Origin of the sequence: Rhodoferax sp. (assembly GCF_018063565.1) — a bacterium.
Taxonomy (GTDB): Bacteria; Pseudomonadota; Gammaproteobacteria; order Burkholderiales; family Burkholderiaceae_C; genus Rhodoferax.
Window position 1 is genome coordinate 1 of record NZ_JAGPBB010000005.1, and the last position, 57,671, is coordinate 57,671.

A 57,671-nucleotide genomic window follows, 5' to 3' on the forward strand; every position below is an offset into this window, starting at 1 on the left:
TGCCAGCAATGGTGAATGACTTGGCTCGCAAGAGTAAACGTTAGCTACCGGGAGCGGTAGTTCAGTTGGTTAGAATACCGGCCTGTCACGCCGGGGGTCGCGGGTTCGAGTCCCGTCCGCTCCGCCAGTCATAAAGCCTTGTAATTCAGTGAGTTACAAGGCTTTTTCATTTCCAGGGTGTGGTCATCGCCACGCACTTCAGGAGGCACCCGTGTTTGTGCATGAGCGGCTTGGTACTTGGCGGTGAGTGATTCTGTACCTGCAAGCAAGGCGCTCGCCGCGTTTGATCAGATGCTCGCTGCCACGCCCGGCTTTCGCGCGCGCGCCGGGCAACGCGACATGGCCGAGCGCATTGTCACCGCGCTGCAGGGCGTGAGTCTTGGTGAGCACGCCCAACCGGAGCGCGCCATCGCCGTCATTCAGGCAGGCACCGGGGTTGGCAAGTCGGCAGCGTATCTGTCGACCTTGGTTGCAATGGCGCTGGAGCGCAAGACCCGGGTGCTCGTTTCGACCGCAACCGTCGCCCTGCAGGAGCAATTGCTGCAAAAAGACCTGCCTGCGCTGGCCGCCGTGCTGGATACCCCCTTTGTATTCGCCCTGGCCAAGGGACGTGGCCGCTATGTCTGCAAACTCAAGCTTGAACGCCTGGTCGGCAGCGGCATGGAGGCGGATGACATCTTCGAGGCAGACGACTTGCCCGCGCCAGCCACGGCCGATCTGCGGCAAGCTCGGGTGCCAGGCCAGCAAGACCCACAGGCGCGCCGCCTGCGACTCTATGAAACCCTGGCACGCTTGCTCGCTGCGGAGCAATGGGACGGCGATCGTGACAGTCTGGCCGACTCACCGGAGCCCGGCGATTGGTCGACCCTGGCGGCTGAGCGGCACAGCTGCACGGTACGCCACTGTCCGCGTTTTCGCGATTGCAGCTACTACCAGGCGCGTACCCAGTTGGCCCAGGCGCAGGTGATTGTGGCCAACCACGATCTGGTGCTGGCGTCGCTGGGTCGCAACGCCTTGCCTGATCTGGACAAATGCCTTTTGGTGTTTGACGAAGGCCATCACCTGCCTGCCGTCGCGCTGGACCAGTTCTCCGCCGCCATGGACTTGAGCAACCTGCGCTGGCTCGACCGTTTGCCACGCAGCCTGATCGAGGTGGCCGAAAAAATGGGATACGTGTTGACTCAGGATGTCACAACCTTGGCGCAGCAACTCCACGCCGCGCTGGGCAACGCCGCACGCATTGGCATGGACCTGCTACGTCAAATCTCGCCAAGTTACGACTTGGTGCATCGATTTGGTGACGGTAGGTTGCCCGACGTGCTGGTTGACCCCATGACCTTGATCCAGGGGCACGCGCAGGCGTTGTCAGAAACTCTGGAGGCGCTGGGTACTGAGATCAAGACCCGTGCCAAGGAAGACCCTGGTCAGGCCGCCCGCCTGGCCTTGCTGTACGCCAAACTGGGGCCGTTGGCGCCTCGGCTCGGCAGCATTGTGCGTACCAGTGTCATGTTTTTGACCCATGAGTCACAGCCCTTGGCCAAGTGGCTGCGCTCAGACACCAGTAGCGGATTGGTGAGTTTGAGCGCGCACGCCTGTCCCATCGTGCCCGGTGACTTGTTGCGCCAGCACTTGTGGGGTGAGGTGAGGGGGGTGGTGATCACCTCGGCGACCCTGAGCAGTTGTGGCAACTTTGACTTCTTTCTCGAAGAATCCGGTCTGCGTGACATGCCCTGTGTGAGCACACTGGCGGTTGAAAGCCCGTTTGACTATGCCACGCAGGGTCAGTTGGTGGTTGCCGAGACGGCGGCGGATCCGCGCCATGTCGAGGCGTTCACGCGTGAGATGGTGGCCATGCTGTTGCAGGATTTGTCGACTGTGCGAAGAGGTGCACTGGTGTTGTTCACCTCACGCGTACAGATGAAGGCGGCCGTGGATGCGCTCGGCCCCGATCTGCTGCCGCTGGTGTTGGTGCAGGGACAAATGTCGCGCCATCGCTTGATGTCCAGTCATCAGGCCCGGGTGGAGTCTGGCCAAGCGTCAATCATCTTTGGCATGCAGTCGTTTGGCGAAGGCATGGACCTGCCGGGGGCATTGTGCGAGACCGTGCTGATCACCAAGCTACCGTTTGCCTCGCCGAGTGACCCGGTGGAGGAGGCGCGTGCCGAATGGCTCAAGCGGCAGGGGCGCAATCCGTTTGACGAGTTGGTGGTGCCTGCCACCGGTATCCGGCTGTTGCAGTGGACTGGCCGTGCCATCCGCACCGAAGACGACCAGGCCCGTGTGCTGTGTTACGACAAGCGCCTGTTGGGCACCGGCTACGGCAGGCGGATGCTGCAAGGCCTGCCAGCGTATGCGGTTTTTCGGCGGCTTCGCAGCGGGACTGTGCCGGTGCCGGGATTACAGTGATGGCCAGTCAGTGAAGGAGTGGTGTTTTGGGTAATCTGTTGTCGACGGTATTGGGTTTTGTGGTGCGCCTTGGTTTGCTGCTGGCCGGGCTGGTGTTTTTTGCCAGTCTGCTGATGGCCGCTTTGCTGGTGTTGTTGGTGTGGCTGCTGCGCGCCTTGTGGGCCACGTTGACCGGACGGCCGATCAGTCCCTGGACGTTCCAGATCAACCGGCAGGCGGCCTGGGAGCGTTTTTACCGCCGTGGCGCATCCGGCACGCATGGTTCGGCGTCGGGGGCTTCGGCGGATGTGGTGGATGCAACGGTGCGTGATGTCAACGAAGTCACCGATGTTGAGCCCAAACGCATCACCAGAAAGCTATAGTAGCGATAGCTACTATCGATCATTTATCATGGGCTGGAAAGTGTTTTGGTTGTTTCTTAACGCAACCGGCGTCACCCCGGCCTTGCCTGGTGGCAACAGGTATTTGAGCGCCAGTTTGTAAGTGTCGAGGTCAAACGCCAGCACCGCTGGGCGGCTTTGCAGCGTTTCTTGCAGCGCTTCATCGCTCTGCGCGGTGCCCAGATGGCACCATTGGTCGAACACATGAACTTCACTGCGCTGCGTGCGCGGGTTGTGTTCCCGCAGACCCACCGGTCCGGCAAAAGGCCAGGCCCGCAGTTTGTCGGCCACCAGCGCCATCTGTAGCCTCAGGTGGTGGCGCTCGGGGGCTTCTTCACCACAGCACACGCCCTTGCATTGTCCAATCTGATGCGCAAAGCAGCGCCCCTTGCCCGATTCGAGCCCGAGCGCCTGCAGACACAGGCCGTGCTGCTGAGCCAACTCGCGTAGCTGCGTCAGCGCATGATTCTTGGAGCGGTACGGGCCGTACAGGTTGCCAAACTGCGTCGGGTCGAGCGTGCCAGCCTGCAACAGCGTGAGCAGTGGGCGGCTCTGGGGATTGGCATCCAACCGCCAGGCGCTCAGGCTGCTGGCGCGGCGCAGTTGCCGGTTGTGGATCGGTTGGTGCTGTTTGACCAGACGCGCTTCGAGCAGCAGGGCACCGAGTTCGCCTGCGGTCTCGATCCATTCGACGCGGCGAATCTCCTGCGCAATGCGCATCTCACGCGATTCGCGGCCTGCCGCCTGAAAGTGCGACATCACCCGACTGCGCAGCTTGACGCTTTTGCCGACATACAGCGGGATGGGACCCTCGCCGTAAAACAGGTAAACCCCGGGCGACTCGGGGATGTCGGTGATCGGCGTTTCGAGCTGCGGCGGCAATGCGGCGCTGCCTTGCAGCAGTGTCTGGGCATGGGCTCGCAGCAGGTCGATGCCAAACGCCTCGGTCACCTGTGCCAGCCACTGCTGCATCACCAACACATCCCCCATCGCGCGGTGCCTTGACTCGGTTGCGATGCCGTGTCGCTGCATGATGGCGTCGAGCCCATGGCCTTTGACCTGTGGGTAGAGCAGGCGTGACAGGCGCACCGTGCACAGGGTCTTGACGCGCAGCGTCACATCCACGCGGGCGAATTCGTGTTGCAGAAAACCATGGTCAAAACGCACGTTGTGCGCCACCAGCACTGCACCGTCGAGCAGCTGCAGCAGGTGTTGCCCGACCTCGTCAAAGGTGGGCGCGGCAGCCACCATGGCGTTGCGGATGCCGGTGAGTTGCTCGATGAAATAGGGAATGCGCACCTCCGGGTTGACCAGCGTGCTCCAGCGTGCCACTTCCATGCCGCCCTCCACGCGCACCGCCGCAATCTCGGTGATACGGTCATGCAGCGCGTTGCCGCCGGTGGTTTCCAGGTCAAGCAGCACGTAACAGGGTAGCATGGTGATACAAAAACAAGAGCTGTCAGCGCTTATGATTTATGGGCTGGATGCCTAAAACACTAACAAAACAGCAGCGCCAGCCAGGCCGGATCGTCCAGCACGTTGTTGAGCAAAAATGTGCCAGCGCGGTAAAACCACAGTACCAACTGGGTCTGGAGTTCAGGGGATATCAAAGACATGAATCGAAAACTGGCCTTTTGCGCGGTCGGCAAAGTAGCGTTTGAGGGTCTCGCCGACCGTGCGAAAAGCAATCTCGTCCCACGGAACTTCAGCTTCGGTAAACAGCCGGGCTTCCTGGGTCTCGTGGCCGGGGTCAAACTGGTCGCTCAGCAGCCGGGCGCGGTAAAACAAATGCACCTGGCCCACGCGGGCGATGTTGACCAGTGAGAAAAACTCACCCATTTCGAACTGTGCACCCGCCTCCTCAAGGGTTTCGCGCGCCGCGCCCTCTGCAACGGTTTCGTGCAACTCCATAAAACCTGCCGGCAGCGTCCATTTACCCAGGCGCGGCTCGATATTGCGTTTGCACAACAGCACACGCTCACCAAGCACCGGAATGGTGCCCACCACATTCAACGGGTTTTCGTAATGCACCGTCTGACAGCTGGGGCACACCCCGCGCTCTTTGGTGTCGCCATCGTCAGGGATGCGGTACACCACGGCGGCGCCGCAGTTGCGGCAGTGTTTGGCAGGGGGGCGTTGCATGCAGCCAGTGTAAATTGAAACCGCCCCCGCTCAGGTCACGCGCAGGGCAATCCCGCTCAGGCCACTGATGCTGCCCTGCAACAGGTCATCTGGCACCACCGCCCCCACACCGGCGGGTGTACCGGTGTAAATCAGGTCGCCGGGCTGCAGCGTCCAGGCCCTGGACAGCTCGGCAATGGTCTCGGCCACGTTCCAGATCAAACGGCTGATCTGGCTGCGCTGGCGTACAACGCCATTGACTTGCAATTCAATATCCGCCTGGTGAATGCCAGGCACCTGGTCTGCAGGCGTGATGGGGCCAATCGGTGCGGAAGAATCGAACCCCTTGCCGATGCACCAGGGGCGGCCCTGCTTTTTCATGTCGTTCTGCAGGTCACGCCGGGTCATGTCCAGACCCACGGCGTAGCCAAAGACATGCGCCAGCGCGGCCTCAACCGCGATGTCTTTTCCACCCACGCCGATGGCCGCTACCAGCTCGATCTCATGATGCAGATTGTGGGTCAGGCTGGGGTAGGGCAGCGCCACGGTTTGGCCAGCGGGCACAGGCAGCACCGCATCAGCAGGTTTCATGAAAAAAAATGGCGGCTCGCGGCCGCTGTGGCCCATCTCCTGCGCGTGCTCTTCATAGTTGCGGCCCACGCAATAGATGCGGTGCACCGGAAACTGCGCCCCGCTGCCCAGAATGGGCACCGAGGCCAGCGGTGCAGGGGCAAAACAATAGTCCATGCTAGCCTCTCAATGCATCGGATTTGTCGACCAGATCAAAATGTTGCACCACTGGCGCGCTTGCAAAGTACGGGCCGACAATGGCGCGCCACTCCGTGAATGCGGGGGATTCACGAAAACCCACGGTGTGGTCCTCCAGTGTGGTCCAGAAAATCTGCAAGATGTAGCGCTGGGGGTTCTCGATACAGCGGTTGACCTTGAAGCCTTCAAAGCCCTTGGCATGCGCAATAACGGTGCGCACGCCGCGTGTGATGGCTTCTTCAAAAGCGGCGTTCTGGCCGGGGTGGATGGCAAAGTCGGCAAGTTCAAGAATCATGGGTTTCTTTCGCAAATTGAGTTGAGGCATTGGCAGTGGTTCAGTCGACATCGGCCAGTTGTGCCTGTAGCCGGGCGCTGGCTGGTGCGTAGTCGCCGATGTGCTGGTGCGTCCACTCGGCATCAAAATACGACTGGAGGTAGCGTTCGCCCGCATCACAGAGCAGCGACACGATCGAGCCACGCTCGCCCTTGGCGCGCATTTCGCAGGCCAGTTCAAGCATGCCGACGAAGTTGGTGCCGGTAGAGGGGCCGACCTTGCGACCCAGCAGCGTCGTCAAATAATGCATCGCGGCCACCGAATCGACGTCGGCCACGTCAATCATGCGGTCCACCAGCGTGCGGATAAAGCTGGGCTCGACGCGCGGTCGGCCAATGCCCTCGATGCGCGAGCCCGGACCGGTCACCGACGCATCGCCACTGCGGTGGTACGCGCCAAACACCGAGCCCACCGGGTCGGCCACACATAACTCGGTGGCGTGGCGCTGGTAACGCACATAGCGCCCGATGGTGGCGCTGGTGCCGCCGGTGCCTGCGCCCACCACGACCCAGCGCGGCACGGCAAAACGCTCGCGCGCCATCTGCGTGAACATACTTTGCGCGATGTTGTTGCTGGAGCGCCAGTCGGTGGCACGCTCGGCATAGGTGAACTGGTCCATGTAGTGACCGCCTGTCTGTGCTGCCAGCGCGCGCGCCTCGTCATAAACGGCGGTCGGGTTGTCCACGAGATGGCAGCGCCCCCCATAAAATTCGATTTGGGCGATCTTCTCGCATGAGGTCTCGCGCGGCATCACGGCGATGAAGGGCAGACCCAGCAGGCGGGCAAAGTAGGCTTCGCTCACGGCCGTGGAGCCGCTGCTGGATTCAACCACGGTCGAGCCCTCATGCAACCAGCCATTGCACAGGCCATACAAAAACAGCGAGCGCGCCAGCCGGTGTTTCAGGCTGCCGGTAGGATGGGTGGACTCGTCTTTAAGGTACAGATCAATGCCGTGGCGGGCAAAACCAGGCAGGGGCAGGGCGATCAGGTGGGTGTCGGCGCTGCGCTGATAGTCGGCTTCGATGGTGGCAATCGCCGTGTGCAGCCAGTTCATAAAAGTCCATTCAAGATAGCAATCATCACAATACCGGTATGCGCTTGAGCCTGAAACAGCCCTTACTTCAGGCTGCCCGAGAGGAATTGCGCCAGTCGCTCACTCTTGGGTGCAGACAACACGGCTGCCGGGTTGCCTTCTTCTTCGATCAGGCCCTTGTGCAAAAAGATCAGATGGTTGGAGACCTCGCGGGCAAAACCCATCTCATGCGTCACCACCACCATGGTGCGACCCTCCAGGGCCAGGTTTTTCATCACTTTGAGCACTTCAGACACCAGTTCGGGGTCGAGCGCGCTGGTGGGTTCGTCAAACAGCATCACCTCGGGTTCCATCGCCAGCGCGCGGGCAATCGCCACCCGTTGCTGCTGGCCGCCGCTCAGATGCGCCGGGTAAGCGTCTTCCTTGCCCTCCAGCCCGACCTTGGCGAGGTACTTGCGGGCAATCTCGATGGCCTGGTCGCGTGGCACCTTCATCACATGCACGGGTGCTTCGATGATGTTTTGCAGCACCGTCATGTGCGCCCACAGGTTGAAATGCTGGAACACCATGGCCAGTTTGGTGCGCAGACGCGCCAGCTGTTTCGGGTTGGCCGCATGCAATTCGCCGTTCGCCCCTGGGCTCAAGTGCAACTCTTCGTCGGCAACGTGGATGCGGCCCTGGTGTGGCTTTTCGAGCAGGTTGATGCAGCGCAGGAAAGTGCTTTTGCCCGAGCCAGAGCTGCCAATGATGCTGATCACATCGCCGGCGTGGGCTGTGAGTGACACGCCTTTGAGCACCTCATTGGTGCCAAAGCGCTTGTGGATGTTTTCGACCTGAAGCTTGAGCGAGGTGGTGGGGGTCATGGTGTGCGTCCGGTTGCGGTGCTCAGGCACCCAAAAGCGGGCCGGTGCGGTAGGCCTGCGCACCAGCGATCTTGCCCAATTCGCCACCCGCGGTGATGTAGCGGTCACGGATGCGGGCATAAAACAGGCCGTCCACACCCGCCAGCACCCGCTCGACGGTGTTGTCGATCGGGTTGACGATCTCGACCACGAGGTCGCCTTTTTTCAACACCTGCCCCGGCTCAGCAGCAAATACCACGATGCCCGGGCTGTGGGCGTGCAAGGTTTCGGACCCGGCCAGCGGTGTGGCAGCGCAGCTTGGCGCGGGTACGGCCGGGGCGGATTCGCACGCCAGCATGCCGATGAATTGCAGCCAGTGCTCAATGGCGCTGGCGTCGGTCTGCGCCAGCGCGTGCGAAACCTCAAGTTCGCCACGCAGCTCGATGGTGGTGCTGCAACAGGCTTGTGGCAGCGGCACGTTGCGCCCAGCGGACTGCAGCCGCTCGGCCAGCTGCCACCAGGCGCAGGACAAACACTCGTCAAACGGTAAATTGCCGGAGTTGCGGGCCAGCAAAATGGTCTGGCTGTGCAGAAAATACGCCAGCGGTTCCAGTTGTGGCCAGCATGGCTCTTCGGTGTAGAAATGCAGCACGCCTTCGCAGTCGCAATGCAGGTCAAGCACCAGATCGGCATCAAACGACAGCAACAACAAGCGCTTGCGCAGGCTTTGCAATTCGGTGTCAGGCTGCCACTGGTCCAGAAACGTGCGCATGGCCTGGCGCACCTGCTGCACATTGCTGGTAGCATCGCCGCCCAGGCTGTCTTTGACCAGAGGGAACACCCCCGCCGCCAGATCAGGGTAATGGCGGTTGAAGTTTTCGGAGGTATCCTGCTCGAAACGGCCCATGGGTTTGTGGTCCAGCCGCTGCGCCAGGCCAATCGGGTTGGCGACCGGCACCAGCACGATTTCACCGCTGATCTGCCCGGCCGCATCGGCGGCTTCGAGGCGCTGGCGCAGATGGTGTGCCACCAGCATCCCGGGCAACTCTTCGGCGTGCAGGCTGGCCTGGATGTAGACCTTGCGCCCGACACCCGGCGTGCCATAGTGAAAACTGCTGACGGTTTTGCGGCTGCCCAGACTGGGGCTGAGTAAGGGGTGGTCAATGCGCTGCATGGCGGTGAAGTGCGTTCAATGCTTCTGCGGTGCCAGATAGGCCAACAGTCGCTTTTCAGAAAATCGGAAGAAACCAATCAGGCAGAACGATGCCGTGAGGTAAATCGCCGCTGCGGCCAAATACGCTTCAAAGGGCAGGTAATAGGTGGCGTAAATGCGGCTCGCCGCCGAGGTGATGTCGAGCATGTTGGGCACCGCGCTGGCCAGACTGGTGCTGTGCAGCATCATCACCACCTCGTTGCTGTACGCCGGCAGGGTCCGGCGCATCGCGCTGGGTAGCACCACACGCCACATGGTTTGCACCCGGCTCATGCCGTAGGCGTGCGCGGCTTCAATCTCGCCAGCGCTGGTTTCACGAATGGCGCCAGCCAGCATTTCGGCGGTGTAGCCCGCGGTATTGAGGGTGAACGCCAGAAAGGCGCAGAAGAACGGCTCTTTGAAATAGGTCCAGGGCCAGACATCGTTCCAGCGCGCCTGAATCCACTCGAGTTGGCCCAAACCGTAATAAATCAGATAGACCTGAATCAGCAGCGGTGTGCCGCGAATCACAAAGGTATAGGCGCCAACCAGCCAACGCAAGGGCGCCCATGGGCCGGTGAGCAGCAGGGCAAAAATCAGCGCCAGCACGCCACCCGCCGCCAGAGAGGCGGCCAGCAGCCAGACGGTGATGACGATGCCGTTGCCAAACAGCGCCAGGTTGTCGGGCTCAAAGATGACGGCCCAATCCATTTACAGTTGCCCCCGTTTGGTGCCCAGGCTGTAACGGGCATTGACTTTCTTCAGCACCCACAGCGACACCGAGGTATAGACCAGAAACAGCGCGCCGGTGAACAGAAAAAAGGCAAACGGCGAACGCGTCGCGGCGCTGGCCTGTTTGGCCAGATACGTCATCTCTTGCAGCCCAATCAGGCTGACCAGCGCGGTGGCTTTGATCAGCACCAGCCAGTTGTTGGTAAAGCCGGGCAGGGCGTAGCGCACCATTTGCGGCAACGTGATGCGCAAAAAGGTCTGAAAGCGGCCCATGCCAAATGCCCACGCGGCTTCCATCTGGCCTTTGGGGATGCTCAGGATCGCACCCCGGAAGGTTTCGGTCATGTACGCGCCGTAGATAAAGCCGATGGTCAAGACACCGGCCGCAAAGGGCTCGATGTCGATCGTGGCCTCACTGCCCATCTTTTCAAGCAGCGTGTTGATGCCAATCGTGCCACCATAGAAAACCAGAAGCATCAGCACCAGATCCGGAATACCCCGGATGATGGTGGTGTAAAACGTGGCCAGAGCGACCAGTACCGGCCGCCCCGAGAGTTTGGCCGCGGCACCGGCCAGGCCAAACAGAATCGAAACCACCAGCGCCGCCAGCGACACCCCCACCGTCAGCAGGGAGCCCTGCAAGATGACCACAAAATACGATTGCATGGCTCAGCAGGTGGGGGCGCGGTCGGCGACTTGGGCTTATTTGCCGTAGATGTCGATGTTGTACTGGGCAAAGTACTTGTCGGCAATGGTCTTGTACTTGCCGTTGGCACGAATCGCCTTGATGGCCCCGTTGAGCTCACCCTTGAGCGCGGCCTGGCCCTTGCGCAAGGCAATGCCGGCTCCCACGCCAAAGTATTTGGGGATGTAGAGCGGGTCACCGGCAAACTGGTAGGCATCGCCACCCGGCTTGGTCAGAAAACCACCCGTCACTTCCATGGTGTCAGCCACGGTACCGTCCAGGCGACCGGCCTTGATATCGAGGTAAACCTGGTCTTGCGCATCGTAAGACACCACTTCAACACCTTTGGTCTTGAGCTCGCCCAGGGCGTATTTCTCTTGTGTACTGGCTTTCAGAACACCGATTTTCTTGCCCTTGATGGAGTCAATGCCGCTGAACTTGATGTCTTTCTTCAAGACGATCTTGCTTGGCGTGTTGTAGTACTTGTCGGTGAAATCAACTTGCTTGAGGCGTTCTTCGGTGATGGACATCGAGCTGATGATCACATCGTACTTCTTGGCCATCAGGCCCGGGATCATGCCGTCCCAGGCTTGCTCAACAAACACGCACTTGCGTTTGATCTGTTCGCACAACGCGCTGGCGATGTCGACGTCAAAGCCTGTGGGCTTGCCGTCGGAGGTTTTGAAGGTAAACGGCTCGTAAGTGGCGTCGATGGCGACCTTGAGGTCTTTGCCCTGGGCAAAGGCACTGGCGCACAGGGCGCTGATGGCAGCAACAAGCAGGAGTTTCTTCATAAGCAACTTTCTAGAGGTGCCGGGCCATGCCCGGCGGGTTTAAGAAAAGATTCAAACTTTGATTCTACGATCAGGGATCCCTGCGCCCGGGGCTGGTTTACACCAAGTGCAAACAAGTCATGCAATGTTTATGCCCGGTGCAAGCAGGGATTGTGCCGCGCTACCAATCTTCCCTGACTGCCAGCACCGCATGCTGGCCGGCGGCGTTGCGCCCGGCCAGCCAGGCCGTCAGCGTGCCCGCCAGCACCACCGCCAGGCCCAGCAGCAGCAGGCGCGGCCACGGCAGCATCAGGTCCATGGTCCAGTGAAAGCTCTGCGGATTGACCACGTGCACCAGCACTACCGCCACCACCAGACCAAGTCCAAGTCCGGCGATGGCACCCAGCGTTGTCCAGGCCGCCCCTTCCAGGGTCACCATGCCCAGAATCTGTCGGCGCGTCAGACCCAGGTGTGCCAGCAGGCCAAACTCCTTGCGTCTTGACAACACCTGTGCACTGAAACTTGCGGCGATGCCAAACAGGCCAATCCCAATCGCCACCGCCTGCAACCAATAGGTCACTGCAAAGCTGCGATCAAACATGCGCAGTGAGATGGCACGAATCTGCGCTGTCGTGCCAAATTCCAGCAGTCCACCCGTGCCGGTGACGGGGTCTACGCCACGCGCCGCCTCGGGGCCGGCCAGCGCCAGCAAAGCCTGTTGCACGCCAGCGGCGGATTGGCCATCGTGCAGCCACAACGACAGCTCGTTGCTGCGCCGATCACCCGTGAGGGCTTCAAAAGCAGCGCGGTCGATCACAATGGCTCCGTTCTGCCGGGCGTAGTCACGCCATACGGCTGCTACAAAAAATGTAACTGGTTGCGCATGTCCTGATTGGGCTAGGGGCATGAAAGATCGCGAAAGAAGGGGAAATGCCTGACCCGGCTTGGCGCCGTGCAGGTCCACCACCGCTTCACTGACGTAGACACCCGTCATGCCCTCGGGTACGGCCAGCGCCGGCTGCAGCAGTGGCAGACTGCGCGCTGGGTCGCCGAGTTCGCGCGCCAGCAGCGACACGGCGGCTTGACCCGGCTGCATCCACAACGGCAACATGCGCTGAGTCTGGAGTTTCTTGACACCGGGCAAACGTGCCGCTGCCTCGACAAATGCCGGGCTGAAATAGACCGTGTCAGTAGCGGCGAGGTTGCCCGCGCTACGGACGTACAGGTCGGCTGGCAACATCAGATCGAGCCAGTGGGTCACCGAATCGCGAAAACTCGCCACCATCACGGTTAGGGCGACCGCCAGGCTTAACGATGCCACCACGCCGCTGACGGCGACCGCCGCAGTATCGCGCTGGCGTCGGGCCCGCTCCAGTGCCAGCAGCGGAACCGTCTGGCGCGACAGGCGCGGCGTCAGCCAGCCAAGCAGGAGGCCAATCAACCAGGGCAGACCGGTGATACCGCCCAGCAACAGCAGCGCGATCGCCACATAGGCCGCCAGCGCAATACCCCAAACGGCGGGTGCACCGGTCAACGCCAGCCCCAGTGCGATGCAAAGCAGACTGATCCAGTGGCCGGATTGCGCTGTGCCCAGATGCCCCAGCCCCTTGAGGGTTTGCGCGGGTGGCAGCCCTTGGGCAAAGCGGGCTGGCCACCAGCCCCCGGTCAGTGCGGCCAGCACACCCAGACCGCCATACAGCAGCGCTGCCCAGATGCTGAACCGCAGCGCGGGGGCAGCACCCGAAAAGAAACCGCCGCCCAAGTCGCCGCCCAGCAGTTGCAGTGCCAGTGCCGCCAGCAGTGTGCCCAGCGCCAAACCGGCCACACTGCCGACCACGCCCAAAATCAGCGACTCCCATAACACCAATGCCATGCGCGCGCGCGCACCCAGCCCCAGCACGCCGAGCAGGGCAAACTGTTGCGCGCGTTTGGCCACACTCAGGGACAACACCGAAAACACCAGAAAGGCACCGGTAAAAAGGGCAATCAGGGCCAGCACGGTGAGGTTGACCCGGTAGGCGCGTGACAGATTTTCGATAGGCGAGCGGTTGTCCTGTGGCACTGCCACTCGGACCTGGCCAGGCCAATCGGGTGCCGAGCGCAGCTGCCTGGCAAAGTCCTCCCGATCAACGCCGGAGTGCAGTCGCAGGTCGATGCGGCTCAACTGTCCCTGCTTGCCAAACAAGTCCTGCGCTGCACCGATGTCCATCACGGCCAGGGCAGTACCGCTGGCCATGACCTGACCTGCCACCTGCACCGGCAACCATTGCAGGCCACTTTGCAGTTGAATCGATGTGGCGGGACCGATCAGTGCCCGCGCGGCTGCGTTCAGAAAGACCTGCCCTGGTGAAAAAAGCGACCAGCGTTGCCTCGGGGCTGTTGTGTCGGTCGGGTCGGGTCTGGGCAGCAGATCGGGCGACACCGCCGCCACGTTGAGCGCATCCACCCCCAACACCCGCAGGCTGCGCTTACCTTGTGGCGTCAGCAGGTAGCTGCCGATTTCCAGCACCGGCGATGCCACTGCCACCTCAGGTGGCAGCGCCACGCGCGCCAGCAGCTTCTCATCCAGAGTGCCTTGCAGGGCGCGTACTTCGAGATCACTTTGTCCAGCGACCGAACGCGCTGCGTGGGCAAATTCATCCAGTGCCGAGGTATTGATCAAATGCACAGAGAACGCCAGCGCCACACCCAGCATGACAGCCAGTGTGACCGCGGCGTTTCGCCACGGGTGCTGACGCAGCTCCTGCCATGAGAAAGTTCTGAGCAGGTCGAACATGGGCGTCGGCGCTACCGGGTGGTCGCCGAATCAGTCGTCGCGGTCGGCGGGCTGCCACAGCACCCGGTTGCGCCCCTGGCCTTTGGCGACATACAACTGGTGGTCGGCCTGGGCAAACAGCGCGGCGTCGACCTCGGGCTGCTTGGGTGTGCAGGTGGCTCCGCCCAGACTGACGGTCAGCCACGGGCCGATATTGGATTCCGGGTAGGGGATCTTCTGCAGCTCGACTTCCTGGCGGATCTTTTCGGCGATCTGCAATGCGTTGTCAGCGTCGATTTCCGGAAGAATCACCACAAACTCCTCGCCACCGTACCGTGCCGCAAAATCTGCTGGTCGTTTGAGTGCACCGCGGATCGCCGTGGCCACCCGTTTGAGCACCATGTCGCCGGCCGCATGCCCGTAGGTGTCGTTGAAGGTCTTGAAATGGTCCACGTCCACCACCACCAGCGAAAGCGGGCTGGTACTGCGCATACAGCGGCGCCATTCCCGCTCATACACCTCGGTGAAACGTCTGCGGTTGGGTATTTCGGTGAGGCTGTCAATCATCGCCAGTTGTTCCAGCAGGCGGCGCTGATGCACCGATTGCAGGTGGTTGTGTACCCGGACCCGGACGATCGGAGGATGAAAGGGTTTGGTGATGTAGTCCACCGCACCCAACTGCAATCCACGCTCTTCGTCCGCCACCGAGTCCAGTGCCGACACGATGATGACCGGAATATGGCGGGTGCTGTCCGTTGATTTCAGCACACGCATCACTTCCAGACCATCCATACCCGGCATCAGCACATCCAACAGAATCAGGTCAGGGTTGCGCTCGCGCGCCATCTTCAGCGCCTGGGCACCATTTTTCGCCAGGACGATCTGGTACTCGTCCTGCAGCAGTTCGGTCAGCAAGACACGGTTGTGTTTCTCGTCATCAACAATCAGTAAGGTGAATCCAGTATTCATGGCTCAGCGATTAGAGATAGTGGCGCGAATTCTCGCAAGGACAACCAATGCCTGTTGATACTCGACATCATCGACCAGGTCACACAGCAGCAGCAGTTCATCTTGCAGCCTGGGGTCAATCAGACTGGTCCTGAGTTCCAGTGCCAGTCTGCCAGCGGCAGCATCATCATGCTGTAACAGCGATTCCAGGCGTTCTATCAAGGCCATTTGTACCTCAAAAGAGGTGGTTTCAGCGATGACTTTGGTGCGGGTCGAAGCCAATTGGTCGCGCGCCAGCGTGCTTAAACCGGACAACACACGCCTGAGAGCAATGACAAAGATCGCCAGCGCGTCATCGTTGCGTTGCGCTTGCTCGTAACTGTCTTCGAGTGTTTTGGCGCATTGCGACAACTCCATCGCACCGATGGTGGCCGCGGCCGACTTCATCGAGTGGGCCAGACGTCGGGCCAGGGCGAAATCGGCCGCGGCCAGCGCCACACCGATGTCATCGGCCGTGCTGCCGAATTCACGCTGAAATCCCGACAGGATTTGCAGGTACAGGGCCGGGCGATGCATGTGGTTGCGCAGTCCTCGCGTGGTATCGATGCCATCCATGGGGGCAATGGGCATGCCACTGTCCGCATCGTCGGAGGGGGTGGGTTCGGCAACCGCGGCCCCGGCGCTCGGACGCGGCTTGATCCAGCGCAACAGTGCCTCAAAGAACGCGTGTGAATCGATCGGTTTGGTCAGGTGATCATTCATGCCTGATGCCAGACTGCGCTCCCGGTCCGTGCTCATGGCATGTGCGGTCATGGCGACGATGGGAAGCTCTGCCTGCCCGGGCAGTGCTCGAATGGCCCGGGTTGCGGCCAGACCATCCAGAACCGGCATCTGGATATCCATCAACACCAGGTCATAGGTATTTTGTGCAACTTTCTGCACCGCCTCCTGACCGTTGACGGCAATGTCGGCGCTGAGGCCGGCCTGACCCAAAAATGCCAACGCGACCATGCGATTGATTTCGATATCGTCCACCAGCAGGATGCGTGCGTGTTGAATGCTTCGAAAATCATATTGATGTTCACGCTTTTGGTCGCGGTTCTGCTGATGGGCACGCGCCAGGGGTGCCCCCATCAGCGCCTCCAGCATGGCATCGTGCAAAGAAGACTCACTGACCGGTTTGGACAACACCCGGTCCAGTCCGGCGCTGGCGAGGCGGTCCGCAATTTTCTGATGACTACCCGCCGTCACCATCAGCACCGCAGGCACGCCGCCCAGGGCCGCCGCGCTCTGGTGCAGCAGATGTGCCGTCTGCAGGCCATCCATGTCAGGCATCAGCCAATCCAGCAGCACCAGCTGAAACGGGTCCCCGGCGCTTGCCGCCGACTGCAGCAGCTCCAGCCCTTGGGCCCCGCCGCAGGCCGTTTCAGCGCGCATGCCAAAGTGGGTCAGCATTTGTCGCAAGATTTCCCGTGCACTGAAGTTGTCGTCGATCACCAGCACATGTTTGCCGGCAAGATGGTGGGAGTAGGACGGCACGCGCTGCGGATCTTTGGCGACCGCGAACTGTGCGGTGAAATGGAAACGGCTGCCCTGGCCCTCCGCACTGTCGACCGAAATGTGGCCTCCCATCAGCTCTGTGAGCTGTCGACAGATCGCCAGGCCCAGCCCGCTGCCACCAAAACGTCGGGTGATGCTGCCATCGACCTGGGTGAAGGGCGTGAACAACTCAACTTGCTGGTCTGGGGCAATGCCCATGCCGGTGTCCGTGACGCTGAAGGTCAGCATGACCGGTTCATCTGCGGCGACGGGCCGGGCCTGACCATCCTGCCGCGTGACCCGCACCACCACTTCGCCGGACTCGGTGAACTTGACCGCGTTGTTGCTTAGATTGGTCAAGACCTGGCCCAGGCGCAACGGGTCACCGATCAATTGACGCGGCACCGCGTCGTCCATGTGAATGAGCAGTTCCAGGCCTTTTTCCTGGGCGCGCACTGCGACCAGATTGGCCACGTTGTGCATCACCTGATTGAGGTCAAAGGGGATGGTTTCCAGATTGAGTTTGCCCGCCTCAATGCGGGAGTAGTCCAGTACATCGTTGATGATGCCAAGCAGCGCATCGGAGGAGGCCAGTACTTTCTCCTGGTAATCGCGCTGCTGGGCGTCAAGACGCGTTTTCAGAAGCAGTTTGCCCAGACCGATGACGGCGTTCATGGGCGTACGGATCTCGTGGCTCATGCGTGCCAGAAAATCTGATTTTGCATGGTTGGCGTGGTTGGCGGCTTCGATGGCCAGGGTCAGTTCCTGGGTGCGTTGCTTGACCAGTTCTTCCAGGTTGTGACGGTATTGCGCCAGTTCGGCATCGCGTGCCTGCAGTGCGTCGATCATCTGGTTAAAACCCTGACCCAGTCGTCCGACTTCGTCTTTGCTGCGGGTTTGAAACCGCTCGGTCAAACTTGCGTCTTTCGATACCCGGGTCATCAGCAGGCTGAGTTCTTCCAGCGGCGCCGACAGATGCCGCACCAGGCGCCCCGATAGCCAAAGTGACAAGCCCAGTGCCAGCAGCAGCGCCAGCGCACTTTCCAACGCGGTGCGCCATAGCGCTGCGCGCATGACGTCCAGCGAAGCGGTCAACTCGATACGAGCCTCATCCGCTTCACCACCCGGGACATCGGACCACACTGTCATGACGCCCTGGTCAACATCAACCCGACCGGGGCTGTAGGGCACGACCTTATAGAAGGGCTGGCTCTTGCTGCTTTGGTACTCGGCAAATATCTGGCCATTCTTGATGCGCAAGCGCGCGCGCAGGATCGACGGATTGCTCTTGACCGCGCTGAGCAGACGATTGGCTTCGGCTCGATCTGAAAAACTCACCGCAGCCTGGCTGTTGATGGCGATCATGCGCGCCTGTGCCGTCAACGACTCCGTCCACTCGTTCTGGATCAAGCGCTGCTGTTGAAAAACGCCAAGCGAAAACACCAGTATCACGGCCAGCAGAAGCGAAGCACTTGCCAGCAACACCAGCTTGCTGCGGATGCTGTCTGGGTGCAACCAGCGCTCTAGCAGGGTTCGGCTCATGGTTCCACGACCTTGGCCAGGCGCAACAACTGCGCGTTGAATTCAATGTTCTTCTGTCGCGCAGACTGGCGGTTGATCAAAATCGCCACGGGCGAACCTGCCGTGCCCAAGGACAGTTCAACCATGCCACCTGCTTTGGCGAAGCCACTGATTTCTGACACGGTGACCACCGGCAGTGTGGCCAGGTGACGCAGGATGGCGCCGATCTGCGCGCTCTCGCTCTGGGTGATGAAGACGAAGTTGCATCGGCCAGCATCGGTCACCGCCGCAAGTTTGCTAAAGCGCACCGCCCGACCATCGATCGGTGTTTGCGCCAGTGTTTCAAACGCCGGCTGAAAGTTGCCACCGCCCAGCAGGCACAGTTGCAGGGGTTGCTCGCGACTATCGTCAGGCTGATAGACAAACTGGGGCAACTTGAAGAAAAGCGCCGACTTGAGCGCCGACTCGGAGACCGCAGCGTTCTGCGCTGAGATCAACGGCGCAAAAAATGCCACCGTCAGCAAAACCCAGACTGCTTTCATGGCTGGCGCTCAGAAGCTGTATTCAAAGCTCATCATCCAGCTGCGTGGCTGCTGCGGCATGTCGAAAAAGGTCCGGCTGCCGGCACCATGTGCGGCATAGTAGCGTTTGTCAAACAGGTTGTAGACGTCCAGCCACAGCGTCACATTGGCGCCGAGCAGGTGATGCCAGCCGACGTGCAGGTTGGTCAGGGTGTAGCCGGGTGTCAGCAGTCGATCTGGCGGATTGTTCCGGTTTTTTTTGCGCCCGTTGGTGGTGTCTCCGATATGCAGGATCTGTGGCGAGATACTGAGCTTGTCCAGATAGCGCAAGGTCAGACCGAGCTTTTGCTTTTGACCGGCGACAAAAGGCAGGTCCCATTGAACGCCATCACCCTCATCAATGCTGCCACCGATCCAGCTGGCGCTGGCCCACAAGTCACCGGACCAGGCGCGGCTGAGGCGAAACTGGTAGCTGGCCGCGATGTCAAGACCGGTCTGCGTCTGCTGTCCGGCGTTGCCTTTGCTTTCGGGGCTGATCAACAGGGCACCTGGAATGGCGTTGACGTTGCTGGAGGGCAAAGTCACGATCAGGTTGCGGATCTGACTGCGGTACAGGTTGCTCACCAGATTGAGGTCAGCGCTGGGTCGCCAGTCCCAGGTCAGACTCAGGGTTTTGGACTTCTCGGGTTCCAGCGCCAGATTGGGCACGCGAAAACCGGTTCCCTGGTAGCGCCCGTCCGCGGTTTTGCTGCCGTCAAATGAGCCGAAGGAGCTCAGGCTTTCCTCGGGTGAAGGTGCGCGAAAGGCATGCGCATACAGGGCCTTAAGCACATGCTTATCGCTGGCACGCCAGACCGCACCCAATCGCGGGTTGACCGAACTGCCATAGGCGGAATGCCGGTCCATGCGCACACCAATCATGCTGGACCAGTCACGGTGCCAATCGGACTGAAGCTGCGTGTACAAGGAGGCATTGGTGTGCGACGCTTCGCTCACCATGAGGGGTAAATTGGTGTTGCGGTACACCATGTCCTGTTCACTGGCGCTGCGACTGGTGTCGTAGGAGCTTGGCAGCGTGTGCCCTTCGATCGCGGCAAACTTCTGCAGCCCGACACCGGCCTGCAGGCGATGCTGCGGATGCAACCGCCAGCTCAGGTTCTGCTCGAACGACAGGCGTTCCCCGCGGACGTACTCGTGCCCGTCGATGAAATTGGTATAGATGTTGACGTACTTGGAGGCCGGGTCGACCGTCTGCAACGAGTAATCAAGCACGGTTTCGAGTTCAATGCTGCTTGAAAGGTGGGTCTGGTACCTGGCGTACACCGTGTCGGTCTGTGTGATCCAGGGTGCTTCATTCAGGTACAGAGCGGTCTCAGGTTTGTCTCCGGTGCTGGTCAGGCTGCGAAAAACATTGTGGTAATAACCAAAATCCAGATGGCGACCGGTATCCAGGTGGGCGTAAACGCTTTGGCTTTTGATGGCGCCAACATAGTCTTCCCGCAATGCTGCCGGGACAACGACGCTGCCACCGAAGGTTTTGGCATCTTTCTTGGCAAATTCCTTGGCGTAGGCGTTCTGCAAATCGGCCCGGTCAGATTGCTGCCAGTGTCCGCCCACGCGCAAAGCAAAGCCGTCTTCGGCTTGCATGGCGGTCATGAAAGAGGTTTCGCGGCTGCCAAAATTGCCGGCACTGACGGCCAGGGTGCTGCCCGCCTTGCCGCTGCCGTGCTGCGTGATGATATTGATCACGCCGGCCACAGCATCGGCCCCGTACAGTGCAGCGGCCGGACCAAACAACACCTCAACTTGTTTGGTTGCATACAGCGAAAAGTTCTCCGCCACCGGAAAATTTCCGCCCGCCGGATTGCCGACGCGGATGCCGTCCATCATGACCAGCAGCTTGTTGGGACCGACGTGCCCCTGCACGCTGAAGTTATTGAAGGCTGATGACTTGGTACCGCGCATGAAGTCAACGCCAGGCAAGTCTTCCAGCAGATCGGCAAGATTGCGGTAACGGCGTTCGCGGATCTGCTCACGTGTGATGACCAGAATGTGGGACGGCGTTTGATCGCGCGTTTCAAGCTGGCGCGAGGCGGTCACGACCGGCAGGTTGATCAGTTCGGTCAGCGACAGCGGCATGATGCGCGCCAGATCGGACTCGACCGAAGTCGCGGCAATGGCCGAACCCGCCAACAGTAGACCCGACAGCATTGCGGGGTTTGCCCAATGTTTGTTCTTGTGCATAACGGTCGCCTCGCGCGCAGTTTGCGCTCCATGTATCCAATCGCCAACGGTTTAGCGCATCGTATCAGACCCGACTGCCTGACATATGTCATCTGATTGGCGATCGGGATGTTGTTGTCACACGCCATTTCCCCGCATAATCACCGCCGCACCCGCAGGCAGGTTGGTGGATGGGCATACAAACTGCGGGGTGGGTCTCCTGAATACCTTAACCAGTTGGAAATACGGTTGTGAACCTGAATGCCAAAGTCACCCTGTTTTTTGTCAGCACCGCCGCTGGGTTGCTGGCGGTGCTGGTTGCGATCAGTTTGTATGCGTTTCACAGCTTCTTGATCGCATCTGCCACTGAGCACATCCGCACGGCGGGTGAGATCGTTCGGGTGCATTTGACCGAATCCATGATCAACGGGGTGATTGACAAGCGCGAACGGTTTCTGCAACGGCTGGTGGAAGTGCAGGGTTTGAAGTCGGCGCGGGTGATCCGTTCGCCAGAGGTGGAGCGTCAGTTCGGCAAGGGATTGGCGCGCGAAACGGCGGCCGATGACATGGAGCTCGCCGTGCTGCGGGAAGGTGCCCCCCGTTTCGAACTGGTCAGTGAGGGCGGAGAGTCTTTTTTCCGGGGCACCATTCCCTACATCGCCACGGCCAGTGGCACACCCAACTGCTTGCAGTGCCATCAGGTCGCCGAGGGCGCCGTGCTGGGTGCAGTCAGCATGAGCATGTCGGTGCAGGGGCTGAAAGAAAAGGCCGCCTACACGGTGACCGGCATTGCCGGTGCGGTGACGCTGTTTGCGTTGTTGCTGGTGCTGCTGTTGCGCCGACTTCTGCGTCCGATTTCAGAGACGGCAATTGCCGTGGAAGAAGCGGTTCAGAGTGCGCTGCGCGGCAACTTTCGCTCGCAGATCGAAAAGCGTACGAACGACGAGATTGGCCAGATTGCCACCGACATGAACCGCCTGCTGACCTTTCTGGATGATGGCCTCAACCGCATCGGTGGCCATGTGGCCCGTTTGACCGAGCGCACCCCGGCACCAGGAGAAAACCTGTTGACGGCCACCATCGAGATGGTCGAAGGCCTTACCAAGGCTGCACATTTCAAGCAGGCCATTGAAGAGGATGAGTCCAAATCCGAAATCTATCGCCGACTTTCAGGAACCCTGCAAGAACAGTTCTCCTTGGCTGAGTATTCGATTTACGAGATCAGCAGCAACAAGAAACAGATGCAGCCGATCCTGGTGGACGGGGAGAAGGCCGACGCCTGTCGCTGGTGCGACCCGGAGATCCTGGTGCGGCCTGACGCCTGCCGGGTGCGCAGGACCGGGCACATGGTGGACGGTATCAGTCAGGCTGACATCTGTTACGCGTTTCGTCCTCCTGCGGACCGGGGGCCGCGCCAACACGTGTGTTTTCCGATCATCCAGTCCGGCTCGGTTGGCAGTGTGGTACAGATTCTGGCCAAGCCGGAACAGCAGGCTGATTTGCTCGCCAAGGTGCCTTTTGTCAATGTGTACCTGCGGGAAACGGCACCGGTACTGGAGACCAAGCGCCTGATGGAGAGTCTGCGCGACTCGACGCTGCTGGACCCGATGACCGGACTGCACAACCGCCGATTCCTGGAGCAGTATGTTGACACCCTGGTGGCCGGTGTGCAGCGCAAGCAGGCCCATGTGGCGATCCTGATGCTCGATCTGGATTACTTCAAAATGGTCAACGACACCTATGGCCATGACGCGGGAGATGCCGTGCTCAAGGCTTTGTCGACGGTGCTCAAGCAGTCGGTGCGGGCCTCGGATCTGGTGATCCGTTATGGCGGCGAGGAGTTCCTCATCATTCTGGTGGACAGTGAGGGTGCCATGGCTGACCGAGTGGCGGAAAATATCCGTCTGGCGGTTGAAAATCTCAAAGTCCAGGTGGCCGGCATTGTGATCCAGAAGACGATTTCGATCGGCATTTCTGACTTTCCCAACGACAGCGAGACCTTCTGGCAGGCCGTCAAATTTGCCGATGTGGCCCTGTACCAGGCCAAGGAGCAAGGGCGCAACCGTGTCATTCGCTTCAACGCCGACATGTGGGCAGACTCCAAGAGTTATTGACCCCCGGTTTGAAGCGGCGCTAAACAAGGCGTGCTGGCAGCCACCCCCGCAAGCTGTTGATGAAGGCCAGGCCCTGCGCACGTTGCAGGTCAGTCCGGGTCAAGACCGCTTCCACCAGTTGACCCTGCGCCATCGCGCTGGCCCGAGCCACACCGGGCAACAAGCCACAGTGCTGAGCCGGTGTGTGCCAGCGCCCGTCCAGCAACAGCGCGATGTTGCCCCGGGTGCATTCGGTCAACTCCCCGCGTCGGTTCCATAGCAGCGTGTCAAACACCTCAGGTTCGGTCGGAGCGAAGGCCTCATAGTGTTCGCGCCGGGTGGTCTTGAAGCGGCTGAACTCAGCATCTGATTCATCAAAAAAAGTAGCAGCAAGCTTAATATTTATAGGCGTTTTTATCGCTTCCAATGCGTAAATCTCAAGGCGGGGACAACCTTGCACATCCAGCAACAGCCGCACCCGGCAGGGCTGTGCCTTTTGTGTTGCGGTCGCTTGCAGGGCGTTGCGAATGCGCGCTTCGTCAAACGGGTAGCCAAAATGCGCGGCGGCACCTGCCAGCCGCTGCAGGTGCAAGTCAAGCCTTTGAAAACGGCCGTCCTGCAGGCGCAGCGTTTCCAGCAGGTCAAATGGCGCGGCGGCGCGCAGCAAAAAAGCACGCTTGTGTTGCCACTCCTGCCATTCTGCAGCGGCACTGGCATCGGCCGTGATGCCGCTACCGATGCCACACTGGAGCTGCTGGCCACGTGCCGTGACGGTGCGAATGGCGACATTGAAGGTGGCGTGACCGCCCGGACGCACCACCCCGATGGCGCCGCAATACAGACCACGGGCCCGGGCCTCCAGGGCGGCAATCATCTGCATGGCACGCACCTTGGGTGCGCCGGTGATTGAGCCACACGGGAACAGCGCCGCAAAAACATCGGCCAGCGTGCAGCCGGGGCGCGTTTGTGCACTCACATCAGAGACCATCTGATGGACAGTCGCCAGGCTTTGCACCTTGAACAGCGCCGGCACCCGGACCGAATGGGGCATGGCAATACGTGACAGGTCGTTGCGCAGCAGGTCAACAATCATCACGTTTTCAGCGCGCTCCTTGGGTGACTCGGTCAGGCCCCTGGCCAGCGCCGCGTCCTGCGCCGGGCTGTGGCCACGCGGCGCAGTGCCTTTCATGGGACGCGTCAACAGGTGCAGACCGTCCCAGTCAAAAAACAGTTCCGGCGACACTGACAACACCTGCTCGTCACCGGTGTCGATGAAGGCGGCGTAAGCCTGCGGCTGAGCCAGTTGCAGGCGGGCAAACAGGGCCAGGGGCGTGTCTGACAAACGGCTGTGCAGCATGGCCGTGTAATTGATCTGATACAGCTCACCCGCAGCAATGGCGGCGTGGATCTCTGCCATCTGGCGGTCAAAACCGTCCCGGCTCAAGCTGCTGAGCCACGGTGCTGCTGGCGCAGGACTCGGCGCAGTGGCCGACTCCTTGGCTTCGGGCCAGGGTAGTGCCGTGTCAAAAACGGCAAACCAGGCCAGCGGGCCGTCCGGTGCATGGGTCAGCAGCGCTTTGTCAAAGGCACTGGCCGCCTCGTAACGCAAAAAACCCACACACCAGCGATCCTGTTGGGCCAGCGCCTGCACCTGATCCAGCAGTGGCTTGACCTGCGCCGGCGTGTGCGCCACCAGGGTCTGTGTGGGTGCGTCAAAGGCGCAGCGCAAGGCGGCGCTGCGGGCACCCTGCGGATCGCAGAAATCAATCAGGATCTGCATGATCAACCAGTCCGTTGGCACCCAACAGCAAGACACGATCGGCACGCGCAGCGGCCGTTCTGGAATGGGTGACCAGCACCATCGCGGCAGCGTGGTTGCGTGTTTGGCTTACCAGCGCGTCCATCACCCGCTCGGCGGTGCGCGGATCCAGGTTGCCGGTCGGTTCGTCGGCCAGCAGCAGTTTCGGGCGATGCACCAGTGCCCGCGCAATCGCCACGCGCTGCAGTTGCCCGCCGCTGAGCTGCTGCGGCAGACGCTCACCCAGGCCATCCAGGCCGACCTCGGCCAGCGCCACCTGCACGCGCTGGTGGTCGAGCTGGCCCAGCAGCATCAGCGGCAACGCCACGTTTTGCGTCACGCTCAAGTGCGGCAGAACATGAAAGGCCTGGAACACGAAGCCGGTTTTTTCACGACGCAAGCGCGCCAGTGCATCATCGCTCATACGGCTCAGGTCGTGACCGTCGAGCAGCACCTGACCCTGGTCCCAGTGGTCGAGTCCCGCCATGCAATTGAGCAGGGTGGATTTGCCGACACCCGATTCACCGATGATCGCGACAAACTCCCCGGGTTCGACCCGCAGCGAGACATGACTGAACACCGGCACTTCGCCATACCGTTTGCCAAGGTCGTGCACGATCAGGCTCATGCGAGACGGTCGATGAATTGCTGCGCCAATGTCAGGACTTGCGCCTGCGCGTCTGCCGCGTCACAGGCCACCACGCGGCGCTCGCGCATGCTGCGCAGCCAGGTGATCTGACGTTTGGCCAACTGGCGGGTGGCAAAAATACCCTTGTCGCGCAACTCGCTGGCCGGCATGTCGCCGTCCAGGCTGGCCCAGGCCTGGCGGTAACCCACGCAGCGCATGGCGGGCAGGTCAGGGTGCAGGTCGCCACGCGCGCGCAAGGCCTGCACCTCGTCGAGCAGACCGGTGGCCAGCATGGTCTCGAAACGCTGGGCAATTCGCTGGTGCAGCCAGGCCCGATCCTGTGGTTCCAGAGAAATCAGCCCATCGGTGGGGGTTATGTCATTTGCATCGAATTGGCTTCCAGCGCTTTTTGGGCATGCCTTTGATGCTATGGATCTTGTGGTGTGAAAACTCGACAGCGGGCGCCCCGAAATGCGGTACACCTCCAGTGCGCGGGCGATCCTCTGCGTGTCCAGTGGTGCCAGGCGTGTCGCCGTGATCGGGTCCAGCTGTGCCAGTTCGGCGTGCAAGGCCGGCCAACCTTTGTCGGCAGCCTCCTGTTCAATCGCCTGGCGTACCAGTGGGTCCGCGCCCGGCATGTCGTCCAGGCCATCACGCAAGGCCTTGAAATACAGCATGGTGCCACCTACCAGCAAGGGCACCTTGCCGCGTGCGCGGATGTCGGCCATGCAGGCACGCGCGTCGCGCACAAACTCGGCTGCACTGTAGGCGTTCAACGGATCACGGATGTTGATCAGATGGTGCGGTACCGCGGCCAGTTCGGCCGGTGTGGGTTTGGCGGTGCCGATGTCCATGCCACGGTACACGAGCGCCGAGTCGACGCTGATGATTTCCACCGGGTGCAGGCGGCCGATGGCCAGTGCGGCAGCCGTTTTGCCGGAGGCGGTGGGTCCGGCCAGCGCCAGATAAGGGGGCAAGGCGGTCTGTCGGTCAGCGGCAGCGAAGGGTTCGGTCAATGGTGGCATGGGCAGGCAGGTTTTAACCCCGATGTTACGCAGGCGGGACCACCAGGCAGGCGCTGTGGTCTTGCATTTGATGTTTGCTTGCAGCACGGTAATATGCATGACCTGAGGTTCGCCCGATACCCAACACCAGTGTGAGAGTTGACATGCCCTTGAAACCAGACGCCAGACCTGCCGGCGCAGCCAAACCCTTGCGGGCGGGTTGACCATGCGATTGTTTCAGTGGCGTTCTTTGAAAACCCGGGTGGCCTTGATCTCGCTGCTCATTTTTATGTGCAGCATCTGGGTGCTGTCGTTTTTTGCCGGGCGCGTCCTGCGCGAGGACCTGCAGAACGTGTTGGGTGAGCAGCAGTTGTCGACCGTCTCGGTGTTTGCCCGTCAGATCAACGACGATCTCAATGAGCGCCTGCAGTCACTTCAAGCCATCACCCATCAGATCACGCCCACCGTGCTGGGCGATGCAGCGGCTTTGCAAACGCTCCTGGAGCAGCGCCCGTTGCTGCTGTTACTGTTTAACGGCGGAGCCTGGGTGGCACGCAGCGATGGCACCGCGATCGCCGACATTCCCCGGTCGGCGCAGCGAATCGGCACCAACTACCTCCACGTGGATGTCATTGCCACGGCTTTGCAGCAGGGCAAGGCGTCGGTGAGCCGTCCCATGCAAGGCAGAAAGCTGTTGACGCCGGTGGTTGCCATGGCGGTACCGATCCGTGGTCCGACCGGTCAGGTGATTGGCGTTTTGGTGGGTGTGACCGATCTGGCTAAACCCAATTTTCTCGACACCGTCACGCAGAGCCAATATGGAAAAACAGGGGGCTATCTGTTGATGGATCGGCAACACCATTTTTTCGTCACGGCGACTGACAAGAGCCGCATCATGCAGCCGCTACCGGCATCCGGCCTGAACGTGATGCACGACCGGTATATGCAGGGTTTTGAAGGATACGGTACAGCCCTCAGCTCCCGTGGTGTTCTGGAGCTGACGGCCTCCGCCAACATTCCGGCGGCCGACTGGTTTCTGGTGGCGGCACTGCCAGCGCGTGAAGCCTTCGCGCCGGTTGACCATCTGCTGCAGCGTTTGTGGTTGGGTGCCCTGCTGGTCACGTTGCTGGCGGGCGCGCTGACGTGGTGGCTGATGCATCGCATGTTGCGGCAACAGTTGGCGCCCATGGTCAATGCCAGTCGCACGCTGAACACGCTTGCCCTCGGCGATCAGCCCGCGCAGCCTTTGCCGGTGACCAGTCAGGATGAAATCGGTGAACTGATCGGTGGTTTCAATCGCTTGCTCGAGACTTTGAACGAGCGCGAGCAGGTGCTGCGCGAAAGTGAAGTGCGCTGGAAATTTGCCATAGAGGGCGTGGGTGACGGTCTTTGGGACTGGCATTTACAGACTGGTGAGGCATTCTTTTCGCGCCGCTACAAGGAAATGCTGGGTTATGCCGAGGAGGAGATTGGCAGTACGGCAGACGAGTGGGTCAAACGCATTCACCCGGAGGACGCACCCGGTGTGATGGCTGAAATACAGCCCTATCTGGACGGCAAACCCGGCCCGGTCACCGTTGAATTCCGGATGTTGTGCAAGGACGGTCGCTGGCAGTGGTTCATGGGACGCGGGCTGGTTGTCAGCCGCGATGCTGAGGGCAGACCCCTGCGCATGATCGGCACCAATACGGATATCACCGAGCGTCGGCAGGCGGTGAAGAAACTCCAGCTCGCAGCCAGTGTTTTCAGTCATGCCCGTGAAGGCATCACCATCACCGATGCGGACGGTGTCATCATCGATGTCAATGCGGCGTTCACCCGTATCACCGGCTACTCGCGTGACGAAGCTCTTGGCCAAAGCCCGAGCATGCTCAGTTCGGGGCGCCAGGATAGGGCTTTCTATGCCGCCATGTGGCAGGCCCTGATCGACCAGGGCCACTGGACCGGGGAAATATGGAACCGGCGCAAAGATGGTCTTGTGATTGCCGAGTTGCTGACCATCAGTGCGGTGTCTGACGCCCAGGGTCGGACCCAGCAGTATGTTGCCCTGTTTTCTGACATCACCGAGATCAAGGAACACGAGCATCAGCTCGATCGCATGGCGCACTTCGATGCACTCACCAGTCTGCCCAACCGCCGACTGCTGGCTGACCGTTTGCAGCAGGCCCTGGTGCAGGCGGTGCGGCGCGGCCAGACACTGGCGCTGGCTTACCTCGATCTGGATGGGTTCAAGCTGATCAACGACACCCATGGTCATGCGGTGGGTGACCAGTTGCTGATTGCGCTGGCGACCCGCATGAAGCAGGCGCTGCGCGAAGGGGACACCATTGCGCGCATCAGCGGCGATGAGTTTGTCGCCATGCTGGTTGACTTGAGCGATACCGCTGCCAGTGTGCCCCTGCTGCATCGCCTGCTCGCAGCAGTGGGTGAGCCGGTTCAGGTGGGTGGACTGAGTGTTCAGGTCTCGGCCAGTCTGGGGGTGACCTTCTTTCCGCAGGAGCAGGACATCGAGGCCGACCAGTTGTTGCGGCAGGCCGATCAGGCGATGTACCAGGCCAAGGTGGCCGGCAAGAATCGCTATCACGTGTTTGATGCCGCCCACGACAGTCATTTGCGCGGGCACCATGAAAGCCTCGAGCGCATTCGTCTGGCTTTGAGCAATGGTGAGTTTGTATTGTATTACCAGCCCAAAGTGAACATGCGCAGCGGACAGGTGGTGGGTGTGGAGGCACTGATCCGCTGGCAGCATCCGCAACGGGGCCTGTTGTCACCCGCACTGTTTCTGCCGGTAATCGAAGACGACCCATTGGCTGTGGATGTGGGCGAATGGGTCATTGACACGGCGTTGACCCAGATCGAGCTTTGGCAGGCCGCTGGACTGAGAACCTCGGTCAGTGTCAATATCGGGGCACGCCAGTTGCAGCAGCATGATTTTGTCGAGCGCCTGCGCGCCCAATTGTCGGCGCATCCCCAAGTGCAACCCGACCAGCTTGAACTCGAGGTGCTCGAGACCAGTGCACTGGCCGACATTGCTCAGGTGTCCAACGTGATAGAGGCGTGTGCGGCGCTGGGGGTAATGTTTGCACTGGACGACTTTGGCACCGGCTATTCATCACTCACCTACCTCAAGCGCCTGCGTGTGGCGTTGCTCAAGATTGACCAGAGTTTTGTGCGCGACATGCTGGACGACCCGGATGATCTGGCGATTTTGCAGGGCGTGATCGGTTTGGCCGACGCTTTCAAGCGGCAGGTCATCGCCGAAGGGGTGGAAACCGTGGCCCACGGCACCATGCTGTTGCAACTGGGCTGCGAGCTGGCGCAAGGGTATGGCATTGCGCGTCCCATGCCGGCCGACCAGCTGCCGCCCTGGGTATCGGGCTGGCAACCGGACGACGCCTGGTCGTGCCTGCCCTGGCTGGGCGGTCTGGATCAGATGTCGGAGCAATAACCGCGCAGCTATCCGCCGTGCCGCTGCACCAGCGTCCAGGCAGATGCCGCAATCAGCGCACTCCAGAACCAAACCCCCAGCGTCAGTGGCAGTACCGTGCCGTCCATGTGGGTGCCGAGCCAGAATCCCATGGCGAAGGCGCACAACATCATCAAAAAGCCGTTGACCGCAGACGCCGCGCCGGCAGCCTGCGGAAATGGCCCGACCGCGCCACTCTGGCCACAGGGCTGATGGATGCCATGGCCAATCATGAACAGAAGCTGTGGCAACAGGATGCTCCAGACGCTGATCACGCCGTTCAGGGTCAACAGCGCCATCAATGTGCCGCCACTGATCGACAGCCCGCCGGCCAGCGCCACCGAGCGGCGAACGCCAAAACGGCCGATCCAGCTGCGGCACACGAAGGTGCCACCGATGTAGGCGACCGAGTTGACAAACATCACCAGTCCATACTGTGTCTTGCTCAAGCCCAGCACACCGATAAAGACGAACGATGACGCGGCCAGAAAGGTGAAAAGGCCGCCGTATGACGCCGCAGACAGGGCAGAAAACGCCAGAAAAGTGCGGTTGCGCAGAATGCTCTGCCAGGTCGATAGCAGCGTCGGCAAGCGCAGTGCCTGCGGGTTCCTGTTGGGCACGGTCTCTTCAAACTTCAGTGCCACCACCGCCAGACTGACCGCGCCAAACACGGCCAGTGCCAACAGCGCGTAGCGCCAGTTCAGCACATCGGTCAGCAGCCCCCCCAGCGGTGCACTCATGCAGGCAATCAGGCCCAGGCCGCTGAGTCCCTTGCTCATGACGCGCGCGCCCTGGGTGGGTGCATACAGGTCACGAACAATGGCGCGCGCGCACATCACACCGGCACCCATGGCAACACCTTGTACGGTGCGCCAGACGATCAGCCAGAACATGCCGGGCGCCAGCGTGGCGCCGACAGAGGCCAGCACATAGGCCGCCATGCCGATCAGCAAAATGGGCCTGCGACCGTATTGGTCTGACAGCGGCCCCCACACCAGCTGCGACAGGCCAAACGCCAGCAGCAGCGCGGTGAGGGTGAGTTGCGCCTGCGGCATCGGCGCCCCCAGCTCGGCGGTGAGCACCGGCAAAGCCGGCAGGTACAGATCGGTGGTGACGGGCTGCAGGCCCAAAAGCAGCGAGAGCAGCAACACGATCACGCCGGGCTGCATCGGGATAAGAGTCGGTTTGGACGGCATGGCTTTGAGCGTAGCAGATCAGGGTTTTGCCAGACGCTGCGAGGCGCAGCCGGGGTTTTGAAGGTCACAATCTGCCACTGTCTGAATTGTGGGGAATTGTCATGGCAATCGGCTGGTTGACGGTCTTGAAAATGGTGCCTTGGGCGGATGTGATTGAAAACGCGCCCAAGGTGGCGATCGGCGCGAAGAAACTCTGGGACAAGGTGGGCAAGAAGCCCGCCGCACCGGAGCTGGCCCCCACGGTGGTGTCCAGCACGCCAGAGCCAACCCTGGCACAGCTGCGCGACCAGGTGGCGGCACTGCAACAGGTCACCGAAGATTTGCATCAGCAGATGCTGGACTCGACCGAACTGATCAAGACACTTGCCGAGCAGAACACCCAACTGGTGAAACGGGTGGAATCCAACCGCAAGCGGCTGCTGTGGCTGGCCTTGCTGCTGTTGCTGCTGGCTGGCTGGTCGGTGATGAAGTTTTATTGATAGCACACTTCTCTCTTTCAATAAGCGCCAAGGGCTGATTTTGTTCACGAAAGCGCCGGAACGCCCACCCGTTGACGCTGCGCCGCCACGTGGTTTCATGGTGCTGCATGGCAACCGTCTGGAGGACTTGCGCGACCTGCTGGTGCAGTACCTGCAGGCACATCCGCTGCCACCGCTGGTGCCCGAAGTCATCCTGCTCCAAAGCAATGGCATGAAACACTGGCTGGAACTCGCCCTTGCCGATGACGCGGCGCTGGGCGTCTGCGCCGCGACCCGCATGGTCTTGCCCAGCAGTTACCTGTGGCAGATGTACCGCACGGTGCTGGGTGCCGATGCGGTGCCATCCCGGATGCCGTTTGACAAGGCCGCGCTGCTTTGGCGGCTGCTGCGTTTGCTGCCAGCATTGTGCGAAACCCGCCCGGTGTACGCACCTTTAAAACGCTATCTGTCGGGCGACAACGCGCCGCGCAAGCTGTACCAGCTGGCGCTGCAGATTGCCGACGTGCTGGACGCCTACCAGAGCTATCGCGCCGACTGGTTGTCCGACTGGGCGGGTGGGCTGGACCAGCTGCGCGGGCCGCTGGGCCAGTCACAGGCTTTGGCACCTGAGCACGCCTGGCAGGCGCAACTGTGGCGCGACCTTCGCACCGATGTGGGGGAAGGCTTGGCCGAGGCCTCGCGCGCCAGTGTTCACGAACGATTCTTGGCCGCCCTGAGTAATTTGAGTAGCTCTGAAAACAAGAGCTCTCAGCGCACGTCCGGATTGCCGCAACGCTTGATTGTGTTTGGAATCTCATCGCTGTCGATGCAGTCGGTGCAGGCGCTTGCCGGACTGGGCCAAGTGTGCCAGGTACTGATGCTGGTGCAAAACCCGTGTCAATATTACTGGGGCGACCTGGTGGAGGGCCATGCCCAGCTGCGTCAGCAGGTGCGCCGACGCCAGCCGGTCAAGCCTCAGCCGGAACTGGTGACCACTGCCTCGCACCCCCTGCTGGCGTCGTGGGGGAAGCAGGGGCGCGACTACCTGCATTTGCTCGATGGTTTTGACCAGCCCGAGCAGTACCGGGCGCACTGGCAACGGGTGGACGTGTTTGTCGATCCTGCGGGTGAACCTGCGACACAGCTGGCGCAGCTGCAGTCGGCCATCCTGAACCTGACGCCACCACCGCCCGCACCGGTGGCGCAACCGATCGATGGCTCGATTGAATTCGTTACCGCCCACAGCGCCCAGCGCGAGCTGGAAGTGTTGCAGGACCATCTGCTGGCCTGGCTGGACGCCGATCCTGCCTTGCAAGCGCGCGAGGTCATGGTGATGGTGCCTGACATGGCGGTCTTTGCGCCGCATATCCATGCGGTGTTTGGCCGCTTCACGCCGGGGCAGCCGCGTCATGTGCCGTACTCGGTGGCCGATACCCCGGCGTGCCTGAGCCCGCTGGTACAGGCGTTGACGCAGCTGCTGAACCTGCCCGAGGCGCGTTTGACGCTGGCTGAATGGCTGAGCCTGTTTGAGGTGGCGGCGGTGCGCACCCGGTTTGGCCTGGATGCGGCGGGGGTGCAGCAAATTCAGAGCTGGCTGCAGACGGCCGGTGTGCGCTGGGGGCTCGATGCGGCGCACCGCCTGGCCTGGGGTTTACCGCCAGGCGCACCGGATCTGGCGCATAACACCTGGGCATTCGGTCTGCGCCGGCTGCTGTTGGGCTACGCGCTCGGCCCGGTGGCGGGCGCTTGGGAAAGCGGTGCTGACGGGCTGTGGCAGGGCACGCTGGCACAACCGGCCATGAGCGGGCTGGACGGCCCGCTCATGTCTGCGTTGCTGGACTGGATCAACGCCATCAGCCAAACCCTGCCCATGCTGCAGGCTGAACACTGCCCGGCGCAGTGGGGGCAGACCCTGCGTGCGCTGGTGGCGCGCTTTTTTGCCAGTGGCGATGACACGCAGGAGCTTGCCATCGGCCGCCTGCTGGCCCCGCTGGACGACTGGCTGCAAGCCTGCGAAGACGCGCAGCTCGACACCCCGCTGCCGCTGCAGGTGGTGCGTGAGCACTGGTTGTCCAAACTTTCCGAGGCGGGTCTGCAGCAACGCTTTTTTGGCGGCGGTGTGCAGTTTGGCACGCTGATGCCGATGCGCTCGATTCCGTTCAAGGTGATCGCGCTGCTCGGCATGAACGACGGCGCTTACCCACGGGTGCAGGCGGCGCGTGATTTTGATTTGATGGCCAGCAGCTGGCGAGCCGGTGACCGCTCGCGCCGCGAGGACGACCGTTACCTGTTTCTGGAAGCGCTGTTGTCGGCACGGGAAAAGCTCTATGTGAGCTGGCAGGGTCACAGTGCGGCAGACAACAGCGCCCGCCCGCCCTCGGTGCTGGTGGCGCAGCTGCTCGATACGGTCAACGCCTGCTGGAGCCCGCCGCATCAGCCGCAGGCGCAGCCCTTGCAACCGTTTTCCAACGCCTATTTTGAGGCCGGTTCGGGCTTTGCCACCTATGCCGAAGATTGGCAGCGAGTCCGGCTTCCAGCGCTTGCTGAATCAGCGGATGAAGCGCCTGAAAAATTAGTCAATCCGGCGCTGGCCAGCGCCATCGCCCCTGCCCCCCAGGTGCTGACTTTGGGCGACCTGCAGTGCCTCCTGCGCCAGCCGGTCGAGGTGTTTTTGCGCCATCGGCTGCAAGTCGAGTTTGATGGCCTGGACGAGCTGGAGCAGGAAGACGAGCCGTTTGCGCTGAATCATCTGCAACAGCATCGGCTGGGCGCAGCGCTGCTGCAGTCGGGTGCGCACGCGCAGGCGCTGGCGCAATTGCGCGGCGCCGGTGTGTTGCCCTTGGCCGGGTTTGGCCTGCGTGTCGGGCAAGACCTGTTGGAGCAGGCGCAGGCCGTGTGGCAGGCGCAAAACGCCTGGCTGCAGCGTTATCCGCAAGCGCTTGACGCGGTGACGGTGGACCTGCTGCTGGAGCCGGGCCTCAGCCTGAGCGGTGTCCTGTCCGGCCTGCATGCTGTAGCCGAGGTTGAGGCTGCACGTGCACCGTGTCTCCAGTTGGCGGCCCGAACCGGGGCCGTGCTGGAGGGCAAACCCGGTGCCCGGATGGCACGCGGTCATACCCTGGCCGGTTTGTGGGTGCGACACCTGGCGGGCTGCGCCAGCGGGCTGACGCTGACCAGTGTGCAATTGGGCGTCGATGGTGCGGTGGTGTTGCGGCCACTGGCGCCGGATGCAGCGCTAAGGCTGCTCCAGCCGTTGGCCCAAAGTTACCTTGCGGCCTGGGAACAGCCCTTGCCGTTGGCCTGCAAAACCGCCTGGGCTTATCTGCAAACGCTGCAGCACAATCCGGCGCTGCTGGCGGCCGGCAAACCCGCCAAAGACCCGCATGAGGTGGCGCGGGTGGTCTTCGAGGGTGGTCAGTACGGGGGTGAGCTGGCCGAGTCGGCTTACCTGCAACGGGTGTTTGAAATCTATGGGCAGCTGCAGCCGGGTTTGCCACACTGGGCGCAGCGGCTGTACGGTGAATTGCTGGCCCACTGCGAACTTCTGCCTGAGGGGTTGCCGTGATGCTGCACACCCTTGACCCGTTGACGCTGCCTTTGAACGGCTTGCAGCTGATCGAAGCCTCAGCCGGCACCGGCAAGACTTTCACCTTGGCGGCGCTGTATGTGCGGCTGGTGCTGGGGCACGGAGCGGGCAGCGGGCCACTGGGGCCGGGGCTGTTTCCGCCGCAGATTCTGGTGATGACCTTTACCGATGCCGCCACCGCCGAGCTCCGTGAACGCATCCGTGAACGGCTGGCGCAGGCGGCACGCTTTTTCCAGACCGGTGACCGGGGCGCAGCGGACGACTTTTTGCTGGCGCTGCAAGGCCAGGTCGACCCGGGGCAATGGCCGCTGTGCGCCTGGCGGCTGGACATGGCGGCGCAGTGGATGGACGATGCGGCGATTTTTACCATCCACGGCTGGAGCAGCCGCATGCTCAAAACCCATGCCTTTGACAGTGCCAGCCTGTTCACCCAGAACCGGGTCGAAGACGCCGAGCGCCTGCAGCTGATGGCCACGCGGGATTACTGGCGCCGCTGGTTTTATGCGCTGGACGCCCACGCGCTGGGTGCGCTCAAAGTCTTGGGTGACACCCCGCAGGCGCTGCTGGTGCGGCTGCAGGCGCGCTGGAAAGCCTCCGAGCGCGCGCCGCAGTCCGATGTCCCTGCGCCTGAGCCCCCCGACAGGCTACTGGAGCGTTGGTCGGTCTGGCAACAGCAGCGCATGCCGCTGGAATCACTGGCACGCCAGGGCTGGCGCGACGACGTGATCCAGGCGCTGCAGGCAGCCGCTGCCGCCAAAACCCTCAAGGGCTACCGCAGCGACTGGCTGGGCGGCTGGTTGGCCAAAATGGCCGCCTGGGCGCAGGGCGAAGAGATTGAGCCAGAGGTGCTGGCGCGCTTCAGCCGTGCCACGCTGCTGGCCAAAGGCTGGTTGGATGCGGCCCGCTGGCCGGTGCTGGCGGACATCGAGGCGCTGCACACGCATGGGCTGGGCGAGCCCGAGGTCGCCGACACCTTGCTGGCGCACGCCGCGCAGGCCGTGTTGCGCGACTACCAGCGCGCCAAGGCACAAGCGGCGCAGTTTGATTTTTCGGATTTGCTTCAAAACCTGTACCACGCCTTGCAGGCACCGGATGGGCGTCTGGCAGCAGCCATTGCGGCACAGTATCCGGTGGCGCTGGTCGATGAGTTTCAGGACACCGACCCCTGGCAGTTTGGAGCCTTGCGCAGAATCTATAGCTGTAAACCAAATCAAGATGTGCGCTGCAGCCCAATTTTCCATGAAACTGTGACGTATCAAGGTGAGGCGGGCACGGTGCCCGCATCGCTGGGCCTGATCATGATTGGTGACCCCAAGCAGGCTATTTACAGCTTTCGCGGTGCCGACCTGGCCACCTATCTGCAGGCGCGCGAGCAGGCCCAGGGCATTTACACGCTGCCGGGCAATTACCGCTCCACCCCCGCGGTGGTGACGGCCGTCAGCCGGATGTTTGCCCAGGCCGACGCGCCCTTTGGTAGCGTTCCCTTTGTGGCGGTCAAAGCCTGCAATCACCAGGTGCGGCCACTGCAGGTCGCGGGTCAAACCCAGGTGGCGCTGACGGTGTGGCATGTGCCTTTTGAAAAGACACCGACCAAGGACGACTTTTTACAGGCGCTGTCGGCCGTCTTTGCCAGCCAGATGGTGACCTTGTTGCAGAGTGCGGCAGCCCGTCCCGGCGACATGGCAGTGCTGGTGCGCGACCGGCATGAGGCGACCGCGATTCGCGCGGCGCTGTCCGCGCGCTCGGTGCGCAGCGTTTATCTGTCCGAGCGCAACAGCGTTTATGCCAGTCAACAGGCCCATGATTTGTGGCGGATCCTGCGCGCGGTGGCACAGCCCGGTGCCAGCCGCCTGGTGCGCGCAGCGCTGGCCACGCCCACCTGGGCCTTGAGCTGGTCGGCGCTGGATGCGCTGCTGGCCGACGAGGCGGGCTGGGACGCCCAGGTGGAGCAGTTCATGCAATGGCAGCAGGTCTGGCAGGCGCAGGGTTTTTTGCCCATGCTGTACCGCCTGCTGCACGATCAGGGGCTGGCGGCGCGCCTGTTGCAGCGCAGCACCCAAGGCGAGCGCGAGCTGACCAATCTGCTGCATCTGGGGGAGTTGCTGCAGGCCGCAAGCCTGGCGCTGCAAGGTGAGGGCGCGTTGATTCGTTATCTGGAGGCGCAGTTGCGCCACCCGCAGGCCAGCGGTGACGCCGCGCAGCTGCGTCTGGAGAGCGACGCGCAGCTGGTGCAGGTGGTGACGGTGCACAAGTCCAAGGGGCTGGAATACCCGCTGGTGTTTTTACCCTTTGTTTCGCTGTACCGGGCCGCGGAAAAAGACGCCGACCGACCCGACGCCGAGCGTCTGGCCGAAGACATCCGCCTGTTGTATGTGGCACTCACCCGCGCCCGGCAGGCGCTGTGGCTGGGCGTGGCGCAGGTGCGCGGCGATGTGGACGGCCCCAACCCGCAGCCCAAAAGCGCCGTGTCCCGGCTGCTGGGTCGCCGCGTGCCGGGTGACCTGTGGGAGCGCCTGCAGACGTGGGTTTGTGCTGACGTCCAAGTGCAGGCCGCACCGCGGCCCAGCGGGGCGAGTTACCAGCCGGTGCAGGGCCATGCCCCCACACCGCAACCGGCCCTTCAGCCACAGCGCCGGTTGACGCAGCGCTGGTGGAGTGCCAGCTTCAGCGCCCTGACGCGCGGGCTGATGCCGCACGGCATGGCAGACTTGCCCACCGAGCGCGATGAAAAAATGGGCGATGCCCAGCTCGATGCAACCACGCCGGATGAACTGCCGCTTGCCCTGATGGGCGGCGGACCAGGCGCGCCCGGTAGCGATTTGCTGGCCATCGAGCCGGCGTTCAACAGCTTTCCTGCCGGTAGCCGTTACGGCACCTTGTTGCACGATCTGCTGGAGTGGCAGGCTGCCCAGGGGTGGCTCGCAGCGTCTGCGCCTGCCGACCCGGCGCTGACCCAGGCATGGGATGCCTCGCTGGCGCGGCTGGGCCAGCGCCTGAACCTGGAGCCGCAACACGGCGCCCTGCTGGACCCCTGGATACGCGCCATTTTGCTATCCAATATGCCGCTAGCGCATAAAGATAAAGTATCTGATGCTATTCAATTAGGATCGATTCCGACTGAGCACTGCTGGCCCGAGATGGCCTTTACCCTGCCGGTCCAGCGGTTGGCCAGCCAACGCCTGGATCAGCTGATCGGGCAACATCTGTGGCCAGGTCAACCGCGTGCCGCCCTGCCGCGCCAGGCACTGGAGGGCATGTTGACCGGGTTCATGGATCTGGTGTTTGTGCATCAGGGGCGCTACTACGTGCTCGACTACAAATCCAACCGTTTGCCGGACTACAGCGGGGTACAGCTGCAGCAGGCCATGCTGGCGCATCGTTACGATGTGCAGGCCGCACTGTATGTGCTGGCGCTGCACCGCTTGCTGCGCTCCCGTCTGGGCCCGAGCTATGACTACGAGCGACACATGGGCGGCGCCCTGTACCTGTTTTTACGCGGTATTGACCAGCCCGGGGGTGGCCTGTTGCCATTGCAGCCGCCGCGTGCGCTGATTGAGGCGCTGGATCAGGCGTTTGGCGCGACGGCGCGACTGGAGGTCGCCTGATGGTGCTGCGTGATCTAACTGCCGACGCGCCTGAACTGCCCTTGAATGCGCTGGACCTGGCGTTCGCAGAATTCTTGCAGCAGTCCCAGCCCAGCGATGACCCGCGCCACGCCTGGTTGGCCGCGCTGGTGAGTCACCAGTTTGGACGGGGCCATGCCTGTCTGGATCTGGATCAATGGCGTCAGCACGGAGTCCGGAGCCTGGGCTGGGAGGCCCAACTGCAAGAACTGCTGCCGCTTGATCTGGCGCTGGCCGCTGACCGCTTGCCGTGGTGCGTTGGGCCGTCCAGCCCGCTGGTGCTGGACGGCGCGCGCCTGTATCTGCGGCGCAACTGGCAGGCCGAACAAAGTATTCGGGCCTCGATCCTGGCCCGGCTGGCGCAACCCTGCCCGGTGCCGCCCACGCTGGCCCCAGCGTTGGATGCCCTGTTTGGCACGGCATCCGACCGGGGCAGTCGTGGCCCGGACTGGCAAAAAGTGGCCTGTGCGCTGGCTGCGCGCCGGCGCTTCACCCTGATTACCGGCGGCCCGGGTACCGGCAAAACCACCACCGTGGTGCGTCTGCTGGCACTGCTGCAGTCGCAGGCGATGGCTGATGCCGGGGGCAGACCCTTGCGCATGGCGCTGGCCGCACCCACCGGCAAGGCAGCAGCACGGTTGGGTGAGTCGGTCGCTCGCGCCGTCAAACAGCTGCCCGCCGCCATGCAGCAGCACATCCCGACCCAGGCGCAAACCCTGCATAAACTGCTGCAGGTGCGTACCGCGGTGCAGGCAGTTGCGGCACCGGCGCTGGCACTTGACGTGGTGGTGGTGGATGAAGCGTCAATGATTGACCTGGAGCTGATGGCGCGGCTGCTGGCCTGTGTACCCCTGTCGGCCAGCCTGATCCTGCTGGGTGACAAAGACCAGCTGGCCTCGGTCGAAGCCGGTGCGGTGATGGGGCAACTGTGCGGCCAGGCGCAGGCCGGTGGCTATGACGGCGAAACGCTGGACTGGGTGCATGCGGTGACGGGGCAGGACATCAGTGCCTGGCGCGGCAGTGGCCCGGTGCTGGCGCAACAGACCGTGATGTTGCGCCACAGCCACCGCTTTGCCGCCGACAGTCTGATTGGCCAGTGGGCCAGCGCGGTCAACGCCGGTGAGCGCCAAACCGTGGCCGGTTTGTGGGACGCCACGCCGCCCTGGCAGGCCCGCGCACCCGCCAGTGTGACCCGGCTGGAGCCACGCCTTGGCTTTGACAGCCAACTGGCGGCGCTGGTTCGGGTGGGCTGGCACGGCTGGCTGGCCGATTTGCAGGCACTGGCCGATCAGGACTGCAGCGATGCGCAGGCGCTGGCGCTGCTGCAGGCGCTGGGGCGGTTTCAGCTGCTGTGTGCGCTGCGCGATGGCCCCTGGGGGGTGACGGCGATCAACCGGGGCATTGCAAGGGCGCTGGGCCAACCCGTCGAGGGCTGGTTTGCCGGGCGTCCGGTGATGGTGACCCGCAATGACTACAACCTGGGTTTGATGAACGGCGACATCGGGCTGTGTCTGCCCACGGCGCGTGGTTTGCGGGTGGTGTTCGCCCAGGCCGTGCCGGATGGCGGCCTGCAGCTGCACTGGGTGTTGCCAAGCCGGCTGGACGCCGTGGAAACCGTGTTTGCCATGACGGTCCACAAGTCCCAGGGTTCCGAATTCGACCATGTGGCTCTGGTGCTGCCAGAGCGCATCGCGCCGGTGCTGACGCGGGAACTGCTCTACACCGGCATCACCCGCGCCAAACAACAGTTGACGCTGGTCGTGCCGCAGGCGGGTGTGCTGCGTCAGGCAGCGGCGCAGAAGATACTGCGCAGCGGTGGCCTGTCCATGGCGTCCCAGTCCACTTGAACCCGGAGTCCGTATGAAGATAACGCTGATGCAAACGCTTGCGCGTTTTTTTGTCCTGATTTCCGTTGGCACCAGTTTGGCCCTGGGCCAAACGGTCAGCGGGCTGTCGGGCAAAGCTGCAGCCATGGTCGGCCCGGAGGCGGGTCTGTGGGATGCCGGCCAGGGTTTCCAGTTTGATCTGGGAAAAAAGAAACGCCTGAAAGCGCGCCAGTCGGTCAGTGGCATCGCGTGCCAGATCACCAGCGCTGCACCAGGGCGGTGTTTGCTGGTGTTCGACGAAGGGGCGCAGGCGCGCTATGCCACGCTCGCGGAAGGCCACTTGCAGCCCGAGGGGGAGGCGGTGGCATTTCCAGGGCGCAGCGGGGAGCTCGACGCTGAGGGGGCTGCGAGCGACGGGCGTTTTGTCTACATCACCGGTTCGCATTCGGCCAAGCGGGCTGACTGCGCCAGCAACCCCGACAGTCGCTGGGTGGTCCGGGCGCCGTTGAACGCCGACCCGATGCGGGTGGATGTGTCGGCTGCGGTCAGCAGTGCCAAACTGTGGACCCTGATGCTGGCACACCCTGAGTTGCAGCCTTTCGTCGGCGAGAACAAATGCCTGGGCACCGAGCGACCCGCCAAGGCACCGCAACGGCAAGGTCAGCAAGGCATCAACATAGAAGGTCTGGCGGTGCGCGACGGCCTGCTTTACTTTGGTTTGCGCGGGCCGGTGATCGGTGGGCAGGCGCGGGTGCTGTCGTTGCCAGCGGATGCATTGTTTGTCGCTGCGGCGGATCAGGCGGCAGCGCCCCGGCTCCAGGTCAGCCTGCTGGCACTGGGGGCACAGCGTGGCATCCGTGACATGGTGGCGGTGTCGGATGGTGTGCTGCTACTGGCCGGACCGGATGATGATGACCGTAGCCAGGAGGCAGGTTGGGCGGTGTTCTGGTGGGATGGTCGACCTGGCCATACGGGTCAGCCGCCCCGACTTTTGGCCGGTCTGGATCTGAGTCAGGTCAAACTGCGGGCTTGTGACGTCACCATCAAGCCTGAGGCGATGACGGTCTGGGCTGAAACCGCCACCGCCTACCGGCTGCTGATCCTGTCGGATGGCTTGTGTGACGGTGGCGCGCTGGTCTTTACCGTGCCACGCTGATGCCAGCGCCCATTGACAGACTCAAGTGGACTGCGCGCGGGCGGCAAGCCGCAGGTGCGTCGCCATGGCCTCGGCCAGCAAGCTGGCGCTGGCTTCCGGTAGACGGGCGGCGTCAAATCCGATGTTCAGGATCAGCTGGTTCTGGTAAGTGCTGGCCGCGGTGAACAGGGTCTGATAGGGCATCGGACACAACGCAAAGGAAATTGCCTCCACCGCCGGGTCTTCGCTCACCGTGTCGACCACGCCCAGGTTGCTGACCATGGTATTGGGCAGCGAAGCCAGCGATTTTTTTCGGAAAGCCGCCATGTGCTCAGGTAAAACGGGTGCGCCGTTGAGTCCGAACATGTGGTAGAGCAGGTGGCCTTCACCACGGGCGATCTGCCGTCGAGTCTGGCTGATGACGTCTCGCGCCAGGTCCCAAATGTCGGTGTCTGCGCCGACCCGAAAGGTGTTGGAGATCAACGAGGTAAAAAACCCGGTCGGTGCGGTGGGTTGGGCCGGCTGCAGATGTTGGCGCAAGTCCACCGGACAAGACAATAAGAACACCGTCGACGGTGCATCGGGCTGTAACTGGCACTGCGCCAACAACTGGGCCGCACACAGCAGACCGTGTACGCTGCTGCCACGTGCTCGGGCCTGGGTGATCAAGGCCTGGGTGAGCTCGGCATCCAAGCGCTGGCGCAGCCAGCGGGGCCGCCGCTCGGATGCCTCGGCGGCCAGCCAGGGGATGGGCGGCACCGCGCCATGACGCCGGTAGTCATCGATCAAGGTGGCTTTGAGTTGTTTTGCGGCCTCGGGCTGCTCGGTCCAGCGAAACTGCGGTGGAAACGCATCGACCATGGCTGGCAATGCAGCGGGGCGCGCAGCCTGCGACGTGGCGGCCGGCGCGGCCAGCAGGCGCAGCAGGCGCGCCAGCATGGCGCTGCCGGAGCGGCCGTCGGCAATCGCATGGTGAAAACTCAAGCCCAGCACCGAGCGTGCGGGCGCGACAAGCTCCAGATACAGGCAACGCATCAAGGGTGCAGTGCCGGTGGCAAAGGGCTGCGAGAGTTCGTGCTCGATCCAGCCCTGCCAGTCCTGTGCGCCACACCGCCGGATTTGCAGCGTGACGGGCTGGCCCGGAGCGGGTTCAAAGCGCAGGCCTGTGGTGTCGGTCCAGCTGATGCTGGCTTGCAACAGCTGGTTTTCCTGCTGGATCAGGTCCAGTGCCGCCTGAATGCGCCCGGGCTCAAGATGCCCGGTGCGCTCGGCAAACACCACAAAGTTCATGCACGAGATGTGGTCTTGCAGAAAGAAAAAAGCCTCACCCGGATCAAGCGGGCGGGGCAGAGTTGCGGCGGCTAAGGCCGCTGTCATTCGTCACCCGCCAGCGATGCCACCGGCACACAGGAGCAGAACAGGTTGCGGTCGCCATACACATTGTCAATGCGTCCCACTGGCGGCCAGTACTTGCTTTGCTTCAATGCAGGCACTGGAAATGCCGCCAGCGCTCGTGAATAGGGCTTTGACCACTCTGATTCAAGGAGCGTCGCGGCGGTGTGCGGGGCGTTTTTCAAAGGGTTGTTGTCGCGCGGCCAGAGGCCTTGCTCGACCTGGGCAATTTCACCACGGATGGCAATCATGGCGTTGATGAAGCGGTCAAGTTCGTCCAGCGTCTCGCTCTCGGTGGGTTCAACCATCAGCGTGCCTGGCACCGGAAAGCTCAAGGTGGGCGCGTGAAAGCCGTAGTCCATCAGCCGCTTGCTCACGTCCTCGGCGCTGACGCCGTTGGCACCACCGGTGGCGTCTTTGAGGGGGCGCACATCCAGAATACATTCGTGCGCCACCCGGCCCGGTTTGCCATCCGCTGGCAGGCTGCTGTAAAGCGTGGGGAAATGCTCGGCCAAGCGGGCGCTGATGTAGTTGGCACTCAAAATGGCAGTTTCGCTGGCGGCTTTCAGGCCTTCGGCACCCATCATGCGGCAGTACATCCAGCTGATGGGCAACACCGCAGCGTTACCCAGCGGTGCGGCAGATACGGCACCCACCTGCGGGACATTGGCGGCATTGGACTTGTCAGCCTGACTGGACAGCGTGCCCGTGGCGTGGCCCGGCAAGAACGGCACCAGATCGGCCACCACACACACCGGGCCGACACCGGGGCCACCGCCGCCGTGCGGAATGCAAAAGGTCTTGTGCAGGTTCAGGTGGCTCACGTCGCCGCCAAACTCGCCCGGTGCGGCCAGTCCTACCAACGCGTTCATGTTGGCACCGTCCACATACACGCGTCCACCATGGCGGTGCACCAGCGCACAGAGTTCCTTCACCTGGGTCTCGAACACACCATGGGTGCTGGGGTAGGTGATCATCATCGCGGCCAGGTTGGCGCTGTGCTGCTCACATTTGGCTTGCAGGTCAGCCATGTCCACGTTGCCATGCGCATCGCAGGCGGTCACCACCACCTTCATGCCGACCATGGTGGCGCTGGCCGGGTTGGTGCCGTGAGCGCTGCTGGGGATTAGACAGATGTTGCGCTGGCTTTGCCCGCGCGAGGCGTGAAAGGCGCGAATCGCCAGCATGCCGGCGTATTCGCCCTGGCTGCCGGCGTTGGGTTGCAAACTGACACCAGCGTAACCCGTGGCTTGGCACAACCAGCTGCGCAACTGGGCGTCGAGCTCGGCATAGCCTTGGCGCTGGTCGGCCGGGGCAAAGGGGTGGATGTGGGCAAACTCGGGCCAGGTGATGGGGATCATCTCACTGGTGGCGTTGAGCTTCATGGTGCAACTGCCCAGCGGAATCATGCTGCGGTCCAGCGCCAGATCAAAGTCGCTCAGACGGCGGATGTAGCGCAACATGCTGGTCTCGGAATGGTGGCTATTGAACACCGGATGGGTCAAAAAGGCACTGCTGCGGCGCAGCTCGGCCGGGATCAGCGGCGCGGCGCTGGCCACAAGGTCTTCCACCTTGGGCAGGGCCTGGCCAGGTTTGGCAAACAGTTGCCACAACAGCGAAATGTCCTCGCGGGTGGTGGCTTCATCGAGCGAAATTCCCAGAAATCCGTCCCATGCCATTTGCAGGTTAACGCCAATATCCACGGCCTTCTTTGCTATGCTTATTGAATCTTCCCCGGCACGCACGGAAAGGGTATCAAAGACTTGCAGGCTTGCACCACGGTGGCTTAGGGTGTAGCCCATGGCGTGCAAACCTTTGGCCAGCACCGCGGTGAAGGTGGCCACGCGCTGCGCGATGCGCGTCAGGCCGACCGGGCCATGGTAGACCGCATACATACTGGCAATCACCGCCGGCAGCACCTGCGCGGTGCAGATGTTGGAGGTGGCTTTTTCACGGCGAATGTGCTGCTCGCGGGTTTGCAGCGCCAGCCGGTAGGCCGGGTTGCCGTGGGCATCCACACTCACGCCCACCAGGCGCCCGGGCATGGAGCGCTTGAACTCGTCGCGGCAGGCCATGTAGGCGGCGTGCGGGCCACCATTGCCCATGGGCATGCCAAAACGCTGCGTGCTGCCAATGGCAATGTCGGCACCCATTTCGCCAGGCGGCACCAGCAGCGTGAGCGCCAGCAAGTCGGCGGCGACGATAAAGGCGGCTTGCTTGGTGTGCGCCTGGGCAATGGCGCTGCGCAGGTCGCTGATGGCACCGCTGCCGCTGGGGTATTGGTCCAGCGCGGCAAAGTAGTCACGGCTGGACAGCCAGTCGTCCCACTCCTGTGCGTTCATGGCCACCAGCACCTCGATGCCCAGCGGCTCGGCGCGGGTCTGGATGACCTCAATGGTTTGCGGGTGGCAGTCGCCGCTGACGATGAAGGTATTGCTCTTGTTTTTGACGCTGCGTTGCGCCAGCGTCATGGCTTCGGCAGCGGCTGTGGCCTCGTCGAGCATGGACGCATTGGCCATGGGCAGTGCGGTCAGGTCACAAATCATGGTCTGGAAATTGACCAGCGCCTCCATGCGACCTTGACTGATCTCGGCCTGATACGGCGTGTAGGCGGTGTACCAGGCCGGGTTCTCCAGAATGTTGCGCAGGATCACACCGGGTGTGTGCGTGCCGTAATAACCCTGGCCGATGAAGCTCTTGAACACCTTGTTCTTGGCGGCAATGGCTTTGAGCTCGGCAAGCGCTGCGGCCTCGGTGATGGCCGGCGGGATGTCCATGGGACGACTGCGGGCGATGGCGGGCGGCACGATCTCGTCCATCAGCGCCTGGCGCGACGGTGCACCCACGGCAGCCAGCATCACCGCCTCGTCGGCAGCACTGATGCCGATGTGTCGGGCCATGAATTCAGACGGGTTTTCGAGACTGGAGAGGAGGGATTGATCTGACATGATGTTGGGTGAGTTGGGGGCTAATCGATCAAACACGAGGTAGCCATTGGGGGGTCTAGCAGAAATGGGGTCGGATCCCAAATCATCATGAGTTGGGCTCTGACCCCATTTCTGCGGGGCAAAAAACAGATTGTTCAGTGCGCCTCTGCTGCAAACGCCGTATAGCGGGTCTCATCCATCATGTCGTCAAGCTCAGCCGGGTTGTCCAGCGTCATCTTGAAGAACCAGCCCGCACCCAGCGGGTCGGAGTTGGCCAGTGAAGGGTCAGCGCGCAAGGCTTCATTGACTTCCGTGACCGTGCCGTTGGCCGGCATGTACACATCGGCCGCCGCCTTGACCGACTCCACCACGGCAGCGGCGTCTTTGGCGGCGTAGGTCTTGCCCACTTCGGGTAAATCGACAAACACCACATCGCCCAGCGCGTCCTGCGCGTGGTGGGTGATGCCGACGGTGCCAATGTTGCCGTCGATGTTGATCCATTCGTGGTCGGGGGTGTATTTAACGGTCATGAGAGAACTCCAGTGAAATGAGGTGAGTCAAAAAAGTTGCTGTGCACAAGGGAAAACTTAGCCGCGGAAATAATTGGTCGGCACAAACGGCATCGACACCACTTGCATCGGTACCGCCTTGCCGCGCACCATGGCGTTGACCTTGGTGCCCAGCGACGCAAACTCAGGCGGCAGATAGGCCATGGCGATGGGCTGGTCGATGGTGGGGCCAAGCAGCCCACTGGTGACTTCGCCCAGGCGCTGACCGGTGGCGTCTTGCAGCTCGCTGTGCTCACGTACCGGAACCCGCTCCAGCGCCATCAGTCCCACACGTTTTCGGGCTAAAGCGCTTGTTCCACCTGCGAGTTGCGCTAGTATTTTATTAGCACCTGGAAAACCGCCTGCACGCGCGCCACCGGCACGACGCACCTTTTGCATGGCCCAGGCCAGGCCCGCTTCGACGGGCGTGGTGCTGGTGTCGATGTCGTTGCCGTAGAGCGGCAAACCGGCTTCAAGGCGCAGCGAATTGCGCGCGCCCAGGCCAATCGGTTTGACTTCAGGTTGTGCCAGCAAGGCTTGGGCCAAGGCCGGCGCGTCGCAGGCGTGCACTGAAATCTCAAACCCGTCTTCGCCGGTGTAGCCGCTGCGGGTCAAAAACACCTCGATGGCTTGCGCGCCCGCTTGCACCCTGAAGTAGTCACCGGTCATGAACACCAGCTTTTCAACGCCGGGCGCCAGCCGCGACAGGGCCGCCACAGCCTTCGGGCCTTGCAGCGCCAGCAGTGCGCGCTCGGGCATCGGGATGACTTCGCAATGGTGGCCGATTTTTGCCTGAATATGTGCAATGTCGGCGGCCTTGCAGGCACCGTTGACGATGACAAAGATGTCGGCACCCCGGTTGACAAACATCAGGTCGTCAAGAATGCCACCCTCGTCGTTGAGCAGCAGGCCATAGCGCTGTTTGCCCATCGGCAGGTCAATCACATCAACCGGTAGCAGCGACTCCAGCGCGGCCGCCGCTTCCGGGCCGACCAGGCGCAACTGGCCCATGTGCGATACATCAAACAAACCGGCCGCGGCGCGCGTGTGCTTGTGCTCGGCCATCAGGCCGGCGGGGTATTGCACCGGCATCGAATAACCGGCAAAGGGCACCATGCGCGCGCCCAGCGCGATGTGCAGATCATTAAGGGGGACGCTCAACAGGGGAGCAGGAGACTCGGACATCGTGTCACTCCAGGGGGGGCAGGCCAACAAAAAACCATGGCAAAACACACGGACTTGCCATGGGCTGCCCCCGCTGTCCGCTTTACCTGAGAGATTCGCCGGGCGGTGCCACACGGTCAGGTATGGCGGGCTGCGGGTTGCTCCTTCGGTGGGCTGCAGGCGGTGTGATGCACCGCATGCGGCCTCTCTCCAGTGGGGATACGTTCGCTGCCTTGCGGCGGCATCACGTTTGTCAGTCCTTTTGCCTGAGCGTTCAAACTGCTGCGATCAGCAACTCTGCGCCTTCGGCGGTTTTCGCGAGGAAAACTCTCTCCTGACCGCCAAATTCTACCTGCTCGGATTCGCGCTTGCAGTGTTGCGCGATGCGGCTGCCTTAAATCTGATGACAGTCATTGCCATAAAACCAAACCTGGTTGCGACCTGCCTGTTTGGCGTGGTACATGGCTGTATCCGCTCGTCCAATCAGCTTTTCCAAATCAACCGAATTGCCCCTGTACAAAGTGACGCCAATGCTGGCGGTGCAACAATGTTGAACGTAGTTATCGGTCCGCCCCTCGTGTTGCACCGTCAGCATGAAAGGTTCGGCCAATGTGACGCGGATTTTCTCAGCGACTTGGCCGGCGATTCTCTTGGATTCGTCTTCATCGATGCTCAATTCACTGAGCATCACGACAAATTCGTCGCCACCGAAACGGGCGACCGTATCCTCCGCCCGAACGCTGTTTTTCAGTCGCGCCGCCGCTTCAACAAGCAGTGCGTCACCGACCAAATGTCCGCTCTGATCGTTGATGGTCTTGAAGTTGTCCAGGTCCAGAACCATCAATGATCCATGAATGCCGTTGCGGTCACTGGCGGACATACTCTGTGTCAGACGATCCACGAGCAACCGGCGATTGGGCAAATGGGTCAGCGCGTCGTAAAAAGCCAGCTGTCGCACGCGCTCCTGCATTTGCTTGCTCTCGGTGATGTCGATCATGAAGCCGCTCCAGACAACGATCCCTGTCTCGGTCGCTGGATTTGGTCTTGAAGACAGATGAATCCACTTGATGCAGCCAGACCGCGTTCGTATCCTGAACTCGGAGGTAAACGCTTTGCCCTCCCTGTTGGCCGCGACATCCTCGTCTTTGACTCGCTGCAGATCCTCATCCAGTACCAGAGCCTCAAACAGGCTTGCATCGGCCAAAAGATCTTTTTCATTGAGTTCGAGAAGTTCACGGCATTTCGGTCCGACGAAAACCAGTTCGCGTCGTCCATCCGGCAGCATGACGTATTCGTAGAGCACGCTGGGCAAAATGGTCGTAAACCGTCTCAGACGCGTCTTGCCCCAGTCGGGCGGTACCAAGGTTTGGACTGGAATGTTTTCATGCATCATCGTTTCTCTCCTTCAGGGGGGGCTTTGCGCTCAAGTCCCGATGCGGCATCACAAACAGCAAGTCATCAGCCTGCAGAAAGTCGCTGCCCGCATGGATGGTGAACACCGTAGGCTTGACGGGAATTTACGCAGAAACCGCCCTTCAGGCTTGACCAGGCGCGCCTTTCGCATGACCATTCGTGCCAACTTCAATTATTGTGACCAAAGGGCATCCATGGCCAAATCAAAAAGTACGCTGGCGACGGTCTGGCTGATGGTGTTGCGCCTGATGGAACTGCATGGTCTGGATTCGCAGCAGCTCATCGCAGAACTGGGTGTTTCCGCGCAAACTCTGTGCGATGTTCAGGCCCGTATTCCCGCCCGAGTGGCTGATCTGGCGTTTGAAAGAGCCATGCAACGCCTGCCCGATCCGGCTTTCGCGCTCAGGGCCAGCGAGTGCTGGCACCCTTCGAACCTGGGAACCATGGGCTATGCCTGGTTGTCAAGCCGAACATTGCACACGGGCCTGAAGCGTCTGGAACGCTTCTCCAGGATCATTGGCGATGATTTCAGCTACGAGGTGCGTGAGGATCAAGACGGTTTGCACGTTACTCACGACCATGGGCGTGGCGACAACCCGGTCGGCCACGTCATGACCGACTTTACGCTGTCGATCATTTTTGACATGTGTCGTAGCAATTTTGGCAGTCGACTCAGCGCCAGGCAGGTCCAGCTTCGACGCCCATGGCCTGCCAACACAGCACCGTGGGAAGCTTTTTTTGGATGCGCTGTGCAGTTTGGCGCCAACAAAGATAGTTTCTTGATTGATTCGGCTGCGGCCAATGCGCCTTTGACTTCGGCCAACAGCCTTCTGGCCAATACCTTCGATGTCCTGCTGAGCGAGCAACTCGATCGCTATTTTCAGGATGACATTGTGAGCCGTTGCAAGACTTTTTTGCTGCGCGAGCTGACTTCTGGGCCACCATCGGCAATCAGCACCGCCGCTGGGCTGGCAATGAGCCAGCGCAGTTTCCAGCGCCGATTACGCGAACTGGGACTGACCTATCGGGAGTTGCTCGATCAAACTCGCCATGAACTGGCACGGCGCTATCTGGACGATCCTGCCAAGTCAGTGACAGAGATCACTTTTTTGCTCGGCTTCTCAGAACAAAGCGCTTTTACCCGTGCCTTCAAGCGCTGGAGCGGCACCTCGCCATCTGGCTACCGCGGGACCCCCGTCACCGATTCGCTTGCTCAAAGGCGACTGCACGGGCCGACCGGATAGCCCGGTGCGCGTCACATCTCCGAATAATTCGGCCCGCCCCCGCCCTCAGGCGTGACCCACACAATGTTCTGTGTCGGGTCCTTGATGTCGCAGGTCTTGCAGTGCACACAGTTGGCCGCGTTGATCTGCAAGCGGTCGGTGTTGTCGGCGTTCTTGACAAACTCGTACACACCAGCCGGGCAGTAACGTGCCTCGGGACCGGCATATTTGGCCAGATTGACCTTCACCGGTACCGCGGCGTCTTTCAGTGTCAGATGCGCCGGCTGATTCTCCTCATGCGCGGCACTGCTGATGAACACACTGGAGAGACGATCAAACGTCAGCTTGCCATCGGGCTTGGGGTACTCAATGGGCTGGCATTCAGCCGCCGGCTTCAAATATTCATGATCCGGTTTATCGCGCCGGATGGTCCAGGGCATGTTGCCACCCAGGCTGAACTGCTCGATGCCATTCATCAACGTGCCCACCCGCAGACCGTATTTGAACCAGGCCTTGAAGTTGCGTGACTTGTTGAGCTCGGTGTAGAGCCAGCTCTCGCGGAAAGATTCAGGGTAGGCGTTGAGTTCATCCTGCGCACGGCCTGCGATGACGGCCTCATAAGCCGCTTCAGCGGCGAGCATGCCCGACTTGATCGCCGCATGGCTGCCCTTGATGCGGCTGACATTGAGGTAACCCGCATCACAACCCACCAGCGCCCCACCCGGGAACACTGTCTTTGGCAAGGCCATCAGGCCACCAGCGGTGATGGCGCGGGCACCGTATGCTATTCTTTTCGCGGTGACTTCCCCTGCCGAGTTTTCCAGGTACCAACGGATGTTGGGGTGGGTCTTCCAGCGCTGGAATTCCTCAAACGGGCTCAGGTACGGGTTGGCGTAATTCAAGCCGGTGATGAAACCCATGGCTATTTTGTTGTCTGCCATGTGGTACAGGAAGGAGCCACCATAGGTTTTGTCATCCATCGGCCAGCCCGCAGTGTGCAGCACCAGGCCGGGTTCATGTCGGGCCGGGTCCACTTCCCACAGCTCCTTGATGCCGATGGCATAGCTTTGCGGATCACAGCCGGCATCGAGCTGGTATCTGGCAATGAGCTGTTTGCCCAGGTGGCCACGTGCGCCTTCAGCGAAGATGGTGTATTTGCCCAGCAGTTCCATGCCGAGCTGGAAGTTGGGGCCGGGCTCGCCGTTTTTCTCCACGCCCAGGTTGCCGGTGGCCACGCCTTTGACCGCACCGGCGACGTCATACAGCACTTCGGCGGCGGTAAAGCCTGGGAAGATTTCCACACCCAGCGCTTCCGCCTGGGTCGCCAGCCAGCGGGTGAGTGCGCCCAGGCTGATGATGTAGTTGCCGTGGTTCTGGCTGCACTGAGGCAGGAACAGGTTGGGGGTGCGGTAGCCGGTGGTTTCACTGAGAAACAGCATGGCCTCTGCCGTGACGGGCTGGTTCAGTGGGGCACCGTCGGCTTTCCAGTTGGGCAGCAGTTCTGTGAGTGATTGCGGGTCCAGCACGGCCCCTGAGAGGATATGGGCACCGGGCTCGGAGCCTTTTTCCAGCACCACCACGGAGATCTCTTTGCCATGTTCTGCGGCAAGCTGTTTCAGGCGGATGGCCGTCGACAGGCCGGCGGGGCCACCCCCGACCACGACCACGTCGTAGTCCATCGATTCGCGGGGGCCGTGTTGGGTCAGGATTTCCTCGTTTGTCATGGTGTTTCTCGCTTGATAATGGGCAGCGCCAGCCACCCGACACATGGGGCCTGAAATCTCAGAGCCACAGCAATTTTAGGCGGGTGAATGTGCTCATAATAGGACGATCGTTCTATAAAAATGGAGAATTGACGATGGCATACAGCATGGATTTGTCGGGCCGGGTGGCCTTTATCACAGGGGCATCCAGTGGTTTGGGTGCCCAGTTTGCCCGCACCTTGTCGGCCGCAGGTGCGGCGGTGGTGTTGGCCAGCCGCCGCATTGAGAAACTGAAGGACTTGCGGGCCCAGATTGACGGCGAGGGTGGCGACGCCCATGTGATTGAACTGGATGTCACCGACCATGGCTCCATTAAATCGGCGGTGGCCCATGCCGAGACCGAGGTCGGCTCGATCGACATTCTGGTCAATAACTCAGGCGTCAGTACCACCCAGCGCATCCAGGACGTGAGTGAGCGCGACTTTGACTACATGTTTGGCACCAACGTGAAAGGCGCTTTTTTTGTCGCGCAAGAGGTGGGCAAGCGGATGCTGGCGCGCGCACAAGGCGCTGCACCGGGCAGTTACACCGGCGGGCGCATTGTCAATGTGGCGTCGATGGCGGGTTTGCGGGTGTTGCCCAAAATTGGCGTGTATGCCATGAGCAAGGCGGCTGTGATCCAGATGACCAAGGCGATGGCACTGGAGTGGGGCAAGTTTGGCATCAACGTCAACGCCATTTGCCCGGGTTATATCGACACCGAGATCAACCATGCCCACTGGCAGACTGAGCAGGGGCAAAAACTGGTGCAAATGCTGCCGCGCAAACGTGTGGGCCATCCACACGACCTCGACGCCCTGCTGGTGATGTTGTGCTCGGATCAAAGCCATTTCATCAATGGGGCGGTGATCTCTGCCGATGACGGTTTTGGCGTCTAGCACGACCGCGCCATCCACCCGACAACTGGGTCTTGGTGTGGCTGCGGGTCTGGCAGCGGGGGCCCTGTGGGGAATGGTGTTTGTGGTGCCCCGCATGACGCCCGGCCTGTCGTCGGTCGATCTGACGGCGGGGCGATTTGTCAGCTACGGTGCCATGGCGGCGCTGGCCATGGCCTTCACCTGGCGCAAACACCGCTGGCCAAGTCCGGCCCAGGCTGCCAGCGCCCTGGGCATGAGTGCGCTTGGCGCCACCGGCTATTACCTGCTGCTGGCGCTGTCCATCAGCGCGGTGGGCTCGGAGGTGCCGACCCTGATCATCGGAACCATTCCGATCTGGGTCATGTTGCTGGGTAAACCACAGGGCTTGAGATGGGCCGCGCTGCTGCCGGGTTTGCTGCTGACGGCGGGTGGCCTGGCGCTGATGATGCAGCACACTTGGGCCCATGCCAGCATGGGCATCACCGGTGGGCAGGAGTTCTGGTGGGGTGTGGCTTTGGCGCTGGCAGCCATGGTCAGCTGGACTGCCTTTGCGTTGCTGAATGCCGCCTGGTTGCGACGGCATCCGCTGGTCAGCGCTACCGAATGGAGTAACTGGTTGGGTATTGCCACCGGTTTGGGTGCCGTGTGCTTGTGGTTACTTCTGGGTTCGGAGTCAAATGACCTTCTGGCGCTGGATGGGAAAGCCTTTATAGCTCTTGTTTGTATAGCTACTGGGATTGGTTCAGGCTGGGTTGCCAGCATTTTGTGGAACCTGGCCAGCCAGCGACTGAGTGTCAGTTTGTGTGGGCAGCTGATCGTGAGCGAGACCTTGTTTGGCCTGATGTATTCGTTCGCCTGGGACGGTCACTGGCCGGCGTCGGTCCAGTGGCTGGCGGCACTGCTGTTTACGCTGGGTATAGTGGCGTCCATTCAAGCGCACCGTTAGCTGCACGGGTCAGCACATGGGCAGAAAGACACGATGAAGTACGAGATTCCCGAAGCAAAAAAACTGGTGTTTGAGTCGCTGATCCCGATTCGCTGGGGCGACATGGACGCGATGGGGCACGTCAACAACACGACCTATTTCAGATACCTGGAAACCATCCGCATCGACTGGTTGCGCAGCATTGGCGGCATGCCCAATCCGCTGGGGGAGGGGCCGGTGATCGTCAATGCGTTTTGCAATTTCTACAAGCAGCTCGAATACCCCGGCGAGGTGCTGGTCAAGATGTACACCAGCAACCCGGCGCGCACCACCTTCGAGACCTGGGGCACCATGGCGCTGCCCGATGCACCAGACGTGATCTGTGCGGCCGGTGGCGCAACCACCATCTGGGTTGACTTCCCGAAACAGAAAGCCATCGAGCTGCCGCAGTGGATGCGCAGCATCGTCAGCTAGAAAGTGGGTTGTTAGCCGAGAAAATGACCGCTGCCAATCAGGCGGTCCACCTCGGCCTCGGCCGCCAGCCAGTCGTTCACCGGATCACCCAGCGTAAAGCCGCGGCGTTCGGCGATATAAAAGGCCGCCACCGCAACGTAATGATTCCGTTGCTCGGAGCTCATCGCGGGCTTGGGTGCAGTGGACGGTTTCAGCTGGGTCTGCGCCGCTGCGGTTTTCTTGACCGCAGGTTTCTTGGCTGTTGCCTTGACGGGTGCAGGCGCCGGCACTGCCTTTTCGGTCACCACGGCTGGTGTCGCTGCCACGGGCGCGGGCATGGGTGCAAAGGTGGTTTTGATGACGGGTTTGACCGCCGGGGTTTTGGCAGCGGCTGTCTTGGCTGTCGTTGTTTTGACAGCGGCTACTTTCTTGGGCGCTGCGCTGTCAGTTGCTGCCGTTTTGCTTGGGGCTTTGGTAGTCGTGACCATGGCGTCTCTCCTGGGGGTTGAAGTAAGGTTAAAGTAAGTTGATTGTGGAGTGCCCGCATCACATTCGTTTTGATGCAGGTCATGAAAACGATTCAGCAAAACCCGTGCCAGTCATAAAGTGACCACGAAGAACGCAGTGCCAGGACCGGATTGCTGATGTTTGAGCCTGAGGATTTTCGCATGAGTCCGGAAGGCCGGATTTCCTGGCGGTGACCTGCCATCAGATGTTGGCGCAGTGCCATCGCCATCGCGTCCTGGTAAAACGTTCAAGCCCCGAAAAAACACCGCCGAAGCTAGTATGCTCTGCGCCAGATTGATTTTGCAAGGAGAACATGGCGTGAACAAGATATTCCCGGATGCCGCTGCCGCCTTGGCGGGCATGGTGCGCGATGGCCAGTTGTTGGCGGTCGGCGGATTTGGCCTTTGTGGCATACCCGAGGCATTGATTGATGCCTTGCGTGACTCGGGGGTGAAGAACCTGACCGTGATCTCCAACAACGCCGGTGTCGACGGCTTTGGTCTGGGCAAGCTGCTGGAAACCCGCCAGATCAAGAAGATGATTTCCAGCTACGTCGGAGAAAACAAGGAGTTTGAACGCCAGTACCTGGCAGGTGAGCTGGAGTTGGAGTTCACCCCCCAGGGCACCCTGGCTGAAAAATTGCGTGCCGGTGGCGCCGGCATCCCGGCGTTCTACGTCAAGACCGGTGTGGGAACCCTGGTGGCCGAAGGCAAGGAGAACCGGATCTTTGACGGCCATGCCTACATTCTTGAGCATGCGCTGGTGCCTGATGTATCGCTGGTCAAAGCCTGGAAGGCCGACAAAAGTGGCAACCTGCTGTTTCGCCGCACTGCACGCAACTTCAACCCGGCCGTCGCGATGGCGGGCAAGTTCACTGTGGTGGAGGTGGAAGAAATCGTCGAGACCGGTACCTTTGACCCCGATTCGGTGCACCTGCCAGGCATCTATGTCAACCGCATCGTCTGCAATGCGACCCCTGAGAAACGCATTGAAAAACGCACCATCACCCCGAAAGCAGGAGTCTGAATCATGGCCTGGACACACGACGAGATGGCGGCCCTGGCTGCCAAGGAATTGCAGGACGGCTTTTACGTCAACCTGGGAATTGGTTTGCCGACACTGGTGGCCAACTTTGTACCCGATGACATCGAGGTCTGGTTGCAGAGTGAAAACGGCATGCTGGGCATAGGCCCGTTCCCTACCGAAGACGAGGTGGATGCCGATCTGATCAATGCGGGCAAACAAACGGTGACCACATTGCCGGGTTCGAGCATTTTTGGCAGCCATGACAGTTTTGCGATGATTCGCGGCGGCAAGATCAACCTGAGCATCCTGGGTGCGATGCAGGTCAGCGAACGCGGTGACCTGGCCAACTGGATGATTCCGGGCAAGATGGTCAAAGGCATGGGCGGTGCGATGGACCTGGTGGGTGGTGTACGCAGCGTGGTGGTGCTGATGGAGCATGTGGCCAAAAAGAAAGATGGCACGATTGACCTCAAGATCTTGCCGCACTGCACGCTGCCATTGACCGGCGCTGCGGTGGTGGACCGCATCATCACCGATCTGGCGGTGATGGACATCACGCCGCACGGTCTCAAGGTGGTGCAACTGGCGCCAGGCGTGACGATGCAGGAACTGCAAAGCAAAACTGGCGTGGCGCTGCATTGAGGGCAGTGGTTTTTGGCGGATCTCGATGGCCAGCGGCTTATGCAGTGGATCTATCTGGGCATTGCGATTGTCTGTGAGGTGATTGCCACCTCGGCGCTCAAGGCCTCTGACGGTTTCACACGGCTGGCACCGTCGATGGTGGTGGTGGTCGGCTACGTGGTGTCTTTTTACTGTCTGTCACTGACACTGCGCAGCATCCCGGTGGGCATTGTGTACGCCATCTGGTCGGGCGTGGGCATTTTGCTGATATCGATGGTGGGCTGGCTTCTGTTTGGCCAGGCGCTGAGTCCGGTCACCATGTTGGGCATGGCTTTCATCACGGTTGGCGTGGTGATTCTCAATGTGTTTGCATGAACCTGTATTGACAGGGCTCAGCAGGATGAGACTGGCTTGGCCAGTCTTGACGCAGCCACCCTGCGCAACAGCCACACCAGGCCCAGCGCGGCAATGGTCAACCCCACCACCAGCGCGATCCAGAAACCTTGCGCACCCATGGGCGCCGCTGGTGTCCAGGGCAGCCAGGTGGGGGCAATACCCAGCAGATACCCGAGTGGCAGCGAAAATACCCAGAACGCAGTGAGGTGAATCACCATCGGCGAACGGGTGACCTTGTAGCCCCGGATGGCACAGCTGGTCACCACCTGGGTTGCGTCGGAGAGCTGAAACAACGCGGCAAACAGCAGCAACTGAGCCGCCAGCGCGATGACGGCGGCATCGTCGGTGTACGCCTGTGCGATGGTTGTAGCCAACAGCGCCATCATCAGCGCCGATACCAACGCAAAAACCAGCCCCAGCGCCACCCCAACCCAGGATTGAAATCGGGCGTGCACTGCATCCCCCGCCCCCAGCGAATGTCCAACCCGCGTCAACAACGCCAGTCCCAAACTCAAAGGCACCATGAACACCAGAGAAGTGAAATTCAGCGCGATCTGATGCGCCGCTACCTGGGTGCTGCCAAACTCGGCCACCAGCAGGGCGATCAGGCTGAAGGCGCTGCTCTCGGCGAAATAGGTGACGCCGATCGGTAACCCCAGCTTCAGCAGCACTTTGATCTGAGCCCAGTCGGGCGGCTCGTAACGGGCAAATGGCCAGGTGCTGCGATAGGCCCGGGCATGGTGCATCCAGGCGATCAGCGCCAGCAGATTGAATGCCACGGTGGCCAGCGTGGCCCACGCACAGCCCAGCCCGCCAAGCCTGGGAAAGCCCAGCATGCCAAACACCAACAGGCTGTTGACCACAATATTG

Annotated in this window: 43 protein-coding genes, 1 tRNA gene and 2 riboswitches (1 of these 46 running past the window's edge); of the genes, 17 read left to right on the top strand and 27 right to left on the bottom strand. The window is 61.6% G+C overall.

The annotated features are described in order from the left end of the window. Window positions 1–50: 50 nt before the first annotated feature. From KBF66_RS02195 to KBF66_RS02205, 3 genes are all read left to right on the top strand, one after another. A tRNA-Asp gene (locus KBF66_RS02195) sits at window positions 51–127 on the top strand. Between the two features lie 116 nt (window positions 128–243). Further along, on the top strand, window positions 244–2,406 hold the full coding sequence (dinG, locus tag KBF66_RS02200) for an ATP-dependent DNA helicase DinG (protein ID WP_296651496.1): 2,163 nt from the start codon (window positions 244–246) through the stop codon (window positions 2,404–2,406). Between the two features lie 26 nt (window positions 2,407–2,432). After that, window positions 2,433–2,768, top strand: coding sequence for a hypothetical protein (locus KBF66_RS02205; RefSeq protein ID WP_296651500.1), 336 nt, complete (start codon window positions 2,433–2,435; stop codon window positions 2,766–2,768). Window positions 2,769–2,780: 12 nt separating this feature from the next. Here KBF66_RS02205 and KBF66_RS02210 read toward each other — a convergent pair whose 3' ends face one another. The 15 genes from KBF66_RS02210 to KBF66_RS02280 form a co-directional block, all read right to left on the bottom strand. Next, window positions 2,781–4,223, bottom strand: coding sequence for an exonuclease domain-containing protein (locus tag KBF66_RS02210; protein ID WP_296651502.1), 1,443 nt, complete (start codon window positions 4,221–4,223; stop codon window positions 2,781–2,783). A 159-nt stretch (window positions 4,224–4,382) separates the two neighbouring features. Next, a complete protein-coding gene (locus KBF66_RS02215; RefSeq protein WP_296651506.1) occupies window positions 4,383–4,928 on the bottom strand; it encodes an NUDIX hydrolase in 546 nt (181 codons plus the stop codon). Between the two features lie 30 nt (window positions 4,929–4,958). Further along, window positions 4,959–5,654, bottom strand: a complete 696-nt coding sequence (locus KBF66_RS02220; protein WP_296651510.1) for a fumarylacetoacetate hydrolase family protein — start codon at window positions 5,652–5,654, stop codon at window positions 4,959–4,961. Window position 5,655: 1 nt separating this feature from the next. After that, window positions 5,656–5,970 (bottom strand): antibiotic biosynthesis monooxygenase, encoded by a 315-nt coding sequence (locus KBF66_RS02225; RefSeq protein ID WP_296651513.1) that lies wholly within the window; start codon window positions 5,968–5,970, stop codon window positions 5,656–5,658. Between the two features lie 40 nt (window positions 5,971–6,010). Continuing rightward, complete coding sequence (locus KBF66_RS02230) at window positions 6,011–7,063, bottom strand: PLP-dependent cysteine synthase family protein (RefSeq protein WP_296651517.1); 1,053 nt, start codon at window positions 7,061–7,063, stop codon at window positions 6,011–6,013. A gap of 62 nt (window positions 7,064–7,125) precedes the next feature. Further along, on the bottom strand, window positions 7,126–7,905 hold the full coding sequence (locus KBF66_RS02235) for an ATP-binding cassette domain-containing protein (RefSeq protein ID WP_296651522.1): 780 nt from the start codon (window positions 7,903–7,905) through the stop codon (window positions 7,126–7,128). 22 nt (window positions 7,906–7,927) lie between these two features. Beyond that, a complete protein-coding gene (locus KBF66_RS02240) occupies window positions 7,928–9,058 on the bottom strand; it encodes a succinylglutamate desuccinylase/aspartoacylase family protein (RefSeq protein ID WP_296651527.1) in 1,131 nt (376 codons plus the stop codon). Window positions 9,059–9,073: 15 nt separating this feature from the next. Continuing rightward, a complete protein-coding gene (locus tag KBF66_RS02245) occupies window positions 9,074–9,787 on the bottom strand; it encodes an ABC transporter permease subunit (RefSeq protein WP_296651530.1) in 714 nt (237 codons plus the stop codon). Continuing rightward, window positions 9,788–10,474, bottom strand: coding sequence for an ABC transporter permease (locus KBF66_RS02250; protein ID WP_296651533.1), 687 nt, complete (start codon window positions 10,472–10,474; stop codon window positions 9,788–9,790). A 36-nt stretch (window positions 10,475–10,510) separates the two neighbouring features. Continuing rightward, window positions 10,511–11,287, bottom strand: coding sequence for a transporter substrate-binding domain-containing protein (locus KBF66_RS02255; RefSeq protein WP_296651536.1), 777 nt, complete (start codon window positions 11,285–11,287; stop codon window positions 10,511–10,513). A 160-nt stretch (window positions 11,288–11,447) separates the two neighbouring features. After that, window positions 11,448–14,042, bottom strand: coding sequence for an FtsX-like permease family protein (locus KBF66_RS02260; protein ID WP_296651539.1), 2,595 nt, complete (start codon window positions 14,040–14,042; stop codon window positions 11,448–11,450). Between the two features lie 30 nt (window positions 14,043–14,072). Next, on the bottom strand, window positions 14,073–14,990 hold the full coding sequence (locus KBF66_RS02265; RefSeq protein WP_296651542.1) for a diguanylate cyclase: 918 nt from the start codon (window positions 14,988–14,990) through the stop codon (window positions 14,073–14,075). Window positions 14,991–14,993: 3 nt separating this feature from the next. Beyond that, window positions 14,994–18,050, bottom strand: coding sequence for a response regulator (locus KBF66_RS02270; protein WP_296651545.1), 3,057 nt, complete (start codon window positions 18,048–18,050; stop codon window positions 14,994–14,996). Further along, a complete protein-coding gene (locus tag KBF66_RS02275; RefSeq protein WP_296651550.1) occupies window positions 18,047–18,571 on the bottom strand; it encodes a YfiR family protein in 525 nt (174 codons plus the stop codon). The genes KBF66_RS02270 and KBF66_RS02275 overlap by 4 nt, the downstream gene beginning before the upstream one ends. Before the next feature lie 9 nt (window positions 18,572–18,580). Then, the gene (locus KBF66_RS02280) at window positions 18,581–20,761 is read right to left on the bottom strand and encodes a TonB-dependent receptor (RefSeq protein WP_296651553.1); all 2,181 of its coding nucleotides are present in this window, start codon (window positions 20,759–20,761) and stop codon (window positions 18,581–18,583) included. 263 nt (window positions 20,762–21,024) lie between these two features. On the opposite strand from KBF66_RS02280, the gene KBF66_RS02285 reads away from it, so the two are divergent. Then, entirely contained in the window at window positions 21,025–22,887 is a 1,863-nt protein-coding gene (locus KBF66_RS02285) for a GGDEF domain-containing protein (protein ID WP_296651556.1), read from the top strand. 19 nt (window positions 22,888–22,906) lie between these two features. Here KBF66_RS02285 and pabB read toward each other — a convergent pair whose 3' ends face one another. The 3 genes from pabB to miaA are packed head-to-tail and all read right to left on the bottom strand — an operon-like array spanning window position 22,907 to window position 26,317. Next, complete coding sequence (pabB, locus tag KBF66_RS02290; RefSeq protein ID WP_296651559.1) at window positions 22,907–24,646, bottom strand: aminodeoxychorismate synthase component I; 1,740 nt, start codon at window positions 24,644–24,646, stop codon at window positions 22,907–22,909. Further along, window positions 24,630–25,292 (bottom strand): ABC transporter ATP-binding protein, encoded by a 663-nt coding sequence (locus KBF66_RS02295; protein WP_296651563.1) that lies wholly within the window; start codon window positions 25,290–25,292, stop codon window positions 24,630–24,632. The genes pabB and KBF66_RS02295 overlap by 17 nt, the downstream gene beginning before the upstream one ends. Then, window positions 25,289–26,317, bottom strand: coding sequence for a tRNA (adenosine(37)-N6)-dimethylallyltransferase MiaA (miaA, locus tag KBF66_RS02300; RefSeq protein WP_296651566.1), 1,029 nt, complete (start codon window positions 26,315–26,317; stop codon window positions 25,289–25,291). Before miaA ends, KBF66_RS02295 begins: the two co-directional genes overlap by 4 nt. 205 nt (window positions 26,318–26,522) lie before the next feature. Between miaA and KBF66_RS02305 the strand changes: the two genes are divergently transcribed. Then, window positions 26,523–29,744 (top strand): EAL domain-containing protein, encoded by a 3,222-nt coding sequence (locus KBF66_RS02305; protein WP_296651569.1) that lies wholly within the window; start codon window positions 26,523–26,525, stop codon window positions 29,742–29,744. A gap of 8 nt (window positions 29,745–29,752) precedes the next feature. Here KBF66_RS02305 and KBF66_RS02310 read toward each other — a convergent pair whose 3' ends face one another. Next, window positions 29,753–30,958, bottom strand: a complete 1,206-nt coding sequence (locus tag KBF66_RS02310; protein ID WP_296651573.1) for a multidrug effflux MFS transporter — start codon at window positions 30,956–30,958, stop codon at window positions 29,753–29,755. Between the two features lie 101 nt (window positions 30,959–31,059). Between KBF66_RS02310 and KBF66_RS02315 the strand changes: the two genes are divergently transcribed. From KBF66_RS02315 to KBF66_RS02335, 5 genes are read left to right on the top strand one after another with little or no spacing between them, the layout of a single operon-like run. Next, window positions 31,060–31,437 carry a hypothetical protein gene (locus KBF66_RS02315; protein ID WP_296651576.1) on the top strand — a complete coding sequence of 126 codons (378 nt, stop codon included), beginning with the start codon at window positions 31,060–31,062 and terminating at the stop codon, window positions 31,435–31,437. 40 nt (window positions 31,438–31,477) lie between these two features. Continuing rightward, the gene (gene recC / locus KBF66_RS02320; protein ID WP_296651579.1) at window positions 31,478–34,981 is read left to right on the top strand and encodes an exodeoxyribonuclease V subunit gamma; all 3,504 of its coding nucleotides are present in this window, start codon (window positions 31,478–31,480) and stop codon (window positions 34,979–34,981) included. Beyond that, window positions 34,981–38,607 carry an exodeoxyribonuclease V subunit beta gene (recB, locus tag KBF66_RS02325; RefSeq protein ID WP_296651737.1) on the top strand — a complete coding sequence of 1,209 codons (3,627 nt, stop codon included), beginning with the start codon at window positions 34,981–34,983 and terminating at the stop codon, window positions 38,605–38,607. The genes recC and recB overlap by 1 nt, the downstream gene beginning before the upstream one ends. Continuing rightward, window positions 38,607–40,472: an exodeoxyribonuclease V subunit alpha gene (gene recD / locus KBF66_RS02330; RefSeq protein WP_296651584.1), complete on the top strand. Its 1,866-nt coding sequence runs from the start codon at window positions 38,607–38,609 to the stop codon at window positions 40,470–40,472. The genes recB and recD overlap by 1 nt, the downstream gene beginning before the upstream one ends. A gap of 13 nt (window positions 40,473–40,485) precedes the next feature. Then, on the top strand, window positions 40,486–41,607 hold the full coding sequence (locus tag KBF66_RS02335) for a DUF3616 domain-containing protein (RefSeq protein ID WP_296651587.1): 1,122 nt from the start codon (window positions 40,486–40,488) through the stop codon (window positions 41,605–41,607). A 21-nt stretch (window positions 41,608–41,628) separates the two neighbouring features. Here the strand turns inward: KBF66_RS02335 and KBF66_RS02340 are convergent, their stop codons facing one another. The 5 genes from KBF66_RS02340 to KBF66_RS02360 form a co-directional block, all read right to left on the bottom strand. Further along, a complete protein-coding gene (locus tag KBF66_RS02340) occupies window positions 41,629–42,963 on the bottom strand; it encodes a hypothetical protein (protein WP_296651591.1) in 1,335 nt (444 codons plus the stop codon). Further along, the gene (gcvP, locus tag KBF66_RS02345) at window positions 42,960–45,926 is read right to left on the bottom strand and encodes an aminomethyl-transferring glycine dehydrogenase (RefSeq protein ID WP_296651594.1); all 2,967 of its coding nucleotides are present in this window, start codon (window positions 45,924–45,926) and stop codon (window positions 42,960–42,962) included. The genes KBF66_RS02340 and gcvP overlap by 4 nt, the downstream gene beginning before the upstream one ends. Before the next feature lie 134 nt (window positions 45,927–46,060). Then, window positions 46,061–46,435 (bottom strand): glycine cleavage system protein GcvH, encoded by a 375-nt coding sequence (gene gcvH / locus KBF66_RS02350; protein ID WP_296651597.1) that lies wholly within the window; start codon window positions 46,433–46,435, stop codon window positions 46,061–46,063. Between the two features lie 57 nt (window positions 46,436–46,492). Continuing rightward, window positions 46,493–47,638 (bottom strand): glycine cleavage system aminomethyltransferase GcvT, encoded by a 1,146-nt coding sequence (gene gcvT / locus KBF66_RS02355; protein ID WP_296651600.1) that lies wholly within the window; start codon window positions 47,636–47,638, stop codon window positions 46,493–46,495. Window positions 47,639–47,701: 63 nt separating this feature from the next. Then, window positions 47,702–47,841: riboswitch (glycine riboswitch) on the bottom strand. A 20-nt stretch (window positions 47,842–47,861) separates the two neighbouring features. Then, window positions 47,862–47,964: riboswitch (glycine riboswitch) on the bottom strand. Between the two features lie 47 nt (window positions 47,965–48,011). After that, entirely contained in the window at window positions 48,012–49,010 is a 999-nt protein-coding gene (locus tag KBF66_RS02360; RefSeq protein WP_296651601.1) for a sensor domain-containing diguanylate cyclase, read from the bottom strand. A gap of 214 nt (window positions 49,011–49,224) precedes the next feature. Here KBF66_RS02360 and KBF66_RS02365 point away from each other — a divergent pair, with 214 nt between their 5' ends. Then, the gene (locus KBF66_RS02365; RefSeq protein ID WP_296651604.1) at window positions 49,225–50,274 is read left to right on the top strand and encodes an AraC family transcriptional regulator; all 1,050 of its coding nucleotides are present in this window, start codon (window positions 49,225–49,227) and stop codon (window positions 50,272–50,274) included. Window positions 50,275–50,285: 11 nt separating this feature from the next. On the opposite strand, the gene KBF66_RS02370 is transcribed toward KBF66_RS02365, so the two are convergent. Beyond that, a complete protein-coding gene (locus tag KBF66_RS02370) occupies window positions 50,286–51,977 on the bottom strand; it encodes an electron transfer flavoprotein-ubiquinone oxidoreductase (protein ID WP_296651607.1) in 1,692 nt (563 codons plus the stop codon). Window positions 51,978–52,111: 134 nt separating this feature from the next. Between KBF66_RS02370 and KBF66_RS02375 the strand changes: the two genes are divergently transcribed. From KBF66_RS02375 to KBF66_RS02385, 3 genes are read left to right on the top strand one after another with little or no spacing between them, the layout of a single operon-like run. Further along, window positions 52,112–52,894, top strand: coding sequence for an SDR family oxidoreductase (locus KBF66_RS02375; RefSeq protein ID WP_296651609.1), 783 nt, complete (start codon window positions 52,112–52,114; stop codon window positions 52,892–52,894). Between the two features lie 25 nt (window positions 52,895–52,919). Further along, window positions 52,920–53,819 carry a DMT family transporter gene (locus tag KBF66_RS02380; RefSeq protein ID WP_296651741.1) on the top strand — a complete coding sequence of 300 codons (900 nt, stop codon included), beginning with the start codon at window positions 52,920–52,922 and terminating at the stop codon, window positions 53,817–53,819. A 33-nt stretch (window positions 53,820–53,852) separates the two neighbouring features. Next, a complete protein-coding gene (locus tag KBF66_RS02385; RefSeq protein ID WP_296651612.1) occupies window positions 53,853–54,272 on the top strand; it encodes an acyl-CoA thioesterase in 420 nt (139 codons plus the stop codon). An 11-nt stretch (window positions 54,273–54,283) separates the two neighbouring features. On the opposite strand, the gene KBF66_RS02390 is transcribed toward KBF66_RS02385, so the two are convergent. After that, window positions 54,284–54,739 (bottom strand): DUF2934 domain-containing protein, encoded by a 456-nt coding sequence (locus KBF66_RS02390; protein WP_296651615.1) that lies wholly within the window; start codon window positions 54,737–54,739, stop codon window positions 54,284–54,286. 337 nt (window positions 54,740–55,076) lie between these two features. Between KBF66_RS02390 and KBF66_RS02395 the strand changes: the two genes are divergently transcribed. From KBF66_RS02395 to KBF66_RS02405, 3 genes are read left to right on the top strand one after another with little or no spacing between them, the layout of a single operon-like run. After that, complete coding sequence (locus KBF66_RS02395) at window positions 55,077–55,784, top strand: CoA transferase subunit A (RefSeq protein ID WP_296651618.1); 708 nt, start codon at window positions 55,077–55,079, stop codon at window positions 55,782–55,784. Window positions 55,785–55,787: 3 nt separating this feature from the next. Then, window positions 55,788–56,426 carry a 3-oxoacid CoA-transferase subunit B gene (locus KBF66_RS02400; RefSeq protein WP_296651622.1) on the top strand — a complete coding sequence of 213 codons (639 nt, stop codon included), beginning with the start codon at window positions 55,788–55,790 and terminating at the stop codon, window positions 56,424–56,426. A 39-nt stretch (window positions 56,427–56,465) separates the two neighbouring features. Further along, window positions 56,466–56,780, top strand: a complete 315-nt coding sequence (locus tag KBF66_RS02405) for a multidrug efflux SMR transporter (RefSeq protein WP_296651625.1) — start codon at window positions 56,466–56,468, stop codon at window positions 56,778–56,780. Window positions 56,781–56,797: 17 nt separating this feature from the next. Here the strand turns inward: KBF66_RS02405 and KBF66_RS02410 are convergent, their stop codons facing one another. Next, window positions 56,798–57,671: the 3' portion of an MATE family efflux transporter gene (locus tag KBF66_RS02410; RefSeq protein ID WP_365732525.1), read on the bottom strand. It continues 548 nt past the right edge of the window; the window shows 874 of its 1,422 coding nt (coding positions 549–1,422); the start codon falls outside the window, past its right edge; the stop codon is at window positions 56,798–56,800.

Excerpts from the sequence above, each read along its gene's own strand:
- KBF66_RS02210 (WP_296651502.1), bottom strand. The coding sequence starts at position 4,223 with ATGCTACCCTGTTACGTGCTGCTTGACCTGGAAACCACCGGCGGCAAC.
- KBF66_RS02215 (WP_296651506.1), bottom strand. The coding sequence starts at position 4,928 with ATGCAACGCCCCCCTGCCAAACACTGCCGCAACTGCGGCGCCGCCGTG.
- KBF66_RS02220 (WP_296651510.1), bottom strand. The coding sequence starts at position 5,654 with ATGGACTATTGTTTTGCCCCTGCACCGCTGGCCTCGGTGCCCATTCTG.
- KBF66_RS02225 (WP_296651513.1), bottom strand. The coding sequence starts at position 5,970 with ATGATTCTTGAACTTGCCGACTTTGCCATCCACCCCGGCCAGAACGCC.
- KBF66_RS02230 (WP_296651517.1), bottom strand. The coding sequence starts at position 7,063 with ATGAACTGGCTGCACACGGCGATTGCCACCATCGAAGCCGACTATCAG.
- KBF66_RS02235 (WP_296651522.1), bottom strand. The coding sequence starts at position 7,905 with ATGACCCCCACCACCTCGCTCAAGCTTCAGGTCGAAAACATCCACAAG.
- KBF66_RS02240 (WP_296651527.1), bottom strand. The coding sequence starts at position 9,058 with ATGCAGCGCATTGACCACCCCTTACTCAGCCCCAGTCTGGGCAGCCGC.
- KBF66_RS02245 (WP_296651530.1), bottom strand. The coding sequence starts at position 9,787 with ATGGATTGGGCCGTCATCTTTGAGCCCGACAACCTGGCGCTGTTTGGC.
- KBF66_RS02250 (WP_296651533.1), bottom strand. The coding sequence starts at position 10,474 with ATGCAATCGTATTTTGTGGTCATCTTGCAGGGCTCCCTGCTGACGGTG.
- KBF66_RS02255 (WP_296651536.1), bottom strand. The coding sequence starts at position 11,287 with ATGAAGAAACTCCTGCTTGTTGCTGCCATCAGCGCCCTGTGCGCCAGT.
- KBF66_RS02260 (WP_296651539.1), bottom strand. The coding sequence starts at position 14,042 with ATGTTCGACCTGCTCAGAACTTTCTCATGGCAGGAGCTGCGTCAGCAC.
- KBF66_RS02265 (WP_296651542.1), bottom strand. The coding sequence starts at position 14,990 with ATGAATACTGGATTCACCTTACTGATTGTTGATGACGAGAAACACAAC.
- KBF66_RS02270 (WP_296651545.1), bottom strand. The coding sequence starts at position 18,050 with ATGAGCCGAACCCTGCTAGAGCGCTGGTTGCACCCAGACAGCATCCGC.
- KBF66_RS02275 (WP_296651550.1), bottom strand. The coding sequence starts at position 18,571 with ATGAAAGCAGTCTGGGTTTTGCTGACGGTGGCATTTTTTGCGCCGTTG.
- KBF66_RS02280 (WP_296651553.1), bottom strand. The coding sequence starts at position 20,761 with ATGCTGTCGGGTCTACTGTTGGCGGGTTCGGCCATTGCCGCGACTTCG.
- pabB (WP_296651559.1), bottom strand. The coding sequence starts at position 24,646 with ATGCAGATCCTGATTGATTTCTGCGATCCGCAGGGTGCCCGCAGCGCC.
- KBF66_RS02295 (WP_296651563.1), bottom strand. The coding sequence starts at position 25,292 with ATGAGCCTGATCGTGCACGACCTTGGCAAACGGTATGGCGAAGTGCCG.
- miaA (WP_296651566.1), bottom strand. The coding sequence starts at position 26,317 with ATGCCACCATTGACCGAACCCTTCGCTGCCGCTGACCGACAGACCGCC.
- KBF66_RS02305 (WP_296651569.1), top strand. The coding sequence starts at position 26,523 with ATGCGATTGTTTCAGTGGCGTTCTTTGAAAACCCGGGTGGCCTTGATC.
- KBF66_RS02310 (WP_296651573.1), bottom strand. The coding sequence starts at position 30,958 with ATGCCGTCCAAACCGACTCTTATCCCGATGCAGCCCGGCGTGATCGTG.
- KBF66_RS02315 (WP_296651576.1), top strand. The coding sequence starts at position 31,060 with ATGGCAATCGGCTGGTTGACGGTCTTGAAAATGGTGCCTTGGGCGGAT.
- recB (WP_296651737.1), top strand. The coding sequence starts at position 34,981 with ATGCTGCACACCCTTGACCCGTTGACGCTGCCTTTGAACGGCTTGCAG.
- recD (WP_296651584.1), top strand. The coding sequence starts at position 38,607 with ATGGTGCTGCGTGATCTAACTGCCGACGCGCCTGAACTGCCCTTGAAT.
- KBF66_RS02335 (WP_296651587.1), top strand. The coding sequence starts at position 40,486 with ATGAAGATAACGCTGATGCAAACGCTTGCGCGTTTTTTTGTCCTGATT.
- KBF66_RS02340 (WP_296651591.1), bottom strand. The coding sequence starts at position 42,963 with ATGACAGCGGCCTTAGCCGCCGCAACTCTGCCCCGCCCGCTTGATCCG.
- gcvP (WP_296651594.1), bottom strand. The coding sequence starts at position 45,926 with ATGTCAGATCAATCCCTCCTCTCCAGTCTCGAAAACCCGTCTGAATTC.
- gcvH (WP_296651597.1), bottom strand. The coding sequence starts at position 46,435 with ATGACCGTTAAATACACCCCCGACCACGAATGGATCAACATCGACGGC.
- gcvT (WP_296651600.1), bottom strand. The coding sequence starts at position 47,638 with ATGTCCGAGTCTCCTGCTCCCCTGTTGAGCGTCCCCCTTAATGATCTG.
- KBF66_RS02360 (WP_296651601.1), bottom strand. The coding sequence starts at position 49,010 with ATGATGCATGAAAACATTCCAGTCCAAACCTTGGTACCGCCCGACTGG.
- KBF66_RS02365 (WP_296651604.1), top strand. The coding sequence starts at position 49,225 with ATGGCCAAATCAAAAAGTACGCTGGCGACGGTCTGGCTGATGGTGTTG.
- KBF66_RS02370 (WP_296651607.1), bottom strand. The coding sequence starts at position 51,977 with ATGACAAACGAGGAAATCCTGACCCAACACGGCCCCCGCGAATCGATG.
- KBF66_RS02375 (WP_296651609.1), top strand. The coding sequence starts at position 52,112 with ATGGCATACAGCATGGATTTGTCGGGCCGGGTGGCCTTTATCACAGGG.
- KBF66_RS02385 (WP_296651612.1), top strand. The coding sequence starts at position 53,853 with ATGAAGTACGAGATTCCCGAAGCAAAAAAACTGGTGTTTGAGTCGCTG.
- KBF66_RS02390 (WP_296651615.1), bottom strand. The coding sequence starts at position 54,739 with ATGGTCACGACTACCAAAGCCCCAAGCAAAACGGCAGCAACTGACAGC.
- KBF66_RS02400 (WP_296651622.1), top strand. The coding sequence starts at position 55,788 with ATGGCCTGGACACACGACGAGATGGCGGCCCTGGCTGCCAAGGAATTG.
- KBF66_RS02405 (WP_296651625.1), top strand. The coding sequence starts at position 56,466 with ATGCAGTGGATCTATCTGGGCATTGCGATTGTCTGTGAGGTGATTGCC.